The organism is Salinispora cortesiana, assembly GCF_000484695.1.
Classification (GTDB): domain Bacteria; phylum Actinomycetota; class Actinomycetes; order Mycobacteriales; family Micromonosporaceae; genus Micromonospora; species Micromonospora cortesiana.
The window spans coordinates 1-54,095 of the sequence record NZ_AXVR01000033.1 but is presented as its reverse complement, the minus strand read 5'-3'; the positions used below and the strand labels follow the sequence as shown (position 1 = coordinate 54,095).

The following is a 54,095-nucleotide window of genomic DNA, read 5'->3' as shown; positions in this document are numbered from 1 at the left end:
GGCTGTACGAGCAGGAGGGCGACAGCCTCAACTACGTCGGCATGCCGCTGTACAACGACGACTTCAAGGACAAGCGGATCCGCCAGGCGTTCTCGCTGGCGATCGACCGGCAGTCCATCGTCGACGCCGTCTTCGACGGCCGGTACACTCCCGCCACCGGTTTCGTCGCACCGATCTTCGACGGCGCTCGCCCGGGTATCTGCACCTACTGTGAGCAGGACGTCGAGAAGGCCAAGGAGCTGCTCGCGGCGGCCGGCGGCTGGCCGGAGGGCAAGAAGCTGACCCTCTGGGCCAACGCGGGTGCCAGCCACGAGGCCTGGCTGCAGGCGGTCGGCGACCAGATCAAGAACGCGCTGGGCATCGACTACGAGCTGAAGGTCAACCTGCAGTTCGCCGAGTACCTGGAGGTTGCGGACAACCGGGAGTTCACCGGCCCGTTCCGGCTCGGCTGGGGCCCGGACTACCCGTTCCTGGAGACCTACCTGACTCCGCTCTACGCCAGCGGCAACGACAGCAACAACAGCACCTTCAGCAACGCTGAGTTCGACAGCCTGATGAAGAAGGGTGACTCCGCCCCGACCCTGGAGGAGGCCATCGCCTTCTACCAGCAGGGTGAGGACATCCTGGCCGAGGAGCTACCGGTCATCCCGATGTTCTGGCGGAAGGAGGCGGCGCTCTACAGCGACAAGGTTGACACCTTCGTCTGGAACCAGGTATCCGGCGCCGCCTACGGCGAGACCTCGCTGAAGCAGAACTGAGCCTCAGCAGTCTGATCCAGCCAGTGTGGAAGGGGTGAGCAGCAGCCACGGGTCGTCTCGTACGATCTCCGGGCCGAGTTCCTACGGCTGCTGCCACCCCGACTCCAGGAAGGCGACAACGGCGCTGCGGCCCTGGTCGGTGATGTTCACCGACCAGGGCCGCAGCGGTCGCGACTACAGATGACCCCATCCCCGTCCAAAGACAGTGCGGTATTCACCGGACCGGAACGCGCCCTGGACCGTCGGGTACACGCGTGGCTGGAGCACACACCGCGTACCGGCTGGAAGGCCTGGGTGGTGGAACTCGCCGCCTTCACCGCCAAGCAGGCCTGGGCCTGCGTGTTCGGCGCCGCGATGCTTGCGGTGGTGGTCGCGGCCCGACTGTGGTGGCCCGACGACACGGCGCTGGCGCGCAACGACGCTCTGACGCTCGCGGCGCTCGCGATCCAGGTCGTCATGGTCACCACACGTCTGGAAACACTGCGGGAGCTTCGGGTGGTGATCCTGTTCCACCTCGCGGGTACCCTCATGGAGATATTCAAGACCGAGGTCGGCTCGTGGGCCTATGCCGACGATGGCGTCCTGCGGCTCGGGCAGGTGCCACTCTTCTCCGGCTTCATGTACGCCGCGGTCGGCTCCTATCTGGTGCGTGTGTACCGCCTGTTCGACCTACGGTTCGACCGCTATCCACGGCAGTGGTTGACCGCCGGGGTGGCGGCGGCGATCTACCTCAACTTCTTCACCCACCACTACCTCGCTGACCTCCGCTGGCCGATCATGCTCGGGGTGGTCGTGGTCTTCGGCCGGTGCGTCATGCACTTCCGGGTCTTCCGGCGCCGCCTGCGGATGCCGGTGCTCTGCGCGTTCGGGCTCGTCGCAGTCTTCATCTGGCTCGCCGAGAACATCTCGACCTGGGCGCACGCGTGGACCTACCCCAACCAGGCCGAGGGCTGGCATCCGGTGTCCGCCAGCAAACTGGGGTCGTGGTTCCTGCTAATGATCATCTCGGTGGTGTTGGTGACGTGGGTGTATCCGCCGCGACCCGTCGCCGGTTTGCGAGGTGTTGTGGGGAAACAGGAAGAACGGGAGGCGGGAGTACCCGGCCACCCGGATTCCCGCCCCGCCTCCCCGGCGGCACCCATCGATATCAACAGGCGCTGATCAGTCTAGATCAACCCAGTCGAAGGTGCGCTGCACGGCCCGCTTCCAGCGGTCATACCCGACCTCGCGCTGCTCCGACGGCCAGGTGGGCTGCCAGCACCGGCTCTCGTTCCAGTTCTCGCGCAGCTCGTCGGTACTGCGCCAGAAGCCAACCGCCAGGCCCGCCGCGTAGGCGGCACCGAGCGCGGTGGTCTCGGCGACCGTCGGGCGGCTAACCGGGACACCGAGAATGTCGGCCTGCAACTGCATGCACAGGTCGTTCTCCGTGACGCCCCCGTCAACCTTGAGGCGCCCCAGCGCTACCCCGGAGTCCTTCGCCATTGCCTCAGCGACGTCTCGACTCTGGTAGCAGATCGACTCAAGGGTGGCGCGCGCGATGTGGGCGTCCGTGTTGAACCGGGACAGGCCGACGATCACGCCACGGGCGTCGGAGCGCCAGTACGGGGCGAAGAGGCCGGAGAACGCGGGCACGAAGTAGACCCCGCCGCTGTCCTCCACCTGGCGGGCCAGGGCCTCACTCTGTGCCGCAGAGTTAATGATCTTCAACTGGTCTCGCAACCACTGCACGGCCGACCCGGTGACAGCGATCGAGCCCTCCAGCGCGTACACCGGCGGTTGTTCGCCGAACTGGTAGCAGACCGTGGTGAGGAGGCCGGCCTGCGAGCGGACCAGCTCCGTACCAGTGTTGAGCAGCATGAAGTTGCCCGTACCGTAGGTGTTCTTGGCCTCCCCCGGGGCGAAGCAGACCTGGCCGACGGTGGCTGCCTGCTGGTCGCCGAGATCCCCGGTGAGCGGGACCGCACCGGTGAACGGGCCGTGGTCGGCGGTGACACCGTAAGAGTCCGGGTCAGACGACGGTCGGATCTGCGGAAGCATCGCCCGCGGGATGCCGAAGAAGGACAGCAGTTCGTCGTCCCAGTCCAGCGTCGCCAGGTTCATCAGCATGGTGCGACTGGCGTTGGTTGGATCGGTAATGTGCACGCCGCCCGCGGTGCCGCCGGTCAGGTTCCACAACAGCCAGGTGTCGGTGTTGCCGAAGATGGCCTCCCCGCGTTCGGCCGCCTCCCGCACCCCGTCCACGTTCTCCAGAATCCACTGGATCTTGCCGCCGGAGAAGTAGGTCGCCGGTGGCAGGCCGGCCTTCTGACGGATCACCTCTCCCTTACCCGAACGTTCCAATGCGGAGGCGATCCGGTCGGTCCGGGTGTCCTGCCACACGATGGCGTTGTGGTAGGGCCGACCGGTCCGACGATTCCACACCACGGTGGTCTCTCGTTGGTTGGTGATCCCGAGCGCGGCGAGGTCGGTAGCGGTGAGGCGGTGCTCGTACAGCACGGTCCGGATGACCGTCTGGGTGCGCTCCCAAATCTCCACCGGGTTGTGTTCGACCCAGCCGGGCCGCGGCAGGATCTGCTGGTGCTCGAGCTGGTGGCGACCCATGTCGTTACCACCGTGGTCAAAAATCATGAAACGGGTGCTGGTGGTGCCCTGGTCCACCGCGGCAACGAAATCGGCCATTCGGGAGCTCTCCTTCACAGGTCGTCCGGATGAGACGATCAGACGTGGAGCGGATGGGGTACCGCAAATCGGACCAAAATTCGGACGGACAACAGGTCTGGTTCCGGTCGAAATGCTGCCCCGACGCTCCCGGAGTGAAGGAACGGCACGCCCGACGTGAATGCCGAACAGGCGGGTGCCCGGCGCACACCGCTCTCCCGGATGCCGATACGTCGCGCTTCTCCCAACCACCGCGGGCCCGGCCACGTCCCCACTACCGTGCGTCATGTGACTATTCGTCGAATCGCCGTGCCAGCCGCCGTGGTGGCGGTAGGCGCCATCGTCGTGTCGCCCGCCGCACCGGTCACGGCCCAGAACCGGACAGCCGGCACCGGAGCACAGCCTTGCCCCACTGTGGAGGCGCCCACCCGCCCGGGCGGCACGCCCTCGCCGCCCCCGGTCGGCCCCGCCGAAGCGGCCGTCGGCGGTGCCGCGCTGGCCACCACCGGGCTGGTCGTGCCGGCCGGAACCCCGACGGCACCGGCGGTCACCGCGACCTCCTGGATCGTCGCCGACCTCGGCAGCGGCCAGGTCCTGGGGGGCTGCGGGCCACACGAGCACCGCACCCCCGCGAGTGTGCAGAAGCTCCTGCTCGCCGCGGCCCTGCTGCCCCGGCTCGACCCGACGGCGGCCGTCGAGGTGACCCGCGACGACCTGCACGACCTCGATCCGGCGAGTTCGCTGATGGGAGTGGTCGCGGGCGGTCGGTACACGGTTGAGGAGCTGTGGCTGGGGCTGCTCCTGGAGTCCGGCAACGACGCAGCCAACGTACTGGCCCGGCTCGGTGGTGGTGCCGCCGGCAGACCGGGTGGGGTGCAGGTGATGAACGAGGAGGCAGCGCGGCTCCGGGCCAACCAAACCCACGCGGTCACACCGTCCGGTCTGGATGGCACCGACCAGTACACCAGCGCCTATGACCTGGCGCTGATCGCGCGGGCCACTTTCGAACATGACGACTTCCGCCGGTACATCGCCACCCGTACGGCGAGCCTGCCGTCCGCACCGGGCCGCTCCGCGCTCACCCTCACCGGTGACAACACCCTGCTGGGCAGCTACCCGGGAATGCTCGGCGGCAAGACGGGCTTCACCGACCTGGCCCGGCAGACCTACGTCGGCGTGGCCGAACGCGACGGCCGTACGCTCGCGGTAACACTGCTCGGTGCGGAGAACGCGCCACTGGGCAGCCTCGGCGAGGCGACGGCGCTGCTCGACTGGGGGTTCGCCCTCGCCCCCGACGAAGCGGTCGGCCACCTGGTCTCCCCGGATCAGGCGAACCAGAAGAAGGACGAGCGGGCAGTCGCCGCCGGCGATGAGGGCCCGGGGACGGGCACCTATTCCCCATCGGTGCTCTCGGTCGTGGTCGGCACCGTGGCCGCCCTGGGGACCGTCCTGGTTGGCGTGTTCGCCGGATGGCGGCGAGCCAGTCGACGCATGGCCGGCTGAACGGCACCGTAGGCGCGCATCCACCCGGACCCGCGTCGGGAACGCCCGTCCGGCGAGGACGGAAGGACGTCGTCAATCCGTTGTCTGGACTGCGACCGACCCATCCCGCTTGACAGTGTACGGCGTACACCTTACCTTCGAGGTCGCGGTGTACGCCGTACACATGGGTCTGTCCCCGCCGGGCGGATCACCACACCCACGACGAACAGGGGCATGCCGTGCCTGCACCACCCAAGCGAGAGTGGCTCGTGCCCGCCGGGCTGATCGCGCTCAGTGCCATCCCAGCAATCGCCGGCACATTCCGAGTCACCGAACTGACCAGCAACGCAGCAGTCACGCCAGACAACGCCCGATTCTTCGCCGCACCAACGCCGGTGCTGGTGCACATCGTCAGCGCCACCCTCTACTGCCTGTTCGGCGCGCTTCAATTCGCCCGTGGTTTCCGCAGCCGCAGACGCGACTGGCACCGCCTGGCCGGGCGCCTACTTGTCCCGCTTGGGCTCGCCTCGGCACTATCCGGCCTATGGATGACGATCTTCTATGACCGCCCAGCCCAGGACAACGAACTCCTCACCGGCATCCGACTCGTCGCCGGGGCCACCATGGTCGGCTGCCTCGTCCTCGGCTTCACCAGCATCCGACAGCGGAAGATCACCCGTCACCGCGCCTGGATGGCACGCGCCTACGCGATCGGCCTCGGGGCGGGCACCCAGGCCCTGACGAATGCACCCTGGATTCTGCTGACCGGCGAATCGACCGGAACCCCCCGGGCCTTGCTGATGCTCGCCGGCTGGCTGATCAACGTTGCCGTGGTGGAGTGGGCGCTCCGCAGGAGACCGAGCCCGCCACGTCGCGCCGCTGGTGGCCGAATCGCCACGAACGCGAGGCCCCGAACCGTCCCGGCCGGCGGGCAGCAGGCGCGCCCAAGGATCGACAGCAAGAGCGCGGCTCGCCTCGGCTAGCTTGATCTTTAACCTGGGTCGGCCTATTCCGTCGCCAAGTCGCTTCGGGAGGCGGCACAGCCCATCGTCGCCAGCGACACCGCTGCCGCGGCGCCGAGGCTCCGCCCGCCACCTGTTCCTGCGGCAGTCGCCCTGACGTTGACAAAGCGGAACACTGATCCGTACAGTTCCGGAACGCCGCTCCGCTTCTGCTGTTCGGGTCTGGCCCGGCGCGAAGCAAGCCAGGGCAGCTATCCAAACGGAAGGACCAGACGACATGAGTAAGCCGACCCAGCCAGCCGACACGTTCGGCAGGTTCCCCACACCTGCCCTGTCCGTCAGTCCAGTGGTGCTGCCAGCTCCCGGACGCGCCGTGGACCTGCAGGTGCGGGTCTCCGCGCCCACAACCGGAGGTGAGCTTCCGATCATTCTCCTCTCCCACGGGCACGGCCCCTCACACCACCTGTCCTCACTAAACGGCTACGCCCCGCTCGCGAACTACTGGGCAGCACATGGCTTCGTCGTAATCCAGCCGACCCACCTGAACTCGAGAACGCTGAACCTGGACCCCAGTGATCCCGAGGCCCCCCTGTACTGGCGGTCACGGGGTGAAGACATGAAGCGCATCCTCGACCAGCTCGACCAGATCGAAGCCGCCAGCGGACAGCTGCACGGGCGCCTAGACCGAGACCGGGTCGCCGTGGCCGGACATTCGATGGGTGGACACACCGCGAGCCTGCTGCTGGGCGCACGGCTGACCGACCCGCGCGACGGAACGGAGGTGGACCTCTCCGAGCCCCGGATCAAGGCGGGTGTGCTGCTCGCCGCGCCCGGCAGAGGAGGCGAGGCCCTCACCGACTTCGTGCTCGACAACTACCCCTTCTTCTCGACCACCGACTTCTCCACAATGACGACACCCGCCCTCGTGGTCGCCGGCGACCGGGACACCTCCGCCCACCTGACGGTCCGGGGTCCGCACTGGCACACCGACCCCTACTTCCTCTCCCCTGGCCCCAAGTCCCTGCTCACCCTCTTCGATGCGGAGCACGGGCTCGGTGGCGTTTCTGGATACGACGTGGCCGAGACTACGGACGAGAGCCCCGAGCGGGTCGCCGCCGTCCAGCGACTCACCTGGGCCTACCTCCGCACTACCCTCTACCCCGAGGCACTCGCCTGGAAGGAGGCACAGGACGAACTGACCAGCGGGCCCAACCCGATCGGCCGAGTCGAGTCCAAGTCGACGCTCGCACGGTAGCCGCGGCGAGCTACCCCTGCCCGGCCAACGGAGCAGCCGCGAGCTGAGCGAGGGCTCAGGTCGCCCTCGACAGCGCTTCGAAGAGCTCCAGGTGGATGGCGGCGTCGCGCGCGCAGAGGAAACCGATGATGCCCACGATCCAGCCGGTGGTCTCGGCCGCGTGGCGGGCCATCCAGCGGTTGACCGCCGCAAGCACCGGCTGCACCAGCCCGGCCGCGACCAGGCGCGCCGCGAGCAACACGAGCGCGGGCAGCACCATGACGACGCAGTAGCCGGCGAGCACGGCGATGCTCGCGGGTAGCGTCAGCGCGGACGCACCGAGCAGCCCGATAGCCGCCAGGTAGGGAAGCATCGTGGTGGCTTCCAACGTCACGGCAGTCAGGGCCAGCCCAACCAACGCCGAGGCAGACTCACGCCCGCTCATCGCCCGTTCGCGCCAGCGCAGCAGGCGACCCGGCTGGGGATCACCCGAAGCGCGCTTCCGGCCGATGAACAGGCCGAAGCCGAGCAGCCCGATCCCCACGACGAGTTGCGCCACCCGGAACGGCGTAGTTTCCAGCGCGGGACGCACCTCGTCGAGCAGCGCCGCCGCTCCGACGAGCAACAGCACGCCCAGCACGAGATAGCAGGCGGCGACCGTGGCAAGGAAGACCAGCAGCCGGCTCGGGCGCAGCCGACCCGGCGCCAGCATCATCCAGATCGGGATGAGCAGCGTTCCGAAGCTGGTGCTGTCGATCAGGGCCAGGACGACGAGCGATCCGATCAGAGCCAGGTCCACGGCGCGCTCCCCCTCTTACCGGACCCACCCATGTTGCACCACGACCGGAGGGCGAATACCGGCCACAGAGTTTACTGAGGTCACTTTAATGACGTGCGGCCCGTTCCGCCGACCGTAATGGCCACCTATGCGGTAACCCGGCTACTCGAAGCGAGACGGGTCCCCCGCGCCACGACGTAGCACCTCTGGCTCGTCGCCCGACAGGTCAACCACGGTCGTCGGGTCCTTGCCGCAGTCCCCTGCGTCCACCACGCCGTCGAGCACGTGGTCCAGCCGTTCCTTGATCTCCCACCCCTGGGTCAACGGCTCCTCCTCCCCGGGCAGGATCAGGGTGCTGGAGACCAACGGCTCACCGAGCTCGGCCAGCAACGCCTGGGCGACGGCGTGGTCGGGCACCCGCACTCCCACGGTGCGCTTCCGCGGATGCAGCATCCGACGCGGCACCTCGCGGGTAGCCGGCAGAATGAAGGTGTAGCCACCCGGGATGCAGGACTTGACCAACCGGAACACCGCGTTGCTGATCTGCACGAACTGACCCAGCTGCGCGAAGTCCCGACAGACCAACGTGAAGTGGTGCCGCTCGTTGAGCCGGCGAATGTCCCGGATCCGGTCCAGCCCGTGGCGGTCGCCCAGCTGGCAGCCGAACGCGAAGCAGGAGTCCGTGGGGTAGGCGATCAGGCCACCGTTACGGACCAGCCCGACGACCTGCCGCAGAGTCCGGGGCTGGGGGTTGTCCGGGTGCACGTCGTAGTACCTCGCCATGGGCTGAGCCTAGTAGCCCGGATAGGTGCCGCCGAGGTAGCCCGGTGCCCGGCCCGACGTTTAGGGTCCGGTCGTGCCCGTCAACCCCGAGGTGGTCGATGTTCTCCGGGACGATCCCACCGCCAGTTCCCTACGCCCCTCGCTCGACCTCTCGTACGGTGACCCCGGTCGAGCCGCCGCCATGGACCGCTTCCACACCCAGTTTGTCCGCCGCGACGACCTCGTCTTCGACGTCGGGGCCCACGTCGGTGACCGCACCGCCAGCTTCCGCCGGCTGAGTGCCCGGGTGATCGCCGTCGAGCCGCAACCACTCTGCGCCCGGAGCCTCCGGGCCCTGTACGGCGACGACGATCAGGTCACCGTGGTGGAAGCGGCGTGCGGCGCGGCGATCGGCCTGCTGGAGCTCCACATCAACTCGGCCAACCCCACCGTCTCTACCGTTTCACCGCACTTCGTCCAGGCCGCCGACGGCGCCGAGAACTGGCAGGGGCAGATCTGGGACGCACGGCTGGCCGTCCCGGCCACCACCCTCGACGTCCTCGTCGCCGAGCACGGCCTCCCCGCCTTCGTCAAAGTCGACGTAGAGGGCTTCGAGGATGCCGTCCTCGCCGGATTGAGCCACCCGCTGCCGGCGTTGTCGTTCGAGTTCACCACGGTCGACCGGGCGGTGGCTCGGCGGGCGCTCGACCGCGCCGTCGCGCTCGGCTTCACCCGCTTCAACCTGGCCCTCGGCGACACTATGGCGCTGGCTGAGCCGGCCTGGCTGACCGCCCCCGCGCTGGGTGCGCTCCTCGACGCCCTGCCGCACTCCGCCAACTCCGGCGATGTCTACTGTCGACGTTAGGCCTACTGTGGACCGATCCTGCCAGCGATACGCCACCAGCCGGGGGACGGATTGACACGAAACACTATCCCGGCCGCCTATCCGCGTGACCCGAGCGGGCCGCCGCTGCCACCCGCTCGTGCAGGCCGGCCAGCTCGGGGCTGACCGTGACGGCGGGCGACACCGGTTTGGTCAGCCGTCGGGCTGGCTCGGGCAGCCACGCCAGGTCCGCCTCGAATCGGTCCCGTGCGACCCGTACCGCCTCGGCCGCGGTAGCGGTGTCGAGCCGCCGTCCGGCGCGCATGACCGGCACGAGCAGCGGCTCCCGACCTGGCGGCGACGCTTCGGTGTGCAGCCCGAGAAGGTCGCCGTCGGTGCCGCTGGGGTCCCGGAAGACCTGCTTCGCACCCGGCAGGGTGACCTTGCCCGACGACAGCTTCACCACTGGTCGGTCACCGTAGCTGACCAGTTTGTACGCGCTGTCCAGGGACGGCGCGTCCGCGGAGACCCCCATCCTGGTGCCGACGCCATACCCGTCGATCGGGGTGCCGGCCGCGACCAGCCCCGCGATGGCCTCCTCATCGAGGCCCCCGCTTGCCATGATCTTGACCTCGGTCAGACCCGCCGTGTCGAGGATCTTGCGGGCCTGCCGGGCCAGCGCGGCCAGGTCCCCGGAGTCCAGCCGGACCCCCGCCGGACCACTCCGGCCCAGCTCGGTGAGGACATCAACGGCGGCCCGTACGCCGGCGGGCGTGTCATAGGTGTCCACCAGGAAGATCGGATTGTCCGGAAAGTCGCTCGCGAAGGCGCGGAAGGCGGCCCGCTCGTCCGGGAATGCCTCCACGTACGAGTGGGCCATCGTGCCGGACGGTCGCAGCCCATACCGGCGAGCTGCCTCCACGTGGCTGGTCGCGGCGAACCCGACGATCACGGACGCCCGGGCCACACCGGCACCCGCCGCCAGCCCATGGGTACGGCGGAACGAGAAGTCGATCAGCTCCGCCCCCTCGGCGGCGAGCCTACAGCGGGCCGCCTTACTGGCGATCGTGGTCTGGAAGGTGATCAGGTTCAGCAGACCGGTCTCGACCAGCTGCGCCTCGGCGAGCGGCGCCGTGACCTCGAGCAGCGGCTCGTCGGCGAAGACGATCCGTCCCTCCGGCACCGCCCGCACGTCTCCGGTGAACCGGAGCGGGGCAAGCGCCGCCAGGGTTGACTCGTCGAACCCATGGACGTCCCGCAGGTACGCCAGCTCGTCGCCGGCGAACGAGAAGGTCTCCAGGAACGTCAGCGCCTCGTCGAGTCCGGCGGCCACCAGGAAGCCGCGGCGGTCCGGCAACCGGCGGGAGAAGAGGCTGAAGGTGGCGGGTGCGGACAGGTCGTGGCGCAGATAGCTGGCGGCCATCCGAAGCTCATAGAGGTCGGTACGGAGACCGGTCATGTCGCCTCCTCCGCGGGTGTCCGGACCGTCCGACGCTGGGCGGCCCGGACACCACAACTCTGGTGGAAGCGGGGTCGGCACGTGCCGGGAACGGCACATGCACCGCCAGACGTGTCGAGCAGCTCCGGATCAGCGCAGTCGACGGGCGGTGAAGGCCGGCGGCGGGCTGGCGATCGACTCCTGGGCCGCGATCAGCTGGAGCTCCCGGGTACCCGCCGCCAACGTGGCCTCGAAGACCCGGAAGATGCTGGCGCTGGTGCGCTCCAGCGCGGTCGCGGGCGTATCGGTGGTCGACAGGTGCGCGAGGTAGAGCGCGGCCGTGACGTCACCGCCACCGTTCGGGCTGATCGGCAGCATCGGTGTGGTCACCGCCCAGGCGCCTTCGTCGGAGACGGCCACCAGCTCCAGCTGCTCCTCCGGCAGGTCCCGGTGAAGCACGCTGGTGACCAGCACGTGCCGTGGCCCGGTCGCCCGCACCTTGTCGACCGCCGCGAGTAGCTCCGCCAGCGTCTCGGTCCGACCGCCGGCGAGATACTCCAGCTCGAACTGGTTGGGGGTGATGATGTCCGCGTTCGGTACGACCGCGTCCCGCAGGTACTCCGGGATGCCGGGACGAGCGAACATCCCCCGCCCCACGTCCCCCATCACCGGATCGCAGCAGTAGACGGCGGCCGGGTTGACCGCTTTCACCCGGCGGACCGCGTCGATGATCACCTCACCCATCGCCGGGTCGCCCTGGTATCCGGAGAGCACCGCATCGGCCTGGGCAAGCACTCCACGGTCGGCGATGCCCGCGATGACCTCGGCGACGTCCGCAGGTGCCAGCAGCGGCCCGCGCCATGCGCCGTAGCCGGTGTGGTTGGAGAAGTGGACCGTCAGCACCGGCCACACCTCGTGCCCGAGGCGTTGCAGTGGAAAGACGGCGGCTGAGTTACCGACGTGGCCGTAGGCGACCGACGACTGGATAGACAGGATTCGCACCCGACCATCATCGTGGTTGTCGTCGCGCCAGTTCCCACTACCCCGCCCTGACATGCCCGTTCAGCAGGAGATCCGCGGGGTGGAGGTAGTATCGCAGCAGCTCATAAGGGGGGACCGACATGTCCGACACTACCCACCATCGGCCCGCACCCGGCGTCGGCCGTCCGGACGAGGTGAGCGACCCACTGCTGTGGGGGCTGGCCCTCAACGTGGCAGACGCGCACCAACCGGACGTTGCGGGCACCGATTGTGTGAACCTGCTCTGCGCCGGCCAGGTCTGGCCCTGCACCGCCTGGCAGGCCGCCCAACGGGCGCTTCGGATGGCCCAGACACCACCCGGGCAGCAGCCCGGCGTCCCGTCGCGAGGGCGGACGGACGAGTGGAGCGCGTCCCACGCCGGCCCGCCACCGCCCACCACGCCGGAGCAGCAGCACCACCGCGGCATCGCCGCCTGAGCGCACCCTCGCCGCGCGGCGAGGCCACCTCGGGCACCGCTACGGGGGCGCCGGCAGCGCGCCGACGCCCCCACGCGGATCAGAGGGTACGAGCGAGACGCTCGGCGAGGATCCGAGTGAAGCGGGACGGGTCGGCCAGTTCGCCCCCCTCGGCGAGCAGCGCCATCCCGTACAGCAGCTCGGCAGTCTCTTTCAGCGACTCCTCGGTTACACCCTGTTCCCGGGCCTTGCGCAACCCACTGACCAGCGGGTGCGTCGGATTCAGCTCGAGGATCCGCTTGACCTGCGGGACCTCGTGCCCCATGGCGCGGTACATCTTCTCCAGCGTCGGCGTGATGTCCTGCGCGTCACCGACCACGCAGGCCGGTGAGGTGGTCAGCCGGGCGGAGAGGCGGACCTCCCGGACCTGGTCGGCGAGGGTACTGCCCAGCCAGGTGAGCAGGTCGGCGTACTCGGTGCGCTGGCGCTCCCGTTCGGCCTCGGCCGCCGAGCGCTCCTCCTCGGTGTCCAGGTCAACCTGACCCTTGGCGACCGAGCGCAGCGTCTTGCCCCCGTACTCGCCGACCCGCTCCACCCACACCTCGTCAACCGGGTCGGTGAGCAGCAGCACCTCGAAGCCCTTGGCTCGAAACGCCTCCATGTGCGGGGAGTTCTCAATGGTGGTGCGGTTCTCGCCAGTGGCGTAGTAAATGTCAGTCTGGCCGTCCTTCATCCGCGTGAGGTAGCCGGCGAGGTCGGTCGGCTCGGCCGAATCGTGGGTGGAGACGACGGAGAGGAGTTCCAGGAGCGAGTCCCGGTTCTCCGTGTCGTCGATCAGCCCCTCCTTGACGACGGCACCGAACTCGGTCCAGAACGTGCGGTACTTCTCCGGCTGGTTGGCCTTGAGGTCCTTGACGGTGGCGAGGATCTTCTTGACCAGACGGCGGCGGACCACCTGAATCTGCCGGTCCTGCTGGAGTAGCTCGCGGGAGATGTTGAGCGACAGGTCGTGCGCGTCAACGACGCCCTTGACGAAGCGCAGATACCCCGGCATCAGCGCCTCGCAGTCATCCATGATGAAGACGCGCTTGACGTAGAGCTGCACACCACGTCGCCCCTGCGGGGAGAAGAGGTCCAGCGGTGCGTGCGTGGGCAGGAAGAGCAGCGCCTCGTACTCGAAGGTGCCCTCCCCCCGCATGTGCACGACCTCGAGCGGGTCGGCCCAGTCATGGCTGACGTGCTTGTAGAACTCGTGGTACTCGGCCGGCTCCACCTCATCGCGGGACCGCGCCCAGAGCGCCTTCATCGAGTTGAGCGTCTGCACCTCGGTGGTCGGCTCACCGCCGTCGGTGCCGGGCCGCTCGACCGCCATCCGGATCGGGTGGGCGATGAAGTCGGAGTACCGCTTGACGATCTGCCGAACTGTCCACTCGGCGGCGTAGTCGTGCAGGTTGTCCTCGGAGTCGGCCGGCTTGAGGTGCAGCGTGACCGCCGTTCCCTGCGGAACGTCCGGGGCCGAGGTGATCGTGTACGTGCCCTCTCCGCTCGACTCCCAGCGGGTGCCGTCGGTCGCCCCCGCCTCACGGGTGACCAGGACAACACGGTCGGCGACCATGAACGCCGCGTAGAAGCCGACGCCGAACTGGCCGATCAGCTCCTGCGACGCCTCCGCGTCGGCCGACTCGCGCAGCTTACGGAGCAGCTCGGCGGTGCCGGACTTGGCGATCGTGCCGATCACCTGAACGACCTCGTCCCGGGACATCCCGATCCCGTTGTCCCGCACGGTCAGCGTCCGTGCCTCCGGGTCGACCTCAATCGCGATGTGCAGGTCGGCGGTGTCGACGTCGAGGTCCTTGTCCCGCAGCGACGCCAGGCGCAGCTTGTCCAACGCGTCGGAGGCGTTCGAGATCAACTCGCGCAGGAAGACATCCTTGTTCGAGTAGATCGAGTGAACCATCAGCTGAAGCAGCTGGCGTGCCTCAGCCTGGAACTCCAACGTCTCACTACTCACGCCGTGTCCTTTCGTCCGCATGTCCGGCTCGTCGGCGGACGGCGATGTCCCCGACGACGTGTCGCCCGAAAGGATACGAGCACCTCCCGCGGGACGGGGCCCCGACGCCCCGACCGTGCGTCGGGCCTGGTCAGGCCCGACGTCGCCCCCGCCCACGACGACGCCGCCCCGGACCACGACGGGGGCGACGGGCCAGGCGCACGAACAGCACCACCAGCCCACCCACCCCGACCACGGCCGCGACCAGCAGCGGCCCGGGGCCGGTCAGCCCGTCCGGGAGCGAGTCGTCGGCGGCGGGCCGCGCATCGGCGGCCACGGGCGGGGCGGACGGCGAGGCGGTCAGCTCACCCGGCTCGACGAGTCGACCGACCGACGCGTCCTGAGGCAGCGCGAAGCCCCAGTCGAGCAGAGCGGCACCCTGCTCCCAGCCACGCAACGGCCGCGCCTCGGCGCCCAGCAACGTGACCACCAGGCGCCGGCCCGCACGCTCGGCCGCGCCGACGTACGTGTGCCGGGCCAACGTGGTGAAGCCGGTCTTGCCACCGAGAGCCCCCGGATAGTGGTCGATGAGGGAGTTCCCGTTCTGGATCTGGAAACCCTTCCTGCCGAGCGCCTCCTGGTCGGGGATCTGGTGGGTTTCGGTCAGCGCGTACCGCTGGAAGGCCGGCTCGGCAAAACAGGCCCGGGCGATCAGCGCGAGATCGTACGCGCTCGTGAACTGGCCCGGCCCATCCAGCCCGGACGGTGTGACCGCATGCGTCTGCCGAGCTCCCAGCTGCTCGGCGAACTCGTTCATCGCGCGGACGCCCCCGGCCCGGCCCTCGGCACCACCCCCGAGGCGGGCGAGGACATTCGCCGCGTCGTTGCCGGATTGCAGCAGCAGGCCAAGCCAGAGCGTCTCCACCGGATACTGCCCGCCGACGAGCAGGCCGACCGCCGACGAGCCGGGCTCGATGTCCAGGTCCTCCTTCGTCACCTTGACCACCTGCTGCGGGTCAAGGTCTGGCAACAGGGCGGCGGTCAGCAGCAACTTCTGCACACTCGCCGGGGTGGCGTACTCGTGCGGGCCACACGCACCCAGCACGTCACCGGTGTCAAGGTCCGCGACCAGCCATGAGGTCGCGGTCACCTCGGGCGGCTGGGCACCATCAGCCGGCACCACCAGGCCGGGGGTGGCCAGCGCCGCACCGCCGACCACCTGGTCCTGTGCCACCGCCGGCGGCGGGGAGGTCCGGGGCGGCCGGGACGGTGTCGACGCCGGCACGCTGGCCTGCGGGCACGGCACCACCGTCGGCGTGGGTGCGGCGACGGCCGACGCGGGCACCACGACGGGGAGCAGCAGGACGCTTGAGGCAGCGGCCAGTAGCCGATTTCTCACGTCCGGGATCCTAGCTAATAAAGATCAGCAAACCGGACACGGGCACCATAACCGCCACCGGGAGTCGCGCTGCCGTGGCCGGCCTCAGGTCAACGGCCGCTTGAGGTGATAGCGGTGCACCTCGGTGCTGCCCTGGACATTGTTCACGTCCTCGCCCGCGGCGACCAGCTCCCACCCCTCACGCCCGACCCGGTTGAGGTGGGCGATCGCGGTGTCGCCGTAGGTGGTGACATCTCGGCGGGATCCGTCTGGGCCATACCAAACGAAGCTGACGTGAAAGTTGCGGCCCTGCCCTTGGTAGCGGCGGACCAGCAGTGCGTATTCCCAAGCGACCATGGGCTCCATTATGGGCGTCCATCGAGGACCGCACATAAGGGGGTGGTCACTCCTTGACATTCGATGGACGCGAAGAGTCAGCGCGCCCCTGGTCCCGAGTCCCGCCGCGTCACCTCGCCCGCGACGAGCGCGGCGAGCCGATCCAGCCCGCGGTCGATGTCGTCCCGGGTGACCGCGCTGACCGACAACCGCAGCGCGTACACCGGCGCACCGTCGCCGTAGAAGTGCGCCATCGGGGTCCACAGCACCCCGTACTCCCGGGCGGAGCGGTGCAGCAGCGCGTCGTCCACCGGAAACGGCACCGTGACCACCACGAAGAACCCGCCGGCGGGCACTGTCCAACCTACTGACGAGCCGGCCGGGAACCGACGAGCCAAGCCGTGAACCAGGTGACGCAGGTTGTCGGCGTAGACGGCGCGCTGCCGGACCGTGGCCGTCACCAGGCTGCAATCGTGGGCGAGGAGCACACCACCGACCACCGCCTGGGCCACCGGCGAGGTGTTCACCGAGACCATGCTCTTGACCTTGGCCAGCTGGTCGGCGAGGAGGCCCTTCCCCCCGTCGGCATCCACCACCGGCTGGTCGGCCACCACGTAACCAACCCGTGCGCCGGGTAGCACCGTCTTGGCGAACGACCCCAGATAGACCACCCGACGATCGGTGTCCAAGGCCTTCAACGTGGGCAGCCGCCGGCTCTCCGTGGCCGGGAAGAGTCCGTAGGGGTTGTCCTCGAGCAGCAGCAACTCTTCCTCGGCGGCCAGGTCCAGCAGCGCCCGCCGGTCGGCCAACGAAAGGCTGGTACCCGACGGATTGGCAAAGTCTGGCATCAGATAGCAGGCACGCGGACGCAGCCCCTCGGCCCGGGCCCGATGCACCTGAGCACGCAGGTCCGCCAGGTCCACCCCGGAGTCCGTCGTCGCCACCGGGCGAACCGGAAGGTCCAGCAGCCGCGCTGCGCCGGTGAGCCCCACATAGGTCGGCGCCGCCGCCAGCAGGACGTCCCGAGGATCGGCGCGCAGCGCCCGTAGCACCAGGAACATCGCCTCCTGGCACCCGACGGTGACCACGATCGCCTCCGGGTCGACCGTGATCCCCTCGTCCACGGCGAGGTTCCGGGCGACCAGGTGGTGCACGATCCCTTTGGTCCGCCCGTACTGGAACAGGGTGCGATGCACCTGCACCGGGTCCTGCCCAAGGTCATCGACCAGGTGCTGCCGAAAGAGATCCAGGTACCGGTGCAGCGCCGAAAACTCGAAGAACTCCTCATACGGCCGGCCCGCGGCAAGCGACACCGCGTCCGGGTAGTCCTGCGCCACCTCGTTGAGGAAGTTCATCGAGTTCAGAGCCGGATCCTCGAGCGCCGGATGCAGGTCGGCCAGGTGTAGTTCCACGATCACTGCACCGTCGTCGTCCGCAGGTGCCGTGCCGCCGCCACGTCGGCGCACCCCGCCAACGTGAGCGCGTCCCGAAACTCCTCAGCCAGCAGCGACAGGGCCTTCTCGGCACCGGTGCGGCCACCGGCCGCCAACGCCCAGAGCAGCGGGCGACCCACCAGGACACCCTGCGCGCCGAGGGCAAGGGCCCGCAGCACGTCCGTTCCGCCGCGAACACCGCTGTCCAACAACACCTCACAGCGGTCGCCCACCGCGTCAACGACCGCCGGCAGGGCGGTCGCGGTGGCCGGTGCGCCGTCAAGCTGGCGGCCCCCGTGGTTGGAGACCACCACCGCGTCCGCTCCGGCCGCCACCGCGCGGACGGCATCACCCGGATCGAGCACCCCTTTGACAATCAGCGGGACCGCGGTCCGCTCCCGCAGCCACTCCAGGTCATCCCAGCTCACGGCCGGCGCGAAGACCGCACCGGTGTGCGCGGCCACCGCGGACACGCCCGGGGCCGCCGTGTGGGCGAGGTTGTCCCGGCCGGTGGGTAGATTCGCGGCGACCACATCCGCGGGAATGGCGAACGAGTTGCGCAGGTCCCGCAGCCGACGGCCGAGAATTGGCACGTCCACGGTGAGCATCAGCGCGGTGCAGCCGGCCGCCTCAGCCCGGTCCAGCAGGTCGGCCACGAGCCCCCGGTCCCGCAGCCAGTACAGCTGGAACCACACGTCGCCACCGGCTCGCGCGACCTGTTCGATCGGGACGCTGCCGAGCGTGCTGGCCACATACGGGATGCCAGCCGCGCCGGCCGCCGCGGCAAGGGCCACCTCCCCGTCGGGGTGCAACAGGCGCTGATACGCCATCGGCGCGACCGCCACCGGCAGCGCATGGACGGCCCCCAACAGCCGGGCCTCGGTCGACGGCGTCGGCGAACCGCACAGCACGCGGGGCAACACGCCGGTCCGGTCCAGGTCTCGTCGATTCGCAGCCAGCGTCGTCTCCGCGCCGCTGCCACCGGCCACGAAGTCCCACACCTCCGGCGGTAGTACCGCGCGGGCGAGGTCGGCGAAGTCGGAGAGCGCCACCGGCGGTTCGCCGGGCTGCGCGACCGGCGGCTCAGCCATCGTCGGCCGGTGTCCGACGGAGGCGGCGGCGCAGGAAGGTCGCGGCCGCGGCCTGAGCCTCCTGCCCCGCAGCGAAGACGCCGGGCATGGTGAAGAAGCCGTGGACCATGCCCGCGTACCGGGTGAGGACGGTCTGCACGCCGGCGACGCGGAGCCGGTCGGCGTACCGTTCGCCCTCGGCACAGAGCGGGTCGTGCTCGGCGGTGACCACGAACGCCGGCGGCAGACCGGTCAGGTCGTCGGCGAGTAGCGGCGACGCGAGTGGGTGCTGGGCGTCGGTCGGGTCGGCCAGGTAGTGGGACCGATACCAGGCGACCGAGCGGCGGTTGAACAGCAGCGGATCCTCGCCACCGGGCGGCTCGATCGTCTGGTCGGTGTTCGGGTAGACCAACAACTGCGCTATCAGTCCGGGACCGTCCTTCTGGGCCAGCAGTGTGACCGCGGCGGCCAGGTTGCCACCCGCGCTGTCCCCGCCCACCGCGAGCCGCTGCGGGTCCGCGTCGAAGTCCGCTGGATGCGCCGCGATGTGGCGCAGGGCAGCGTGGCAGTCGTGCACGGCCGCCGGGAACGGGTGCTCGGGAGCCAGCCGATAGCCGACAGTGATCACCTGGCAGGGCACCGCATTGGCCAGTCGCCGGCAGACCCCGTCCGCGGTGTCGATGCTGCCCAGCGTCCACCCACCGCCGAAGAAGTAGAGCAGTGTCGGCAGCGGCCCGGTCTCGGCGGGGCGATATATCCGGACCGGTATGTCACCGGCCGGTCCGGGGACGCACGCGTCGCGTACCTCGTGGACCGGCTCGACCGGGCCGGAGCCGGCCCGGATCGCGGCGAGGTCGGCCGCACGGGCCTCGGCGAGGGTCTGCGTGTACAGCGGTGGGGTGCTGGCCGCCGCGCGGTTCGCCCGGTACGTCTCCGCCTCAGGATGCAGGCTCACGGCCACCACCCCGTACCGATTGGTCGCTCACTCACGGATGCTCCCTTCCCCCCGGGCTGACCGAGAGTTTGTCGATTCCACGCAGGAAGAGGCTGCCGCTGTACACCGGCTGCTCCAGAATTCGCAGCCGCGGGAAGCGGGACAGCAGCCGGGGCAGCGCCAGCCGGCCCTCCAGCCGGGAGACCGCAGCGCCAAGGCAGTAGTGCAGGCCGAGACCGAACGCCAGCGACGACGGACCCCGCCGCCGGGGATCGAACCGGTCCGGTTCTGGGAAATGGGCCGGGTCCCGGTTGGCGGCGGCGATCAGCAGCAGAACGTTCTGGCCCTGAGGGATCGGCACTCCGCCGAGCACCGTGTCCCGGGGCGCGGCGCGGGCCAGCAGATGCACCGGCGTCTGCAGCCGCAGAATCTCGTCAACGGCACCAGCGGCCAGCTCCGGGTCGTTGGCCAGCGCAGCCGCCAACTCCGGATGCGCCAGCAGCACCGGCAGGCCATTGCTGAGCAGGTAGACGGTGGTGACGAAGCTGGCATTGAAGAGCACGACCAGGTTGCTGATCAACTCATCCTCGGTCAACTCGACACCACCCGCGTCGACCGCCTCCACCAGCCCGCTGATCAAATCATCGCCCGGTGTTCGACGACGACGCGCGAGCAGTTCGCCGTAGAAGGCGCGCAGTTCGGCCCCGGCGGCGTTCGCCGCTGCCAGCCGCTCCGGTGTCTTGCCGGCCACGTCCAGGAACGCGTCGATCCGGTCCACCCGCTCCCGGTACCAGGCCAACTCGGTCGCGGGAATCCCGATGAACTCGGCCATCACCCGAGCTGGCAGCGGGTACGCGAACTCGGCGACGAAGTCCACCTCACCCGGCCCAACATCGGCCATCCGGTCCAGCAGTTCGTCGGTCACGCGGTTGATCACCGGTTCCAGGGCACCGAGCCGACGCGGTGTGAAGGTGCCGGCGAACACGTGCCGCATCCGGCCATGATCGGGAGGGTTGATGAACATCATCGACGACTGGAGGGTCCGGAGTATCTCCTGTTCCGTCCAGTCCGGTGGCGGCTGCTTGAACCACTCCGGGTCCCGCAGCACCGCAGCGACCAGGTCATAGCCGACCGCCACCGCAGCGACCCGCTGACGCTCCGGTCGCGGCGCCAGGGCGGCGATCGCTCCCTGCGCATGGAGGTCGGCGTAGACGGGATAGGGATCCTGCCGGCCCTGCGCGCTGTAGAGACGGGCTAGCAGCCCTTCGACATCCAGCACGGCACCTCCTCACGATAGGGCGGTTCGGGCGACGGACTTCTCCGCCGCCCGAACCGATGTCACAGACCGAGCAGGCGCAACGACACCGCGCCGGCCATTGCCTCGCTACCGGCGTCGTTCGGGTGAATATGGTCGCCCGAGTCGTACGCCGGCAGCAACCGGCTGGGCTGCTCCGGGTCACGCAGCACCCGATCGAAGTCAACGACTCCGTCGAACTCCTTGCTGGTACGCAGGTACTCGTTCACCGTCTGCCGGGTTTCTTCCTTCTCCGGCGTCCACACACCCGGCTCGCCGTGACCCTCGTAAGGCGTCAACGTGCCCACCAGGCTGCGCAGGCCACGTGCCTTGACCTGCTGGTTGATCTGCCGGAGCGAATGAATGATCGCCTCGGCGGAGTCGTCGGACATCCAGATGTCGTTGATACCCAGGTGCGTGATAACGGCTTGGGCATCGTTCTGGGCGAAGATGTCCTCGTCGAGCCGGGCGAGCGCGTTCGGCCCCAACTCGTTGTAGCCGGGGAAGCCGCCTGCTCCCGGCTCCGGACCCTCGTGGTTGAGCCGGTTCCCGGCGAGGCTCATGTTGAGCACGGCCGGGGTCCGGGAATCCGGGCGGGCGTCGATAAACCGGTCGGCCAGCAGATCCGGCCAGCGCTTGTTGGCGTTGACCGTGTTGCCGATACCGTCGGCGATCGAGTCACCGAAGACCACCACTGAGCCGGGGCTCTTGCGGCGCTCTACATCGACACCGGACAGGAACAACCAGCAGCAGTCCGAGAGCCTTCTCAGGCCGGCACCCGAATCCGAGGTGACATCATCGTCGCCGATGAAGCTCGTCTGGCGGGACTGGCCGTGGAAGGTCACCAGGCCGGTCAGGACCGGGTAGTAGACCGAGATCACCAGGTCCTGCTGGTCACCGATCGGGAAGTCGATCGGGTCGCTGATCAGCTCGGCGCCCTGGTTCATCGTCGCCGAGGTTGACCCACCGAACGTGAGCTCCCGCAGCGTACTCGGGTCGATGTCGGACAGATCATCGGGAGTCGTCTCGTCCGGCCGAGCGATTGTCGCCCGGCCGATCTGGATGTCCTTCTCGCCGTACATGTTGCTGAATCGGACCCGTACCGCCGACCCACCCACGGTGGTGTGCACGATGTTCCGGATCGTCTGATTCTCAAAGCCCGTGTTGGTCGGGCCGCCCGAATTTCCCCCGGCCACCGCGGTCGCCCAACTCGCGGACCAGGTCTTCTTGCCGTGCCTTGCTACTTCGGCGGCCGACTCCGCGTTCGCCACCACGCTGGGCGTACCCACCATAAGCAGCGCCGCGGCAGCCGCCACGAAATGCCATTTCCTCGGGGTCGACATTGAACCTCCATTGTTGGCAGCCCAGCGTCCGGCCCGGCCACTGCCGGGGCTCAACTGGGCGTGCTGCGGAACGTATCCGCCGTCGCGCGGAGGCGTCAATCAACCTGATCGACGTGATCACGTGTCCTGCTGGCCTGGTCGAAGGCCCCCTTCGGCTCGTGTTCATTTCCGTTGTCTGCCCTAGGCTCACAGGTGGTGGCGCGGTCGCCCGCGGCCCGCACCGTGCCCCGGGAACCCACCCTGGGCACATCGCTGCCATGGATGGGGGCGTCCGGATGGCCGACCGACCGCAGCCGGGCTACGTGCACCAGGCATTGGCACTCTTTGCCGAGTTTGGTGACCGTGCGGCAATCGTTGCCGGTGCGCGACGACTCACCTACGCCGACGTGCATACCCAGGTACGCGGATTCGCCACGACGCTGCTCCACCATGGAATCCGACCCGGTGCCGCGGTGCTGGTGTCGCTCGGGAATCCGGTCGAGGGCCCGCTGCTTCAGCTCGCGCTGCACCTGCTTGGCTGCCGGACGATGTGGATCGCTCCGGTGACGTCCCGTCGGGAGATCGGGGAGTTCGTCGAACTCGCCCGGCCCGACGCCCTGCTCTACGACGCCCGCGACCCGGCCAACATTGGGGCAGAGTTGGCCACGGGGCTGATTGACCGGCCGGTGCTCCGCCTCGGCGTGGACCTGGTCCCCGCACCGGACGTCGCCGACCTGCCCATCCCGGTGCCCGCAGCGGAGTCTCTCCTGCAGACCTCCGGCACCACCGGCACCCCGAAGCTGGTGCAGCACCAGGAGAGCTTCTACGCCCAGGTCCTCGCCCTGGCCGCCGGCTTCCGCACCGCCGGAATGCCGCTGCTGCGGCACCTGTCCTACTCCCCCATGTGGCTGGCCAGCGGCCAGATCACCACCCTGTTCAACCTCTTCACCGGCGGCGTGCTGTTTCCCCGGGAGGGTTGGGACGCGGCGGAGTTCATCCAGACCGTGCCGGCCGAGCGGATCACCTCCACCTTCCTGACCCCGCCGATGCTCTACGAGGTCCTCGATCACCCCGCCCTACCCGGGGTCGACTTCTCCTCGATGTTCATGTTCAACGTGGGCGCCGGTCCCGCCGCACCCGCCCGGCTGCGCCAGGCGATCACCCGTTTCGGTCCGGTGCTGCGCATCGTGTACGGGCTCAGTGAGGCGGTGGTGGTCACCGCGCAGCCGGGCCTGACCGAGGACCCGGCGCACCCGGAGCGCCTGCGCTCCTGCGGGCAGCCGTACGGCGACGTGCGAGTCGAGATCCGTGATCCGGACGGGACGGCACTGCCGCCCGATGTGGACGGAGAGGTATGGGTGCAGACGGCGCTCCGCTTCGTCGGCTACCACGGCAACGCCGACCTGACGGCAGACACTCTGGTCGACGGTTGGATACGTACCCGAGATGTCGGCCACCTCGACGTGGATGGCTACCTGTACCTGGTTGACCGGTTGCAGGACCGGATCCTCACCCGTCGGCGTAGCTGGCCGATCTACTCCCGGCCGATCGAGGACGCGCTGGCGGGACATCCCGATGTCCGGGCGGCGGCGGTGATCGGCGTGCCCGACGAGGTGGCCGGCGAGCTGCCGTACGCCTACGTGGTACTCAAGCCAGGTGCGACGGTGACCGGCGCGGAGCTGATCGACGTGGTGACCGCAGCGCTCAGCGACACCTGGGCACCCGGCGGGGTGGAGTTTGTCGCCGCACTGCCCCTGAATCGCGCCAACAAGGTCGACAAACGTGCCCTGCGGGCAGGATTTGCGGCCAGCCACCCGTCGGCCGTCGAGCACCCGGAGGCGTCGATCGGCCATCGCGCGTGACCCCACGGCGAGAACTGGTCGCGCTCGTCGGCGCCGACCTGCTGTCCAACCTCGGTAGCCGAATCTCGATCCTCGCCATTCCCTGGCTGGTGCTGGAGACAACCGGTAGCCCGGCGAAGATGGGGTTGGTCGCCGCCGCCGAGACCCTGCCCTACCTACTCTCCAGCGGCCTCGGCCCCCCGCTGGCCGACCGGATCGGTCTGCGCCGCACCTCGATCGTCGCCGACCTGGGTAGCGCCGCGCTGATGGTGGCGGTGGCGCTCACCCCGTGGCTCGGCTTCGGCGCGCTGCTGATCCTGGTGGCCCTGGTGGGCACGCTGCGCGGAGTCGGCGACCGGGTCAAGCACGTGATGTTCCGCCCGGCCGCGGAAGCTGCCGGGGTCCGGCTGATCCGGCTCACCTCGATCTACGACGGGCTGTCCCGGCTGACGACCCTACTCGGGGCGAGCGTCGGTGGCCTGCTCATCTGGTGGCTCGGAGCCACCCTGGCGATTCTCGTTGACGCGGCGAGCTTCGCGGTCTGTGCGCTTCTGATTTCCGCCCTGGTGCGTCGCAGCACCGGTAGGCCGACCAGTTCGACGCCGGAACGCTATTCGCGGGCGCTCGTCGGCGGCCTCCGGTATCTCCGGCAGGACCGGACGGTGCTCACCATGCTGCTGGTGATCTCGGCCCTGAATATGGTGGTAAACGCGAGTATCGCGGTCTACATCCCACTCTGGGTGGCAGACGTGTTAGGCAACCCAGCCGGGCTGGGGCTGGTGCTCGGTGCCTTCACCGCCGGATCCCTGCTGGGCAACGTGCTGTTCACCAGCTTCGGCTCGCGGCTTCGCCGGGACCTGACCTTCGCGATCGGCGCCGCCGTCAGTGGCCCACCCCGCCTGCTGGTCCTGGCCCTCAGCGACAACCTCACGGTGGTGGTCGTGGTGACCTTCGTTTCCGGAGTCGGCATCGCCGTGGTCAACCCACTGCTCGGGGTCGCGCTCTACGAGCGTCCCCCGGCCGAGCTCCAGTCCCGGGTGATCGGGCTGGCCGGTGCGCTTGCCTTCGCCGGCCTACCCCTGGGTGCGCTACTCGGTGGCGCTTCCGTCACCACCCTCGGCCTCGAGTCCGCACTGCTGACCGCGGCCCTGTTCATCTTCACCGCCACCGCTGTTCCCCTCGCCGCCGTCCTGCGCCGGCTGCGGACGGAGACGCCGTTGGCCGACACCTCCGGCCAAGGACCGATCTCCGCTTAGCGCCCCGGCGTCTCCTGCGCTAACGTCCGAACATGGCAACGATGCACAGCGAAGCCACCGACCCTTACTGTCTGCGGGCGCAGGAGAGCCAGGCCCTGCTCCAGGGGCATCCATGGCGACGCTTCGTGGTGCTGGGCGACAGCGTCGCGGAAGGGCTCTGCGAGCCGGTCGACGGCTATCCGGATGTGCAGTTGGCCGACCGGATCGCGGCCGAGCTGCGCGCCCGAGCACCGGAAGTCGCCTACCGCAATCTCGGGTTGCGCGGCCTGCGGGCCTACCAGGTCCGGGCCAGCCAGCTCGGCCCGGCACTGGAGTTCGAGCCGGATCTCGCCCTGGTCGTCTGCGGCGGCAACGACGCGTTCCGGCCCAGCTACGACGCCGCTGCGGTGGACGCCGAGATCGCCCGGATGATCGAGGCACTACAGCAGGCCGGGGCGACGGTCATCACGGTGGGAATGTTCGACGTGTCGCATAGCCCCGCCGTGCCCGAGGCGCGCCGCGCCGGCCTCGGTCTACGCCTGCGCCGGCTGGCCGAACACACCCGTGCGGTGGCCAACCGTATGGGCACGGTCCACGTGCACCTGACCGACCACCCGCTGACCGCCGACCCCTCCATCTACAGCAGCGACGGCCGCCATGGAAGTGCCCGCAGCGACGCCATCGCCGCCGCGGAGACGCTCCGTCGCCTCGCGGACCATCTCGGTACGACGAGCACTGACCGGAGCAGCCTCCGCTGACGCGGCGGCCAGCGCCGACCGGAGCGGCCGCAGCTGACAAACCGCCTCCACTAACAGAGCGGCCTCCGTTGACGGGGCCGGCTCCCGGTGGGAACGACCCCGCACAACCGGTCAGGACGGCGGCGAGTCCGTCACCAGCAGACCGGAGATGAGCACGCCGCGGGCCAGGTTGAGCACTCCCGCGCTACCGGGGTAGCCGATCCGCACACAGGCGCCCGCCGGCTGACGGCCGAAGAGATACGGGGCGATGCTGTACGGCACCTCCGCGGTGACCAGTTCCCCGGTCTCCATGTGCACGAACTCCACCGGCACGTCGTCGGCGCGCACATAGCGTTGCAGAATGAAGCCGCCCTGCCGGGCAAACCGGCCCACCGCCTCCCGCCAGGTGTCCGCCTCGGTTTCCCGGCCGATCAGCACGTCCACCCCGGCGGATCCTCCGGACGGTTTGACCACCAGGTCGTGCCGGTCCGCCACCGCCTGCTCGACCAGGTCCGGAGTGAACAGCCAGGTCTGCGGCACATACCGGTGGATCAGATCCCGGTCAGCCGTCGGCAACGCATCAGCGTCCGCCCAGAGCCAGGCGAGCACCTGCTTGTTCCCGAGCAGCCACGCTGCCGCCGACACCCACATCGGTACGGCTCCTGCCCGCACCGCCGTCTCCAGGGCGTCTGCCCCGGCGCTTGGCGTGAGGCGGTTCGGTACGAAGAGCCGGAACAGCCCGTCAACCGGGGCGCCCCGGATGACCAGCCGCCCCTCGGTGTCCCGGGTGGCCTCGGAAACCGGTGCAACGACCAGATCCAGGCCGGCTACGGCGGCGGCGCGGTCAACCACCGGTGCCAGCTTCCGGTAGAAGCGCGCCGGGTCCTCCAGCCCCGGATACTCGGCGTCAAAATCGATCAACAGTGCGAGCCGCGCCCCGGCCGCCAGGCCAAGACCGTCCCGAATCGCCGCGAACCGCATGTCCACCGCGGAGGGCGCCGGTTCCATCCGGACCCGGTCGAGGCCGCGCCGCCGATAGAGATCAGCGAAACGACGCACCGTCGTGTCCGCGTCGAGTGCCCCGCCGAGGCTACTGTCGATGTTGTACTCCACCACCCGCGGCACTCCGTCACTCAGCAGCACGTCCGGGCGGAACCCGGCCAGCAACGCCTCCGTGAGCGGCTCGGCCTCGTCGAGCAGCCGGTTCTGCCCCACCGGCATTCCGAGTAGGTGGCGCAGCTCCCCTGCCGTCCTGGCCCGCCGCCGACACGACTCGAAGATCAGCTGGGCGAGCCGATCGCAGACGGAGTTGAGCACCCGCAGTGAGACCCGGTCCATCACCGGTGGTCGAGCCAGCCGCCACTGCTGGTTGTATGAAGCCCGGCCGTCAAAGATCTCGCGCCAGGACTCCACCCCGGCGGAGACCAGGTCGGAGCGGAGGTCAGCGGGCAGGTCCAGCCAGGCCTGCGCGGCGGAGGGCCAACGGTAGTCAACATCGATCATGTGGTCATCCATCCTTGCTGACGTGGGCGATGGCCTGCCGCAGCAGCTCACGGCCCGGTTGTACGGCTCGGTCCAGGGCCGGGGCGAACGGCAGCACCGCACCGTCCGGGCGGGTCACCCGACGCGGCGGCGCATGCAGTCGAACCTGTTCGACCACGGTGGCGATGACCTCGCCGGCGATGCCGCAGGAACGGTTGGAGTCGTCCACCACCACCAGGCGCCCGGTCCGGGCCACCGAGGCGAGCAGTCCGTCCCAGTCGAACGGGTAGAGGGTGCGCGGGTCGAAGACCTCCACCGACACCTCGCCGGCCAGTTCGTCGGCGACGGCAAGCGCATCGTGCACCAGATGCCCGACGGCGACCACCGTGACATCGTCTCCGGTTCGATGCACCCGCCCCCGCCCCAACGGCACCGGCGCCGGGTCACTGACCTCGGCGCGGAGCTCCATCGCCGCGGCCGGGGCGAACACCACCACCGGGTCGTCGCAACGGATCGCCGACACCAACAGTCCGTACGCGTCCGCCGGGGTGGCCGGCACCACAGTGGTCACCCCGGCATGGACGAAGAGGCTGTACGGATGGTCGGAGTGCTGCCCCGCCCACCCGGTACGCGACCCGGACCCGGGCACCAGGTAGGTGACCGGCACCGCGCACTGTCCGCCGGTCATCAACGGAAACTTGTGCGCGTGGTTGACGATCTGCTCGAAGACCAGAAACAGCAGTGCGGGGATCTGGAACTCCACCACGGGCCGAGCCCCGACCAACGCCGCACCGGTGGCGAAGCTGGTGAACGCCTGCTCCGAGAGTGGGGTGTCGCGGACCCGCTCCGGGCCGAACCGCTTCAGCAGACCGGCGGTGACCGCCGACGCGGCGACCCGGATGTCCTCCCCGAGCAGGAACACCTCCTCGTCGCGGGCCAACTCGTCGGCGAGCGCCCGGTTGAGCGCCTTGCGGTAGGACAGCCGTGGCATCTATCCACCTCCGGTACGGGCGGTCAGCCCACTGGCGTACAGGTACTCCAGCGCGGTGGCGGGGTCGGGCTCGGGGGCGGCGAGCGCCTGCGCCACCGCCGCCTCGAGCACCGCCTCCACGTCGGCGTCGACCGCCGCCCGCTCGGCGTCCGGCAGTCGGGAGCCGGCGATCTGCACCGGATCCCGGGACCGGCCCCGAGCGACCTCCTCGGGCGAGCGATAGTCGAGGCGGACCGCGTGTTCGAAGGTGTGGTGGGCGTCGAACCGGAAAGTGCGGGCCTCCAGGAACTCGGGACCACCGTCGGCGCGCATCCGGCCAAGGGCGGCCGCGGTGGCGGCGTGCACGATGGCCGGGTCCTGACCGTCCACCGTGCTCGCTCGGATACCGAACGCCTCCGCTCGTGCCGAGATGCTGCCCGCCACCGCGTCGGCCACCGGCATGGTGGTGGCGTAGCCGTTGTTCTCGCAGACGAACAGCACCGGCACCCGCCAGATTGCGGCCAGGTTGAACGCCTCCAGCAGCATCCCCTCGTTGACCGCGCCGTCGCCGAGGAAGCTGACCCCCACCAGGTCCTCGCCGCGCCGACGCCGCGCCCAGACGGCGCCGGTTACGATCGCGCCGCCCGCACCGACGATGGCGTTGGCGCCGAGGACCCCTACGGCGAAGTCAGCCGCGTGCATCGACCCGCCCCGGCCTCGGTTCAGGCCCGTCACCCGACCACACAGCTCCGCCATCATCCGGCCCGGGTCGGCACCCTTCGCGAGCACGTGCCCGTGCCCGCGATGGGTGCCGGCGACCACGTCGTCGGGGCGCAGCGCCGCGCACACCCCGGCCGCGATCCCCTCCTGGCCCAGGTACGGATGAATGCCGCCGACGATGTCGCCAGAGCGGACGAGCTCGATCGCCCGCTCCTCGAACCGGCGGATCAGCCGCACCGTCCGGTAGAGCCGGATCGGGTCGGCTCCGCTCACCCCCGCCCCGCTGCCGCTGCCGGGGCCCCCTTGACCGCGGCGAGGATGTCGTCCCACAACCGGGTGCGGGCGACGAGCGCGGCGTTGACCGTATCCGCGCACTCCTGCCACTTGATGTCGTCGTCGCCGCAGAGGTCGGCAAGCATCTGCATGGCCATGGGCGTGTGCTGCTCGCCATCGACCTCGATGTGTCGCTCCAGGTAGTCAACGAACTGGGTCAGCCGTCCCGACTGGTGGTTGACCGCGACAACCTGGGTGAACATCTCCGGGATCAGATCCTCCCGACCGAACGCGAACGCCGCAGCCTGGCAGTGCACCGGGGTGGTTTCGATGATCCGCCAGGTGGTGCTCGCGAACGCCGCGGACGGGGCGGGCGCTCCGGCCGCAGCCAACGACTCGGTAACCGGGCCGCCGGCGCGCAACAACTCGATCAACTTCTCTACCGGCTTGGTGTCGGCGCCGGCCTCGGTCATGCCCTGCACGTACAACTCGAAGTGGCTGAGGTAGCCCGCGCCCAGCTCGTCGCTCTCCTCCACCATCACGATGTCGTTGATCAGGCGGCGGCTACCGGTCGGCCCGGTCGGGATCCAGGGCACCGTCACGCAGGTGAGCTGCCGTTGCAGCGACTTGAGCAGGGACATGAAGTCCCAGACCGCGAAGACGTGGTGCTCCATGAAGGTGACCAGCGCCGCATGGTTGTCGAGGCTGGCGTAGAGCGGGTGCTTGACCACCCGGTCCCGACTGTCGGCCACCGCCTTTTCCAGCCGCTCGATCCCCGGGTGCGTCTTTCCCCAGTCGTACCGTGACATGACTCAGCCTCCCTGTTTGGCGTGGTGACGCCAGATGACCGGGCAGTATTCGGGATCCGCGTAGTCCGGCCGCCCGTCGTCGGTGCGGCGAACCAGCACGTCGTGGTTGTACGCGGCGTTTTCGCCGGTAGTGAGCGGATACTCCCGCCAGCTGTTGTCGCCGTCCTGCAGGTGCAGTGAGATCGCTTGACGGGGCCGTCCGCTGACGTTCGCACCGCTGCCGTGGTAGGTCCGGCAATGGTGGAAGCTCATGTGACCCTTCGGGATCACCATCGGGATCTTCCGGATTTCGGCGTCGTTGTGTCCGGCGTTGCGGGCCAGCATGTCGTCGAGTTGGTCGTGGTCGCGGTCGGCGAAGTGCCGCACCACGGTGTCGTCGGCACCGACCTCGGCCCACCGGTGTGAGCCGTCGACCATGACAATGGTGCCCAGCTCCTCCCCGCAGTCGTGGAACGGGATGAAGGCGGTCAGCATCTGCTCCGACGACGAGGACGCCCAGTAGTGCTTGTCGAAGTGCCAGGGCACGATGTTCGACGGCTCCCCGTCAATCGGTGGCTTGAGGATCAGCGTGGACTGGAAGATCCGAATTTCGTCGGCCTGTGCCAGTCGGGCGGCGACCGCCCCGATCAGCCGCTTGCGCAGGATCGCGCCGAGCCCGTCGTGCTCGTGGTGGACATAGTCGTTGTGCCGCTGCACCGCACCCTTGGCCGGCTCCCAGTAGGCGAGCTTCGGGGGCCGTACCGGTAGTCGGCGGTGCCGCTCACCGGCGTAGTACCGGTCGGTAGCCGCGGCGAGGGCGTCCACCTCGTCGTCGGTGAGCAACTTCTTTGACAGATACCAACCGTGCTCGGCATAGAACGCCACGTCCTCGTCGGACGGGAGCAGCGCCATCTCCTCGTCGGTCAGACGTGAATCGAAATCAGTAATGGTCATCCCGTCACCTCCTGAGTAGCGGCCGGACCTCCGGCGGAGGCCGCCACCGCCAGTTCCCGCTCCTTGGCCTCGTAGAGCGCCTTGATGTTGCCGCTGCCGAAGGTTCGCGCCCCGCGCCGCTCGATCAGCTCCAGGAAGAGCGTGCGGCGCACGTGCATCGACTCCGTGAAGATCTGCAGCAGTTGGCCGTCGTGGTCCCGGTCAACCAGCACCCCGAATTCGCGCAACTGCTCCACGGACCCGTCGATCTTGCCGACTCGGGTCTCCAGGTCGTCGTAGTAGGCGGCCGGGGTGCCCGCGAATCGCACCCCGCGCTGGCGCAGCGCGCCGATCGCCGCGATGATGTCGTCGGTCCGCAGCCCGAGGTGCTGCACGCCCGCGCCGGAGTGCTGGGCGAGGAAGGCGTCGATCTGCCCAGCCCGCCGGCCGGTGTCCGGTTCGAGCAGCACCAACGTCACCCGCCCGGACCGGCTCTGCACCACGGTGGAGTTCATCGCCTGGCCGTCGACCTCCACGTACTCGTGGAAGATCTCGTCGAAGCCGAACACCTCCCGGTAGCCGCGAACCGTCTCGGCGAGCTGCCCCGGCGGCACGCACACCGCCAGATGGTCAATCTCGGCGAGCAGGTCCTCGGCGCCACCTACCGGCGGCAACTCCGTCAGGCCCGGCAGGAAGTCACCACCGCCTCGACGGCGCTCGACCAACCGGTGCCGCACATCGGCGAACCCCGCCACCTCGGCGATGACGACCTCGGCGTCTGCACTGGTGATGGTGGTCGGCGGAAGCTCACCGACCGCGCCCCGGGCGAGCAGCTTGGCGTACGCCTCGGCGGCGTCGTCCACCGCCAGGGCGACCACAGCGATACCGTCGCCGTGTCGCCGCACATACGCCGCCGCCGGATGATCGGCGGTCAGCCCGGAGGTGAGCAGCAACCGGATGTCGGCGTGCCGCAGCAGCAGCGACCGCTGACCGATCAGCCCGTTCTCCGGGCCACCCTGGGCGCGCGGCCGTAGCCCCACCGCGTTGCCGAAGTAGGCGGCGGCCTGGCGGGTGTCGTCTACGTAGATTTCGATGTGGTCTATTCCACGGATGTCCATGTCCCAGCCTTTCCCACAGTTCCCCCGCGCTGGTCGTACGGGCGCTCCGCCCGCGAAAGTTGCACCGTCAAGTCCGCGGCCGGGTGGCCCGCGCGAGCAGCAGACTCACGTTCTGCCCCCCGAAACCGAAGGAGTTGGTCAGCGCATAGCCGGTCTCGGTGGCCCGGGGCTCCTTACGGATGTGATCAGCCGAGCACGCCGGGTCCGGGTCGTCGAGGTTCCAGGTCGGCGGAAGCAGGCCCCGCCCGAGTGCCAGGGCGGTCGCCGCCGTCTCCAGCACTCCAGAGGCCCCCAGCAGGTGACCGGTGAGGGCCTTGGTGGAGCTGACCGGTACCCCGTTCGGGCCGAAGACCTCGGTGAGTGCCGTGGTCTCGGCGATGTCGCCAAGTTTGGTCCCGGTGCCGTGCGCGTTGACGTAGCCGACTTCGGCCACCGGCACCGGCCCGCGGCGGCCGGTGAGCGCCCGCCGGATGGCCTCCGCCGCGCCGGTGCCGTCGGGCCGGGGTGCGGTCGGGTGGTAGGCGTCGGTCGTCACGCCGTACCCGGCGATCTCCGCATACCCGGTAACCCCCCGGGCCGCGGCATGGGCGGCGCTTTCCAGCACCAACAGCGCCGCTCCTTCGGCGAGTACGAACCCGTTCCGGCGAAGGTCGAACGGTCGGCTGGCCTCGGTCGGGTCGGCCCACCCGCGGGCAAGAGCCCGGGCGTTGCCGAAGGTGTCCGCGAAGGTCGGGAAGAGCGGCGCCTCGCTGGCCCCGCAGAGCACCACGTCGGCCTCGCCGGCCCGGATCAGCCGAACGGCGTCGGCGACCGCCTGGACACCAGAGGCGCAGGCGGTGCCGACCGAGGAGCTGTAGCCCCGGATGCCGTGCCGGATCGCGATCCGGGCCGACGGCATGTTCGGCAGCACCCCGGTGAGCAGGTACGGGCTGACTCCCGCTCGCCCCCGGGCCGCCCGGGTGAGCACCTGCGTCTCCAGGGTGGCCAGTCCACCGACCCCACCGACGATGACCGCCGTTCGCTCCGGGGCAACATCCCGGCCCACCTCGAGGCCGGCATCGGCGAAGGCATCCGCGGCGGTGAGCAGGGCGAGCAGCACGATTCGGTCCAGGACCTTGGTGTCCGGACCGGACGACACCGACCGCGGGTCGATCGCCGGCAGCACCCCGGCCACCTCCAGGCTTCCGGCGGCGGGGTGGTCAGCCGGCGGGCGGACCAGCCCGGAGCGGCCGGTGCACAGCGCCGTAAAGGTGGCCTCGACCCCCCGGCCCACCGGGGTGTGCAAGCCCATCCCGGTGATGACCGCGGTCATCGGGACGCCTCGCTCAGGTAGCGTTCCCGCAGCGCCACCTTGCGGACCTTGCCCGTCACCGTGACCGGGATGTCGGCGGAGCGGACCGGCACCACCCGCCGTAGGGTCGCCCCGACCTCCCCGCCCAGCGCCTCCCGAACCGCCGCGGTGCGGTCCGTGGTCTCGTCCGCGTCGGTGGCCAGTTCCAGCAGCACGTCGGTGACGACACCGGCCGGCTGGCGCACCATGACCACCGTGCAGTCGGTGACATCGGGGCAGGCGGCGAGGATCCGCTCCTCGGAGAGCGCGGTGTAGAAGCGCTTCCCGTCGGCTGAGTCGACCGAGTCGACCGCCCGGTCCAGGTGGTAGTACCAGCCGTCGGCGTCGGCGTAGACCAGGTCCCCGGTCAGGTACCAGCCGCGCTGACGGTATCGGTGGGTGGTGACCGAGTCGTTCCAGTAGCCGCGGAACAGCGACGGCGAATCGATACCCAGCCAACCGGCCTCGCCCGTGGGCACCGGCTCGCCCGCCGCATCCAGCACGGCGACCTTCGTGAATTGGTACGGCCGGCCGATACACCGTCCGTACCGGTCGGTCTCCTGGGTGTGGGTGATGTGGAACATGGAGTGTCCCATCTCGGAGGAGCCGAGACCGTCGATGAACACCGAGCCCGGTACCCGGGTGACCCCCGTGCGGGTCATCACGTCCCGGGAGCCGACCGCGACCAGGTGCCGGATGTGTGGCTCGTGCGACGAGTCGCCGGTGTTGAACCACAGCCGCACCGATTCCAGGTCGTACCCGGCCAGGTCGCACCGGGCCAGCTCGGCCCAGGTGACCGAGAAGCCGAACACCCCGTCCGGTCGGCAGCGTTGGATGGCGTCGAGAACCCGCTCTCCACCTTGTTCGGAGAGGAGGAGCATCTCCGCGCCGTTACCGAGCACCTGGTTGACCATGAGCACGGTGGCGGTGTGGGGGGCGGGCAAGGCACTCAGGATCCGGCTGGTGCCCTGCGCCTGCGGCATGCTCAGCAGGTGCCGGGTCGCCGCGAAGAGGCTGGCGTGCGAGTGCAGCACCGCCTTCGGCACTCCGGTGGTGCCGGAGGTGTGGGTGATCACGATCGGGTCGTCCGGGTGGTGCCGGTAGTGGGCGGGCGCCGTGGCCGGGTCACCGCTGCCGGCCTCGGCCGGCGTGCCCAGCACCGGCACTCCAAGATCGTGTCCAGCGAGCAGCGTGCGGTGTGCCTCGTCGGCGAGCACCGCCACCCCACGCAGCCGCCGGATGTACTCGGCGGCGATGGCCGGCTGCAGTTGCCCGTTCATCAGCGCCGGGATCGCGCCTAGCCGGGTCAGCGCGAGGTAGCTCAGCACCATGTCCGCGACCGCCGTGGACCAGACCGCCACCGGGTCACGGGGGCCGATGCCCCGTTCGTGCAGCCAGGCGGCCCGGGCAGCCACCCGACGGTCGAGCTGTCCCAGCGTGAGCGCAGTCTCGGCGGGGTGCCCGTCCAACGGTGTGTCGAACGTCAGGCAGGGCGTGTCCGGGTCGGTGCCGTGCGCAAGCACCCGCTCGAGCACATTCCCGGCGCCAATGTGACTGTCGGCGGCGAGCAGCCCACGGATTCCCCTGGGTCTCATGGTCGGTCTCCTCCCCCCAGCAGCACGGCGACGGCTGACTCCGCATCACCGTCGTCCGGTGCCGTGTCGATCAGGATCAGCAACACCGCGTCGGCGTCGCCGTCGTACAGCAACAGGTCGGCCTCGGCGAACCCGGCCGCCTGCGGGTCGCCGGTCGGCGCGAGGCAGACCACCGGCCCACCCAGCCCCCAGCGGGCGGCCAGATGGCCGACCACACTGTTCGGCACCGACTGGAAGAAGAACAGCGGTCCCGGCCGACGATCAGCGGCCACCGCGGCCCGCACGTACGCCGCACTGGCCTCGTCGCCGGTCGGGCTGACCAGCACGATCGCGGTGCGCTCTCCGTCGGTGACCGGCGCGGCTTGGTACGCCCGGCGCAGGCATCGATCTGCTACCGCCACCACCAGCGGGTTGAACGCCGAGTGGACGAATCCTGGAAGTGGTGGCACCGCTACGTCGCCCGGCTCCGGCCAGGCCGCCTGGGCCCGAACGGTCGGTCCACCCGGGCCGGTCACGTCGCACCCAGCAGCAGGGCGGTGCTCGCACCGCCGAAGGCGGCGTTGAGGGTGAGCGCGTAGCCGGTGGTCGCCGGTTGGGGTGCGTCCCGGATGACGTCGAGTGGGCAGTCCGGGTCCGGTCCGAGCCAGCCGGCGTTCGCCGGCAGCTTGCCGCGCTGCAGTGCGAGCACCGTCACCACCAGTTCCAGCAGGCCAGACGCCTCCAGGGCGTGCCCGTGCAGAGCTTTGGTGGAGCTCACCGGTACCCGCCCGGCCGTCGAACCCAGCGCGGTCCGCAGCGCCGCCGCCTCGGCCGCGTCGCCCGGGCCGGACCCGGTGGCGTTGGCGTTGACGTAACCGATGTCCGCTGGGTCACAGCCGGCACGGACCAACGCGGCGGTGATCGCCCGGGCCAGGCCACGGCCCTTCGGTTCCGGCTGGCATGGGTGGAAGGCGTCACCCGCCCGCCCCCAGCCGAGCAGGCCGGCGATCGGTTGCCGCGCGGTGTCGGCGCGCTCCAGCACCACCGCTGCCACTCCGTCGCCGAGCAGCAGGCCGGTCCGCCCGATGCTGAACGGACGCGCCGCCGCATCGGTGGCCAGCGCCCGGCCGACGTCGAAGAGGGCGTACTGGTCGGGCTCGACCAGGTAGCCGGCGGCGACCACGGCCCGGTCGACCTCGCCGCGACGCAGCAGCACCGCCGCGTCCGCGACCGCGTTGGTTCCCGAGACGCACGCCGTGGTGTACGTGCGCACGGCCGGGAAGCCGGTGGCCGCGGCGAGGCCAGCGCTCAACGCCGGTACGGACCTCCCGCCGTGCACCGCGAGCAGCAGCGCCGCCTCAGCGCGGTGCGACGCAGTGAGCCCCGCCGACCGGCACGCCGCCGTCACCGCCTCGGTCAGTTCGTCGGCGAGCGGACCGACATCCGGCAGGGTGGCCGCCGCGTTGACCCGTCGGGGGCCGGTGTTGAACCGGTGGACCGGCCGGAACGCGGGGACGCCGGCAAGTACCCCGGCCAGCTGTGCCTCGGCACCCCGACCGAGTGCACTGGTCGCGTGGACACCGGTGAGAAGAACATCGGCCGGCTCAACCATCGGCGGCGGCCAGGGCGGTCTGGAAGACCACCAGTGCGTCGTCAACGGTGCGAATCCCGGCGAGCTGGTCGTCGGTGAGGTCGAGTCGCCGGTCATGGCGCTGCTCGACCAGGTGCACGAGCCAGGCCAGCTCCATCGAGCCGATCCGCTCGGGCTGGTCGGTGGGTCGGTCGGTGAGCTGGGCGAGCATGGCCACCAGGTCGCCTCGCCCCAGGTCGGGCTGACCGGCCATCAGGAGTGGTCGCTCGGCGCCCCGGCAAGCCGGTTGGCGACCATCGTGGTGAACTCGCCCACCGTCATCAGAGCCAGCCTCTCCGACTCCTCCTCGGCGAACGTCAGCCCGTACTGGTCCTCGACCCGGACAGCCAGGTCGGCGAGGGCCAGGGACTCCAGGTCCACCCCCGCAGGCCCGAGAGTGGCGTCGTCGTCGACTCCCTCCACGTCGTAGTTCATGTCGGTGAGTTGCTCGATGACGAAGGCGCGGACCTCGGCTCTCATGGTTAACCTCTCTCCGTGAACCTGTCACCGGTGTCGGGTCGGGACACCGTCTACATCTGGATCGGTCGGGGTACTGGCGGTCAGCCGGCCTCAGTCGAGCGGCTGCTGCGACAGGCGGCCGCCGGGGTGCTGGACTGTTCGGAGGCGGACATTGTGGTGAGTCACCGGCTCGGCGCAGCTGCGCTGGTCACAAAGGACACGGGCCGGGGTCAGGTCGCCGTGCCGGCGAGTGTGAGCCGTGGCGGCGGGGTGACGGTGGTCGCCGTCCGAACCGGCGGGCCGGTGGGGGTGGACGTCGAGCAGTGCCGCCAGCTGCCCGCGCTGGGCCTTGCCCACCGCTGGTACGACCCAGCCGAGGTGGCCTGGCTCGCCGCCCGTCCCGAAGCGGGCCGGAGCCGGGACTTCCTGCGGTTGTGGACCGCGAAGGAGGCTGTCGGCAAGGCACTCGGCCTCGGCCTGCGCGCCGGCGGTCCACGTCGGCGGATGCCGGTCCCCGTCCCGGGACGGATGCGCCCGGCGCCAGCCGCCGCCGATGTCTGGGTCGGCCATCCCCACTGCCCCGGGACGCTGCTCCTGGCGGTAGCGGTGGTCGGCGGCGAAGCTGAGATGGTCGTCGTCGGGGAGGCGGAGCGGCCCGGTCACGACGTCCCTGCCGTCCGTAGCGTGTCCACCGAGCGGACCAGCTTGCCGGTGGTCGTGCGGGGCAGCTGGTCGAGCAGCCGCAGGGTGCGGGGCCGCTTGTAGCTGGCCAGCCGCTCGGCGAGCTGGTGGTCCAGGGTCTCCTCGGCGAGGGTGCCCGCCGGTTGCACGTACGCGGTGATGCCGTCGTCCCAGACCACTACCGCGGCGGCGACCCCCGGTAGCTCGGCGACTGTGTTCTCCACCTCGGTGAGGTCGACCTTCATCCCGCCGACCGAGACCTGGGAGTCGAGCCGGCCGCGGATAGTCACCAGGCCACTATCCGGGTCCACAGTGCCGGCGTCCCGGGTGTGTAGCCACCCGGAGGACCAGCGGGACGGATCGGCGCCGCCGAGGTACGGGGAGGCAGGGCAGCTCACCCGCAGCTCGCCGGCGACCTCGCGAACCTCGATACCGGGGGCGGGGACGATCCCCGGCCGGTGCCGTCCATGGAGGTCGGTGCCGATGACGCCAACCTCGGTCATCCCATACATGTTGCCCAGTGGCACGCCGAACCGGTCGGTGAAGGAGCGAACCGTGGCGGCCGACACCAGTTCCCCACCGGTGATCATCCGGGCGAACATGGGCAGTGGCCGGTCGAGTTGGGTCGCGGCCAGAAGTCCGATATGGAATGGAACACCGAGGACCGTGGCTGGGCTGTCGGCTGCGCCGATCGCGTCGAGTACCGCCGCGCCGCTGAGTCGTTCCGGCGGGACCAGTTCGACGCCGGCGTGCAGCCCGTAGAGCAGGCCGCCGACGAGGCCGAGCACGTGCACCATGGACGGAAGCAGGATGAGTCGTTCGCCGGGTAGGGCCACGCCGTCGAGCTGGGTGTAGCGACGCACCTCAGCGACCAGGTCGGCGGCGGTCCGACCAATCACCTTGGAGGGCCCGGTGGAGCCGGAGCTGAGTTGGACCACCGCGTGGTCAGTGGCGGCCGGGCGATCGCCGTACGGAGTGACCCCCTCGGTGACCTCGACGAAAACTCGTAGTGCGGCGCCACCGGTGCGAACCGGCGCCACGACCACCTGTGGGGTGAGCCGCCGCAGCGCGCGGTCGGCCTCGTGGTCGGTGAGGCGATGATCCAGCAGGATGGCCTGAGCGCCGCTGCGCCAGGTGGCGAGCAGGTTCACCACGTACGCCAGGGACGGCGGCAGCCGTAGCGCGACGGCACCTCCGGGGCGCAGTCCAGCGGCGCCGAGGCGGGTTTGTGCCTCGGCGACCAGCCGGTGCAACGTGCCGCGGTCAACCGGGTCGGGGAGCCGGAGGCAGACGTCGGTCGGCTTGCCGGTAAACAGAAAGTCGTCTACCCAGTCGGGATCGATCGCATTGGAATCGCGGGACGAGGGGTTCCCGTTCACTGCCGTTCACCGCCCAGCACAAATAAGGGCATTCCTGCCCTTGAGGAAGTTTCACTGAGGTGCTGCGGCCGACCCTACGGCAGACTCCAGATCCGCTAACAGGTGCGAAAGGATAGATCAAAAAAAGCGGCTGGCCGGATTGCCGGCAACCACTTCGCCGTGCAGGATCGCGCGCGTGCATCCACACCGAAACCAACGGGTGACCCTTCATGCGTTAGGAGGACCTTCAACACCCCGAACGCATGATGCGCCACACCCGCGACCGTCTCCCGTACCCGCCGGTCACCGCTTCCGCCCGGCGATGCCCCGAAGGTTGGCGCCTCGGCGGGCACGGATTGACGGCGACACCGACACCAAGGCTCGACCCGGGCCGCCGCAAGCAGGTGTCTTCGGCCGGAACAGACCGAGGTGTCGATCGAGGCGGGTGCACCGCCACGACTCGACCAACATGGACGCAGCGGCGTACAGTGCCGCCTGCCGCGGCCGGCGGGTCAGTTCAACAGTGGACCGCGCGGATCAAGGACACACGCCACGGCCATGCCAGACGGGCCGGCATGGCCGTTCCGGTCAGGGCAGGGTGGGAGTCTGGGCAAGAATGTGGAAGCGCAGGGAGCGGGCATCGGTGAAGCACTCCCGCATCGGGCGGACCAGGTCGCGGTGCTCCGGGCTCCGTTCCCACGCCTCGAAGTCCGCCAAACTCGCCCACTCGCTGGTGATCAACCACTGCTCCGGGTCCGCCGCCGACCGGCACACCTGGTCCACCCGGTGTCCCGGCACCCCGTCCGCGACGAGGTGGCGCACCGCCTCGTACGCGGCCAGGAACGCCTCCGTCCGCTCGGCTGGCACCCGTACCAGGAACACCACCCGCGCCCGTGCCGCATCGACGCCAGGCCGGGTCGACGCCTTTCGTTCATCCAGCTCGGTCACTGCTCACCGCCGTCACTCGGCGCCGCCCCAAGCAGGACCAGCGCACTGTTGAACCCGTCGAAGCCGCGGGCGCAGACCATCGACAACCGGTTCGCCGGCCGCCGCTGCTCCCGCAGGAAGTCCAGCTCGCACCCCGGCGCGACCTCATCCGGTCCGGCGGAGGCGGGCAGCGTGTCATGCGCGAAGGCGAGCAACGCGGTCGCCACGTCCAGGGCAGCGCCCCCCTGGTGGGCCCGCCCGGTCAGCGACTTCTGCGTGGTGACCGGGGGCAGCCGATCCCCGAAGACAGCGCGCAACGCGATCGCCTCGTTGCGGTCGTAGCGCGGCACCCCCAACGCATCCGGCACCACCACATCGACCGCGTCCGCGCCGACCCCGGCCCGGTCCAGCGCCAGCCGCATCGCCCGGGCGTACTGCCCGGGATCGCCCGCTGTGTCCGCAGTGGTGTGTGCGCCGTCGTGGGTGGCACCCCACCCCATCAGCTCACCGTAGACCCGGGCTCCGCGGGCCAGGGCATGGCTCAACTCCTCCACGACGAAGACCGCGCCCCCCTCCGCCGGCAGGTAGCCACTGGCCGCCGCATCAAACGGTCGGTACGCCCGCTCCGGGTCCGCCCCCTCGCTGAGCATCCCGGAGGCGAGCTGACACGCCAGCGCGTACGGGCTCAACGGACACTCGGTGGCGCCGGCGATCACCACCGGGGTCCCCCGGCGGACCGCCCGGGCCGCGTGTGCCAGGCTGTCCAGCCCGCCGGCGGTCTCGGCGACCAGTACCCCGCACGGCCCCTTGAACTGATGGTGAATCGAGAGCTGACCGACGCTGGCGGCGTAGAACCAGGCGATCGACTGATACGCCCCGACCGTCCGGGTGGACCCACCCCACAGCCGTTGCAGCTCCCGCTGCCCGAACAGGTTTCCCCCGGACGAACTGGCCAGGGCGACCGCGTAGCCGTACGGGTCCGGAGCCCGCAGGGGCAGCCCCGCGTCGGCCAGGGCCAGCCGGGTGGCGGCGAACCCGAGGTGCGTCCACCGGTCGGTCTGCACCAGCCGGCGGTTGTCGGCGAAGGCAGCGGCATCGAATCCTGACACCTCACCGCCGAAGCGGGTCGGGTAGCTGGACGGATCGAACAGGGTGATCGGCCCGGTACGCCGGGTTCCGGTGAGCACCGTCTGCCAGTGCGCGTCGGCACCGATACCGCTCGGCGCGACCACCCCGATCCCGGTCACCACTGCCCGGGCGGTCACGACGTCACCGCCGACAACCGCTGGAACACCATCGCCGACTGGAAGCCACCGAATCCGCTACCGACCGACAACGCCACGTCCACCGGCAACTCCCGCGCCTCGTTCGGCACGTAGTCCAGGTCGCACTCCGGGTCGCGGGTCGCCCAGTTGGCCGTCGGCGGTACCACGCCGAACTCGATGGCCAGCGCGCAGGCGGCCATCTCGATCGAACCGATTGCGCCGAGCGAGTGCCCCACCATCGACTTGATCGAACTGATCGGCACCCGGTACGCGACCTCGCCGAGCGCCCGTTTGAACGCGGCGGTCTCATGCCGGTCGTTCTGTCGGGTCCCGGAGCCGTGTGCGCTGATGTAGGAGACCTGGTCGGCCCGGATCCGCCCCTGGCCGAGCGCGTCGGTGATGGCCAGCCCCATCTCCAGCCCATCCGGGCGGAGCCCGGTCATGTGGTAGCCGTTGCTGCGGCTGGCGTACCCGGCGACCTCGCAGTAGATGTGCGCACCCCGCCGCCGGGCCCGCTCCTCCTCCTCCAGCACCAGCACCGCGGCGCCCTCGGCGAGGACGAAGCCGTGCCGGTCGGCGTCGAACGGGCGGGAGGCGTGCTCCGGGTCGTCGTTGTCGGGGCTGGTCGCCTGGATAGCGTCGAACGAGGCGACGGTAACCGGGGAGATCGGCGAGTCGGCGGCACCGGTGAGCACCACGTCGGCCTCGCCGTCGACGATGAGCTGGTGGGCGTAGCCGATCGCGTCGATGCCCGACGTGCAGCCGGTGGAGACCACCTGGACCGGGCCGTGCAGCCCGTACCGGCAGGCCACATCGGCGGCGAGGCTGCTCGGCACCAACGCCTGGTACAGGTACGGGCCGCCCCGGGCGGCGTCAACCAGCCAGTTCCGGCCGCCGTCGCTGACCGTGACGTACTCCTGTTCCAGCGCCATCGTCCCGCCGACGGCGGTGCCCAGGACCACCCCGGTGCTATCCCGCAACGCGTCGGTGAACTCCAGGCCCGCGTCAACGACCGCCTCGGCCGCGCACGCGAGCGCGAACTGCACGTACCGGTCGGCACGACGATGTTCGGCGATGCTGAGGCCGGCGGCCACCGGCTCGAAGTCGCACTCGGCGGCGATTCGCGACCGGAACGGCGACGGGTCGAAGAAGGAAATCCGCCGGGTCGCCGTACGCCCCTCGGTGATCGCCTTCCAGAACCGGTCCCGAGTGGCGCCACCCGGCGCGACCACCCCGACGCCGGTCACCACCGAGCGGCGCCCGGTCACGGCGCCACTCCGATCTTCGCGCTCACGGTACCCTCCACTCGCGACTGCGGGGCTCGCAAGCCCGGCTCACTCCTCGCGCTCACGACCTACCGCCGCGTTGGGTGACGAGTTCGGTGTCGACATGCCCCAGTTCGGGGCGCGGGGCGAGCGGACCGAGGTGGAACACGACCTCGGCGTCCTCGGTACCGGTGTTGCGCAGCCGATGCCGGACGTTGATCGGGACGTAGAGCGCCTCGCCGGTCGCCAGCGGGACCGGCGCGTCATCCAGGTCGACGGTGATCGTGCCCCGGGCGACGTAGAGGAACTCCTCGCTGTAGGGGTGGTAGTGCTCGGCGATTCGCTCCCCCGGTCGTAGCGTCGCCACGCCCATAAACCCAGAGGTGCTGCCGACCGTACGCGGACCGAGCAGCACCCGCAGTTCGGCACCGCGGCGGGTGTCGGCGGCCACGTCCGCCGCGGCCACCAGCCCGGGGACCTGCTCACTCATCGCCGGCTCCCGTCTCCTGCGCGGCCCGCCGCTCGATCTTCTCTTTGATCACCGCGAGCTGCACCGCGCTGTTGGTGTTGATCCGGTCGGTCATCTCGGCGTTGGTGAGCGGGGCGGTGGGCTTCATGGCGAAGTCCTGCGTCCAGAACATCCGGGTACCACCGGCCTCCTCGGCGTAGCGCCAGTGGATCCGCATGTACTCGAACGGGCCCGGCTCCACCCGCTGCGCGTGGACCTCCCGACCGTCCAGGTCAGCCGTACGCTCGCTGACCCAGCTCCAGGCGATCCCGTTCTCGTCGGGGTGCATGGTGAGCCGGAACCGGACGGTGTTCCCCTCCTGGTGCAGGATCTCGGCCACCGAGTACTCGGTGAACAGATCGGGCCAGCCGGCGACGTCGTTGGTGACCTCCCAGACCAGCGGTAGGGGGGCGGCGATCAGGATGTCATTCTCGGTGTGCCCGGCCGGCTCGACGCCGCGGGCGACCAGATCCGCGACGCCGGCGATGCTGAGCTGCCCGGTCTCCTCAGGGATGCGCACCTGCCAGCGGTCGGCGACCACGGCGGAGAGCTCGAGCAGGGCGAGCGAGTCCATGCCCAACTCCTCCAGGGAGGCGGCCGGGGCGCGGGCGGCGTCGTCGGCGTCGAGCCCGCAGTGGGCTACCAGGATGTCGGTGATGTCGGCAGCCAGTGGGCGGCCGTCGGTGACGGTCATGCGTTCCTCCTCGATTGCGTGGGCAGGTCGGCGAGTAGCGTCTCGACCAGACCGGTGCAGTGGCGGCCCTTGCGGAAGCCGGCGTCGTCGAGTACCCGCCGGACGAACGGGATGGTGGTGTGGACGCCGGGGCCGGCGACGTCGAACTCGCCGAGCGCACGTTCCAGCCGGTTGAGGGCCAACTCCCGGTCCGGGGCCCAGACCGCCACCTTGGCCAGGAGCGAGTCGTAGTGGGGGCCGACGACGTAGCCGGGATACCCGTGGGTGTCGACCCGGGTGAAGGGGCCACCCGGGGGGACGAACCGCTCCAGCCGGCCGGGAGTCGGTGCGAAGTCCCGATCGGGATCCTCGACGTTGACCCGGCATTCGATCGCCACCCCGTGTGTCACGATCTCCTCCTGCCGCCACCGCAACGTCCCGCCGGCGGCCAGGTGCAGCTGTTCGTGCACAAGGTCGATTCCGGTAACCATCTCGGTGACCGGGTGCTCCACCTGGATCCGACAATTGATCTCCAGGAAGTGGAACTGTTCCGCCGCGTCCACCAGGAACTCCACCGTCCCGGCACCGGTGAATCCGACCTCCAGCGCGCCACGTAGCGCACTGTCGGCGACAGCGGCCAGGGTGGTCATGGACAGCGCCGGGGCGGGCGCCTCCTCGACAAGCTTCTGGTGTCGGCGCTGCACCGAGCAGTCCCGGGTCCCCAGGTGCACTCCGTTGCCGTGGGTGTCGCAGAGCACCTGCACCTCCACGTGCCGGGCATTGCCGAGGTACCGCTCGACGTACACCCGGTCGTCACCGAAGGCGACCTGGGCGGCGGCCCGGGTTCGGGCGTATGCCCGAGGCAGCTCGGCCGGCGTGGAGACGACGGTCATTCCCCGGCCACCACCCCCGGCGGCGGCTTTCACGATCACCGGATAGCCCACCTCGGCGGCGACCCGGGAGGCGTCGGCAGCGGTCGGTACCGGTGCGATGCTGCCCGGTGGCAGCGGCAGGCCGGCGCGGCTCATCAGCGCCCGAGCGGACGACTTGTCGGCCAGCGCGGCCATCACCTGCGGTGGCGGCCCCACGAAGGTGAGACCGTTGTCGGCGCAGATCTCGGCGAAGTCGGCGTCCTCGGAGAGAAAGCCGTAGCCGGGGTGCACGGCCTGCGCGCCGACCTGGCGGGCGGCCTCGACGATGGCCGCGGGGTTCAGGTAGCTGCGGCGGCTCGCCGCCGGTCCGATCAGGACCGCCTCGTCGGCGAGCCGCACCGCGGTCGAGTCAGCATCCGCCGTGGAGTAGACCACCGCGGTACGAATTCCCAGCTCGCGGCAGGCTCGCAGCACCCGCAGCGCGATCTCGCCCCGATTGGCGATGAGTACCTTGCCGAACATCAGTCCACCCGCCTCAGACCGGATCCACCGCAAGCAGCGGCTGGTCGTACTCCACCGGTTGGCCGTCGTCGGCGAGGACCTCGGCGATTCGCCCGGCCCGATCGGCGGTCACCTCGTTCATCAGCTTCATCGCCTCGACGATGCCGACGACCTGGCCGGGGTGGACCCGATCGCCGACGGCGACGAACGGCGCCGCGCCGGGCTCCGGCGCCCGGTAGAAGGTGCCGACGATCGGTGACCGCACAGCGTGCTGAGAGGCGGGTGCGGCGACCGGTGGTGGGGGGACGACCGCCTGCGGGGCGAGGACCGATGCCGTCGGTGGCGGGAGCAGTTGATCGGCGGCGCCCGCCGGCTGCCACTCCACCTCCAGCATCGTGTTCCCGCTACCCAGCCGGATCCGCCGTACCGGCCCGGCCAGGTCGGCGAGGAGTTCCCGGACCTGGGTACGCAGCTCGGCCAGCCCGACCTCCGCCGCGGTGACGGATACCGGGGTCGGAGTGTCGTCGAGGGCCCCGCCGGACCGGGGTGCCACGTCCACTACCGCCTCACCGTTGAGCTTCGTCGCGCCGGTCGGCGCCAGTTCGGCGCTCATCGGGCACCCGCCCGGGCGCCGAGGCCGGCGGAACCGAACCGGCGGAACCGCCGCCTTCGGCGGCGAACCAGGGTCGCGGTGGGCACGTCGAGCAACGGCACCAGGTGCGCCAGCACCGCCTCCCGTACCGCCTGCATGGCGGCCGGTGGGTCGTGGTGCGCGGCCGGTGCCGGTTCCGGCACCACCGCGTCTACCACCCCGAGATGACAGAGGTCGGCGCTGGTCAGCCGCAGCGCGCGGGCCGCCTGCGGGGCCGCGGAACGGTCTGGCCAGAGGATCGCGGCGCACCCCTCTGGGCTGATCACCGAGTAGACGGCGTGTTCCAGCATCAGCACCCGGTCGGCGACCGCGAGCGCCAGCGCACCGCCGCTGCCGCCCTCGCCGGTGATCACCGCGACGACCGGGGTGGGCAGCATCGTCAGGGTCAGGATGTTCTCCGCTATCGCCGCAGCCTGGCCCTGTTCCTCCGCGCCCACTCCCGGGTCGGCGCCCGGGGTGTCAACGAGGGTGACGACGGGCAGCCCCCACCGCGCGGCCAGCCGGACCAACCGGAGCGCCTTCCGGTGCCCGGCCGGGCTCGCCATTCCGAAGTTGCGGGACATCAGGTCGGCGGTGGTGTGGCCCTTCTGGTGGCCGACCACCAGTACCGGCCGGCCAGCCAGTTCGGCCAGCCCGCCGACGACCGCCGGGCAGTCCGCGCCCAGCCGGTCACCGTGCAGCTCGACGAAGCTGTCGAAGGCCGTCTCCAGATAGTCCAGGGTGGTCGGGCGACCCGGGTGCCGAGCCAGCCGGACCGTCTCCCAGGCGTCCCGCTTGTCCACCCCACGCCCCTGCATCGATGGGCTGTCCACGGTGGGGGACTCTGATCCGGGCCCGGCACCCACCGGTTCGTGCCCACCGGATGCGGCAGCGAGCAGCGTGGCGAGGCAACCGCGCAGGGCGTGCCGAGGCACCACCAGGTCGACCTGGCCGTGCCGCAGCAGAAACTCGGCGGTCTGGAACCCGTCGGGCAGCTCCCGGCCGGTGACCTGGCGGATCACCCGGGGGCCGGCGAAACCCATCCGAGCACCACTCTCGGCGACCACCACGTCGGTGTTGGTGGCGAACGAGGCGGCCACCCCGCCGTACGTAGGGTCGGTGAGCACGCTGACGCTGGGCACCCCGGACTCACGCAACGCGGCGACCGCCTGGCTGACCGTCGCCATCTGCATCAGCGACAGCACCCCTTCCTGCATCCGCGCTCCGCCGGAGGCGGTCACCACCACCAGCGGAACCCGGTCGGCGAGGGCTCGCTCGGCGGCCCGGGTGATCAGCTCCCCGACCGCGCAACCGAGGCTGCCACCGAGGAAGCGGAAGTCCATCACGGCGATCACGCAGCGGCTCCCGGCCACCGTGGCGGTGCCGCAGACAACCGCCTCGGCCAGCCCGGTGCCGCTGCGCGCGGCGGTGAGCCGGTGGGGGTAGGGGAGCACGTCAACGAAGCCGATCGGATCCACCTCCGGCGCCGGGTCGGCGAGCGCGGTAAACGACCCGGGGTCCACCAGCTGGGCCAGGCGGGCCGGCGCGTCAAGCCGGGAGTGCGCGCCGCACTCCGGGCACACGTCCAGGTTTCGCCGCAGCCGCTTGCGATACAGCAGGCTGGCGCAGCCGCCGCAGCGCGACCAGAGCTGCCCGCCCCGGGGCGTGGTCGGGTTCATGGCCGGTCTCCGGGAGCGTCGAACCGGTACACGCACCGGGCCATCGCGTCTCGCGGCTCCCGCCAGGTCGGCAGATACGGCGAGACGTACGGGCGCAGCCGCTCGCTGACCCGGATGAACTCCGGGTGGGACCGGGCCTCGGCGACCGCCGTCTCCCCCGGCAGCTCCGTTTCCAGGAGGTGTAGATACAGGTCTTGCAGCCGGTACAGCGACCGGTGCTGGACCCCGGCCAGGCGAGGCAACTCGGTCGCGTCGGACTCGGCGAAGATCTCGGCGATCCGCTCCTCCGCGCTCGGGTCGACCTTCGCGACGATCAACGAACGCTCCATCGATGAACCTCCCCCAACGGCTTCGGGCGCCGGTGGCGCCGTACGCCGACAAGCCGGACGACTATCCGCACCTTGGCGGCGCCACCGTCACCGGCGCGTCACCGGAGCCGTCTCCAGCCCAGACTTTGGTGACGGTGCGTTGACGCTGACTGTGTAGGAGCTGTGACATGCAACCTGCACATAGTGGTCTATCCGCAGTTCAGAGCGGGTTTCATAGCAGTTACACGCCCGACAGCATGTTGACGGTGCGTGACCAGATTGATAATCTCCGTCACGGTTAACCCGGTGGCCGTGACCCGACGCCGTGCCGCGGGACCAGCTACCCGACCTGTGGGTCACGGGCAGCCGCGCCGGGGGACACAGCCGAGGAGCAATCCGCAGGGGGTCCGCCATGGCCGCTGGTCCGTCCATGCCGACCGCCGGGGACCGTCCGGGTACCCCGATCCGGCTGCACCTGCTGGGCGGGTTCCGGCTGTTGCATGGCAACGCCCCGGTGGTCGTGCCGCGCGGGCTGCAACGCGTACTCGCGCTGGTCGGCCTGCGCCCCGGCACCACCCGCAGCCACCTCGCCGGGCTGCTCTGGCCGGACAACCTGGAGGAGCGCGCCCTCTCCTCGCTGCGCACCGCCCTGTGGCGACTGCGGCAGGACCCCTACTGTCCGCTGCGTACCAGTGGAGACACCCTCCGACTCGGGCCCACCGTCCAGGTTGACGTGGACGCCCTGGTTGGCATGGCTACCCGGGTGCGCGACGGCGATGACCCGGACACCGCCGCGACCGTGCTCGCGAAGGGCCGCCACGATCTGCTGCCCGGCTGGTACGACGACTGGGTGTTGGCCGAACGGGAGCGGCTGCGCCAACTGCGGCTGCACATGCTCGAGGAGCTAGCCGACCACTACCTGACGGCGGGCCGACACGGTGAGGCGCTCGAGGCGGCGTTGGAAGCGATGGCCGCCGAACCGCTCCGCGAGACACCGCACCGCCTGGTGGTCCGCATCCACCTCGCCGAGGGCAACGCCTTCGAGGCGGTGCACGCGTTCTATGTCTACCGCGACCTGCTGCGCCGGGAGCTGCGACTGGAACCGTCGGCCGCGATGACCGCCCTGCTCGACGAGACGCTCCGGCCGATCCGACAGGCCAGCCGCGAGCCCGAGAGACGCCGGCAGACGCCCCCCACGCCCCGCGTCACCAGAACGGACATTGATGTGACGGGCAGGTGACAGTGGCCTCGGCAGCGTGGAGTGCGGTACCCGCCCCGGCCCGGCCGCACGGGGCACCATGGCGGAAGGAGTCCCCAAATGAGCCGACTACTGATCGTCAGCAGGATCGTCCCCGGTGCGGAGGGACGGGTGGCCCAGATCTTCGCCGAGTCCGACGCCACCGAGTTGCCCAGCCTCACCGGCGTCCGGCACCGCTCCCTGTATTGCCTGCACGATGTCTGTATCCACCTGATGGAGACCGCCGACGTGGACCCGGACACCCTGGCCGGCGCCCGGAACCATCCGCTCTACCGGCAGGTCAACGAGCGGCTCTCCGCGCACACCTCCCCGTACCTACCGACCTGGCGCTCACCACGCGACGCCATCGCCGGCTGCTTCTACCGTTGGGACTCCGCGGCCGCCGCCGCGCCCCACGTGGCGGGCTGACCGCCACGTGTCCCGCAGTCGACCGCACGTTCTGATCATCGGGGCGGGGACCGGTGGACTCTGTCTGGCGCAGGGACTGCGCCAGGCCGGAATCGCCGTGACCGTCTACGAGCGCTACCGCGCCCGGGGCGATGGCCTCCTCGGCTACCGGGTCGGTATCGGACCAACCGGCAGCCGGGCGCTGCGCGAGTGCCTGCCGGTCGACCTGTTCGGCATCTACCGGGCCACCTGCGCCAAGTCTCCCCGGTACTTCAATGTCCTCACCCAACGGCTCCGGCAGACCGCGTCGTTTCCGCTGCGACCAGAGACCGAGGAGGTGAACACCGAACGCTCCGTCGCCCGGATGACCCTGCGCCAGGTCCTGCTCACCGGGCTGGAGGACGTGGTCCACTTCGACAAGGCCCTCACCCACTTCGAGCAGCGGGATGACGGCAGCGTCACCGCGTACTTCGCCGACGGGGACAGCGCCACCGGCGACCTGCTGGTGGGGGCGGACGGCACCCACTCGGCGGTTCGGCGCCAGTACTTGCCGCACGCCGTGACCAGGAGCGCGGGCACCATCAACATCGCCACCCGAATCCCGTTCACCGAGGAGGTACGGGCGCTGCTGCCGGAGCGGATCGAGAAGGGCATCTCGCTCATCTTCGGCAGCGGTGGCGTGATGGGCGTCCTGCATGTCATGGAGTTTCCGTGGGACCGCTCCGGCGCGCTCAAGAGCGGCCTCGATCCCGCCGATGCGGCGCTGCTGAACAGCTGGCCGGGCCGGGCACACGACAACACCCGCGACAACGTGAACCTGGTTGTCTGGAGTGCCGCTCGGCGGTTTCCGCCCGACATCATGCGGCTCCGTGGCGAGGAGTTGATCCAGACCGCGCTGGGTCTGACCCAGAACTGGCACCCGCACCTGCGCCGGCTGTTGGTCCTCGCCGATCCGGCCAGCGCCCTGCCGATCAAGGTCTCCACCAGCGAACCGGTTCCACCGTGGAAGAGCAGCACCGTCACCCTGCTCGGCGACGCCATCCACACGATGACACCGGGGCGCGGGGTGGGTGCGAACACCGCCCTACGGGACGCCGCCCTGCTGAACCGGCAGCTACGCCACACCGCCGCCGGAACGAAGACGCTGTTGCAGGCGGTGGCCGACTACGAGGCGGCCATGTTGCCGTACGGCTTCGCGCGGGTGGCCGACTCGTTGAACCGCAGCGGCACCAGCGGCGACGACCCCATGTACCGGCCCGTCGTCGGCCGCCTCGCCCTGCTCGGTGCCCGCGGCTACTTCGGCATCACCAGCCGGGTGCCGCGGCTCGCCCGACGGTTTGTCGATGACTTCTACAGCTACCGGGGCGAGGAGGAGGACTGACCGCCACGGCCGGGCCCCAGGTGCTGGGGTCCGGCCGTCGGGTGCTAGTCCGGGCGTCCGGTCACTGCCGACTGCCTATTCGACGTTGCGTCACACCGCGACCACCACGGGTGTGATCCGGTCCGGCCACGTGCCGGGTTACCAGGCCATGCTGTCGTACCGCACCGGACATGTGGCAAGCTGCGGCGAGCTTTTCTCGACTAACTCACCATACGAAAAGGGGAGGTCTGCCGTGGCCTGGTCGGACTGGCCGTTGATTGTCGTGGCCCTGCTGGTGGGCGCCGCTGCCGGTTGGGTGGTCCGCGGCCGGCGAAAAGCCGCGCGGGCTGGCACCACTGGGGATGCTACGCCGGCGTCGTCCACGACAACGACGGCCGTAGGCGAACCCACGTCCACTTCCGCTGGCACCAACACCAACGGTGACACCGACGCTGACCGGTCCCGCGCGACCGACGCAGCACCGGAGCAGGCCCCCACCGCGCCGGAGCAGGCCACTACCGCATCGGAGCAGGTCGACCCGGCACCGGCCCAGGAGCACACTCCGGCGGCCAACGGCAGCCAGACCGAGCCGGCCGATGCCGACGCGGCGACGCCCCCGGTGGTCGCAGAATCCCCCGTGCAGCCCGACACCGAGGCGGCGGACCGGGGGCCGGTTCCCACCGAGCCTGAGCTGCAGCCGGCTGCGTCCAAGCTGGAGCCCGACGCCGCCGACGACTTCCGCCGGATCCAGGGAGTCGGACCGAAGATGGCGGCGGGGCTGCAGGCCGCCGGCATCCGCACCTACCAACAACTCGCCGAGCTGGACGAGCCGGCGCTGCGGGAGCTAATTCGCGCCGCCGGCCTGCGTGGCGCGGCGAGCCTGCCGACCTGGCCGAGGCAGGCGAAGGCCCTGGCCGAGGCGGCGGTGGCGTCCTCAACCGGGGGCAGCGCGGACGCCTGAGGGTGCCCTCCGGTGGCGCCGCCGACAGACGGGTATACGACCGCACCGGGGAGCGGCAAGCCGTCCCCGGTGCGGTTGTTCACCCAACCAGCCGCGCGTGGTGCTATCGGAAGCAGTTTGGAACCGGGCTGGTGCTACCCAGGCAGTTGGTCGGCTGGTTCTCCACGATGACGGACTTCGAGTCCACCGTCGCCTGCGCCTTGTCCACATTCAGGCCACCGGCGGGCAGCGTGGACTGGTTCTCGACGACGAGGCTGCGGTAGAGCGCGACCCGGCCCATGCTGACCGCGATCCCACCGCCGGTGGACTTCGCCTCGACGGCGTGGTTATTCCGGACCTTACTGTCTCGAACCAGCAGGTTCGACTTGGTCGCGTGGATGCCACCGCCGGAGCCGTGTGCGGTGTTGCCCGCCACCACGCTGTCGTCCAGCGGCACGAGGCCCTGGAAGGTGGAGATGCCGCCGCCATCGCCGGTGGCGATGTTGTCCCAGATCTCCATCCCGCGCAGGAAGATCAGCGCATCCGAGTTCGCGATCCCGCCCCCGGTTTCCGCCCGGTTGCCGACGACCTTGGAGTCGGAGACGCGGGTCCGGGCGGAGAAGCTGGCCAGGCCACCGCCCTGCTCCGCCGAGTTGTGCGTGAAGGTGCTCGTGTGCACCTCTGCCGCGGCCTGGTAGTTACCCAGCCCGCCGCCGTAGGCGGTGGCGCTGTTGCCCTTGAAGGTTGAGGAGTGCAGGGTCAACACCCCGTTGTTGAGCAGGCCCCCGCCCTTGCCCTCTGATCCGTAGGCATGGTTGTCGATGAGCTTGCTGTCTCGAACGACCATGTTGCCGTCGTTGAACAGTGCTCCCCCGCCGCCCTCCGCCGAGGACGAGGCGTTGTGCATCGCCGTAACCCGCTCGATCATCGCCGACGCGCCGTGCACCACGTGGACGGCACCTCCCTCGGCAGCAGAGCGACCGCCGACAAGCCGAACGTCACGCAGGGTCAGCTCGCCGCCGTCACGGACGGTGAAGAAGCGGAACACCTCGGCGTCGTGCGCACGTTCGATCGTGGCCTGCTCGCCTTCGATGGTGACCGGGTGGTAGATAACCGGCAGCCCGGCCTTGTCGTCGGCGGGATTCCGGGGCGGCTTGTCGTCGGCCTCGCCGGGATTCTCCGCCGAATCCGCCGCCTCCCGCGCGTCCCGGATCCCCCCGTCGTACTGGTCGGGCTGATGGAAGGCGTCGGTGAGTGTGTAGGTGCACTTCGGTGCCAGCCGCAGCACCCCGCCGCCTTCGGCGTTGACCCGAACCAAGGCGGCGATCAGCTTGGCGCTGTCGCAGGGCACCGGGATCGCCCGGGACTTCCCGCCGTGGTCACGGGTGGAGTCGCCTCGGGCGACGGCGGCGTTCTCGCCGCCGGGTGGCCGCTCGTGCGCCGCTGCCGCGCCGCCGAGCCCCGCCGCTCCGACGACCAGGCCACTGGCGACCAGCCCGCCGGCGAGCAGCCGTCGAGACCGTCGCCGGCCCCGCGGCAGTCGCTGGCTGTCGTGATACGTGGACATCGTGCTCTCCTGCCTCTCCCTCACAGCTGAGCCGGCCGGATGTCTCCGGACGGTAGGGCAGCGACCACGTGGTCGTCACCGAACGTCACGGTACGGGGAGAAAAGTGGGCAGGACCGTCAACATGAATAAATCACCTGTTTACCTCACATCCTGCAGCCCCGCGCCGGCGGGACACCAGCCGCCATCCGGACGAAAGCAGTCATCGTCGGTACTCGCACCTCGCCGTCCCGACGGCCACACGACAACGGGACGTGGCCAAATACCCCATTTGGGGATTTTCTTCGTATTCATGTCTATTTGATGCCTATGTCGGATTAGCTCGAGGATGGTTGCTACCACCGACCTGGTAGCCGAGGAACAGCACCCGGCCCTACCACCCGGATGACTGGCTTCTCGTCCGCGACGGGGGAAGGACACCGAGACCGCGATGAACCATCCGCACCAGGACCACGAACCGAACCGGCCAGGTGGAGGCCGGACGAGGGGACGGTGGTGGACCCTCGGGCTGGCCGGGGTAGCTGGCCTGGCCCTGACCACCGCCGCCGCCACCCCGGCCGCCGCCGCCATCGGACATGCTCTCAGCGCCGACGACCGGCCCTCCGCCGACGGGCACCGCAAGGCGGGCAAGGGCGACGACAAGAGCAAGGGAGGTAAGGAGAACAAGCCCACGGGCACCCCGGTCCCCTGCAGCGCGGACCAGCTGATCGCCGCGATCACCCTCGCCAACGCCAACGAC

Annotated in this window: 52 protein-coding genes and 1 pseudogene; 17 read left to right on the top strand and 36 right to left on the bottom strand. The window is 70.1% G+C overall.

The window, feature by feature from the left end; all coding sequences use genetic code 11:
- Both K228_RS0115535 and K228_RS0115530 read left to right on the top strand, forming a co-directional pair.
- Nucleotides 1-758: peptide ABC transporter substrate-binding protein (locus tag K228_RS0115535; protein ID WP_025619271.1), on the top strand; the 758-nt coding region annotated here is incomplete at its 5' end.
- A 180-nt stretch (nucleotides 759-938) separates the two neighbouring features.
- Nucleotides 939-1,919, top strand: a complete 981-nt coding sequence (locus tag K228_RS0115530) for a DUF817 domain-containing protein (RefSeq protein ID WP_025619270.1) — start codon at nucleotides 939-941, stop codon at nucleotides 1,917-1,919.
- Here K228_RS0115530 and glpK read toward each other — a convergent pair whose 3' ends face one another.
- Nucleotides 1,920-3,437, bottom strand: coding sequence for a glycerol kinase GlpK (gene glpK / locus K228_RS0115525; RefSeq protein WP_025619269.1), 1,518 nt, complete (start codon nucleotides 3,435-3,437; stop codon nucleotides 1,920-1,922).
- Nucleotides 3,438-3,704: 267 nt separating this feature from the next.
- Here glpK and K228_RS0115520 point away from each other — a divergent pair, with 267 nt between their 5' ends.
- The 3 genes from K228_RS0115520 (at nucleotide 3,705) to K228_RS0115510 (ending at nucleotide 7,115) form a co-directional block, all read left to right on the top strand.
- Nucleotides 3,705-4,919 (top strand): D-alanyl-D-alanine carboxypeptidase family protein, encoded by a 1,215-nt coding sequence (locus K228_RS0115520; RefSeq protein WP_025619268.1) that lies wholly within the window; start codon nucleotides 3,705-3,707, stop codon nucleotides 4,917-4,919.
- Between the two features lie 248 nt (nucleotides 4,920-5,167).
- Nucleotides 5,168-5,881 carry a DUF2306 domain-containing protein gene (locus tag K228_RS0115515; protein ID WP_025619267.1) on the top strand — a complete coding sequence of 238 codons (714 nt, stop codon included), beginning with the start codon at nucleotides 5,168-5,170 and terminating at the stop codon, nucleotides 5,879-5,881.
- 256 nt (nucleotides 5,882-6,137) lie between these two features.
- Nucleotides 6,138-7,115 (top strand): alpha/beta hydrolase family protein, encoded by a 978-nt coding sequence (locus tag K228_RS0115510; RefSeq protein WP_025619266.1) that lies wholly within the window; start codon nucleotides 6,138-6,140, stop codon nucleotides 7,113-7,115.
- A gap of 55 nt (nucleotides 7,116-7,170) precedes the next feature.
- On the opposite strand, the gene K228_RS0115505 is transcribed toward K228_RS0115510, so the two are convergent.
- Together K228_RS0115505 and K228_RS0115500 are read right to left on the bottom strand one after the other, a co-directional pair.
- Nucleotides 7,171-7,893: a GAP family protein gene (locus tag K228_RS0115505; RefSeq protein ID WP_025619265.1), complete on the bottom strand. Its 723-nt coding sequence runs from the start codon at nucleotides 7,891-7,893 to the stop codon at nucleotides 7,171-7,173.
- 141 nt (nucleotides 7,894-8,034) lie between these two features.
- Nucleotides 8,035-8,655: an L-threonylcarbamoyladenylate synthase gene (locus tag K228_RS0115500; protein WP_025619264.1), complete on the bottom strand. Its 621-nt coding sequence runs from the start codon at nucleotides 8,653-8,655 to the stop codon at nucleotides 8,035-8,037.
- Between the two features lie 73 nt (nucleotides 8,656-8,728).
- Between K228_RS0115500 and K228_RS0115495 the strand changes: the two genes are divergently transcribed.
- Nucleotides 8,729-9,499: an FkbM family methyltransferase gene (locus tag K228_RS0115495; protein ID WP_025619263.1), complete on the top strand. Its 771-nt coding sequence runs from the start codon at nucleotides 8,729-8,731 to the stop codon at nucleotides 9,497-9,499.
- 64 nt (nucleotides 9,500-9,563) lie between these two features.
- Here K228_RS0115495 and K228_RS0115490 read toward each other — a convergent pair whose 3' ends face one another.
- The gene (locus K228_RS0115490; RefSeq protein WP_025619262.1) at nucleotides 9,564-10,916 is read right to left on the bottom strand and encodes a nicotinate phosphoribosyltransferase; all 1,353 of its coding nucleotides are present in this window, start codon (nucleotides 10,914-10,916) and stop codon (nucleotides 9,564-9,566) included.
- Nucleotides 10,917-11,045: 129 nt separating this feature from the next.
- Nucleotides 11,046-11,897, bottom strand: a complete 852-nt coding sequence (gene pdxY / locus K228_RS0115485; protein WP_025619261.1) for a pyridoxal kinase PdxY — start codon at nucleotides 11,895-11,897, stop codon at nucleotides 11,046-11,048.
- 119 nt (nucleotides 11,898-12,016) lie between these two features.
- Between pdxY and K228_RS0115480 the strand changes: the two genes are divergently transcribed.
- Complete coding sequence (locus K228_RS0115480) at nucleotides 12,017-12,352, top strand: hypothetical protein (RefSeq protein WP_025619260.1); 336 nt, start codon at nucleotides 12,017-12,019, stop codon at nucleotides 12,350-12,352.
- A 79-nt stretch (nucleotides 12,353-12,431) separates the two neighbouring features.
- On the opposite strand, the gene htpG is transcribed toward K228_RS0115480, so the two are convergent.
- From htpG to K228_RS0115440, 8 genes are all read right to left on the bottom strand, one after another.
- The gene (gene htpG / locus K228_RS0115475; protein ID WP_025619259.1) at nucleotides 12,432-14,342 is read right to left on the bottom strand and encodes a molecular chaperone HtpG; all 1,911 of its coding nucleotides are present in this window, start codon (nucleotides 14,340-14,342) and stop codon (nucleotides 12,432-12,434) included.
- A gap of 130 nt (nucleotides 14,343-14,472) precedes the next feature.
- On the bottom strand, nucleotides 14,473-15,720 hold the full coding sequence (locus K228_RS0115470; protein ID WP_025619258.1) for a D-alanyl-D-alanine carboxypeptidase family protein: 1,248 nt from the start codon (nucleotides 15,718-15,720) through the stop codon (nucleotides 14,473-14,475).
- 84 nt (nucleotides 15,721-15,804) lie between these two features.
- Nucleotides 15,805-16,065 carry a hypothetical protein gene (locus K228_RS0115465; RefSeq protein ID WP_025619257.1) on the bottom strand — a complete coding sequence of 87 codons (261 nt, stop codon included), beginning with the start codon at nucleotides 16,063-16,065 and terminating at the stop codon, nucleotides 15,805-15,807.
- A gap of 68 nt (nucleotides 16,066-16,133) precedes the next feature.
- Nucleotides 16,134-17,501: an aminotransferase-like domain-containing protein gene (locus K228_RS0115460; RefSeq protein WP_029723619.1), complete on the bottom strand. Its 1,368-nt coding sequence runs from the start codon at nucleotides 17,499-17,501 to the stop codon at nucleotides 16,134-16,136.
- On the bottom strand, nucleotides 17,450-18,559 hold the full coding sequence (locus K228_RS0115455; protein WP_025619255.1) for an alpha-hydroxy acid oxidase: 1,110 nt from the start codon (nucleotides 18,557-18,559) through the stop codon (nucleotides 17,450-17,452). Before K228_RS0115455 ends, K228_RS0115460 begins: the two co-directional genes overlap by 52 nt.
- Nucleotides 18,552-19,493 carry an alpha/beta hydrolase gene (locus K228_RS0115450; RefSeq protein WP_025619254.1) on the bottom strand — a complete coding sequence of 314 codons (942 nt, stop codon included), beginning with the start codon at nucleotides 19,491-19,493 and terminating at the stop codon, nucleotides 18,552-18,554. Before K228_RS0115450 ends, K228_RS0115455 begins: the two co-directional genes overlap by 8 nt.
- Before the next feature lie 31 nt (nucleotides 19,494-19,524).
- On the bottom strand, nucleotides 19,525-20,751 hold the full coding sequence (locus K228_RS0115445; protein ID WP_025619253.1) for a cytochrome P450: 1,227 nt from the start codon (nucleotides 20,749-20,751) through the stop codon (nucleotides 19,525-19,527).
- A 59-nt stretch (nucleotides 20,752-20,810) separates the two neighbouring features.
- Nucleotides 20,811-22,082 (bottom strand): SGNH/GDSL hydrolase family protein, encoded by a 1,272-nt coding sequence (locus tag K228_RS0115440; protein ID WP_025619252.1) that lies wholly within the window; start codon nucleotides 22,080-22,082, stop codon nucleotides 20,811-20,813.
- Nucleotides 22,083-22,384: 302 nt separating this feature from the next.
- Between K228_RS0115440 and K228_RS0115435 the strand changes: the two genes are divergently transcribed.
- From K228_RS0115435 to K228_RS0115425, 3 genes are read left to right on the top strand one after another with little or no spacing between them, the layout of a single operon-like run.
- Nucleotides 22,385-23,950 (top strand): class I adenylate-forming enzyme family protein, encoded by a 1,566-nt coding sequence (locus tag K228_RS0115435; protein WP_025619251.1) that lies wholly within the window; start codon nucleotides 22,385-22,387, stop codon nucleotides 23,948-23,950.
- The gene (locus K228_RS0115430; protein WP_025619250.1) at nucleotides 23,947-25,185 is read left to right on the top strand and encodes an MFS transporter; all 1,239 of its coding nucleotides are present in this window, start codon (nucleotides 23,947-23,949) and stop codon (nucleotides 25,183-25,185) included. The genes K228_RS0115435 and K228_RS0115430 overlap by 4 nt, the downstream gene beginning before the upstream one ends.
- A 32-nt stretch (nucleotides 25,186-25,217) precedes the next feature.
- Nucleotides 25,218-25,922: an SGNH/GDSL hydrolase family protein gene (locus tag K228_RS0115425; RefSeq protein ID WP_025619249.1), complete on the top strand. Its 705-nt coding sequence runs from the start codon at nucleotides 25,218-25,220 to the stop codon at nucleotides 25,920-25,922.
- Nucleotides 25,923-26,033: 111 nt separating this feature from the next.
- On the opposite strand, the gene K228_RS0115420 is transcribed toward K228_RS0115425, so the two are convergent.
- The 12 genes from K228_RS0115420 to K228_RS0115365 form a co-directional block, all read right to left on the bottom strand.
- A complete protein-coding gene (locus tag K228_RS0115420; protein WP_025619248.1) occupies nucleotides 26,034-27,404 on the bottom strand; it encodes an ATP-grasp domain-containing protein in 1,371 nt (456 codons plus the stop codon).
- 4 nt (nucleotides 27,405-27,408) lie between these two features.
- Nucleotides 27,409-28,374: an alpha-ketoacid dehydrogenase subunit beta gene (locus tag K228_RS0115415; RefSeq protein WP_025619247.1), complete on the bottom strand. Its 966-nt coding sequence runs from the start codon at nucleotides 28,372-28,374 to the stop codon at nucleotides 27,409-27,411.
- Nucleotides 28,375-29,346 (bottom strand): thiamine pyrophosphate-dependent dehydrogenase E1 component subunit alpha, encoded by a 972-nt coding sequence (locus tag K228_RS0115410; protein WP_025619246.1) that lies wholly within the window; start codon nucleotides 29,344-29,346, stop codon nucleotides 28,375-28,377.
- On the bottom strand, nucleotides 29,343-30,155 hold the full coding sequence (locus K228_RS0115405) for a DUF3050 domain-containing protein (RefSeq protein ID WP_025619245.1): 813 nt from the start codon (nucleotides 30,153-30,155) through the stop codon (nucleotides 29,343-29,345). Before K228_RS0115405 ends, K228_RS0115410 begins: the two co-directional genes overlap by 4 nt.
- A gap of 3 nt (nucleotides 30,156-30,158) precedes the next feature.
- Nucleotides 30,159-31,088, bottom strand: a complete 930-nt coding sequence (locus K228_RS0115400; RefSeq protein WP_025619244.1) for a phytanoyl-CoA dioxygenase family protein — start codon at nucleotides 31,086-31,088, stop codon at nucleotides 30,159-30,161.
- Complete coding sequence (hppD, locus tag K228_RS0115395) at nucleotides 31,085-32,185, bottom strand: 4-hydroxyphenylpyruvate dioxygenase (RefSeq protein ID WP_025619243.1); 1,101 nt, start codon at nucleotides 32,183-32,185, stop codon at nucleotides 31,085-31,087. The genes K228_RS0115400 and hppD overlap by 4 nt, the downstream gene beginning before the upstream one ends.
- A gap of 67 nt (nucleotides 32,186-32,252) precedes the next feature.
- Nucleotides 32,253-33,497 (bottom strand): beta-ketoacyl-[acyl-carrier-protein] synthase family protein, encoded by a 1,245-nt coding sequence (locus tag K228_RS0115390; protein WP_025619242.1) that lies wholly within the window; start codon nucleotides 33,495-33,497, stop codon nucleotides 32,253-32,255.
- On the bottom strand, nucleotides 33,494-35,110 hold the full coding sequence (locus K228_RS0115385) for a class I adenylate-forming enzyme family protein (protein ID WP_025619241.1): 1,617 nt from the start codon (nucleotides 35,108-35,110) through the stop codon (nucleotides 33,494-33,496). Before K228_RS0115385 ends, K228_RS0115390 begins: the two co-directional genes overlap by 4 nt.
- Complete coding sequence (locus K228_RS0115380; protein WP_025619240.1) at nucleotides 35,107-35,625, bottom strand: beta-ketoacyl synthase chain length factor; 519 nt, start codon at nucleotides 35,623-35,625, stop codon at nucleotides 35,107-35,109. Before K228_RS0115380 ends, K228_RS0115385 begins: the two co-directional genes overlap by 4 nt.
- Nucleotides 35,622-36,701: a beta-ketoacyl-[acyl-carrier-protein] synthase family protein gene (locus K228_RS0115375; RefSeq protein WP_025619239.1), complete on the bottom strand. Its 1,080-nt coding sequence runs from the start codon at nucleotides 36,699-36,701 to the stop codon at nucleotides 35,622-35,624. Before K228_RS0115375 ends, K228_RS0115380 begins: the two co-directional genes overlap by 4 nt.
- Nucleotides 36,694-36,933, bottom strand: coding sequence for a hypothetical protein (locus K228_RS0115370; protein ID WP_025619238.1), 240 nt, complete (start codon nucleotides 36,931-36,933; stop codon nucleotides 36,694-36,696). Before K228_RS0115370 ends, K228_RS0115375 begins: the two co-directional genes overlap by 8 nt.
- Nucleotides 36,933-37,199 carry an acyl carrier protein gene (locus tag K228_RS0115365; protein WP_025619237.1) on the bottom strand — a complete coding sequence of 89 codons (267 nt, stop codon included), beginning with the start codon at nucleotides 37,197-37,199 and terminating at the stop codon, nucleotides 36,933-36,935. Before K228_RS0115365 ends, K228_RS0115370 begins: the two co-directional genes overlap by 1 nt.
- Nucleotides 37,200-37,214: 15 nt before the next feature.
- Between K228_RS0115365 and K228_RS27245 the strand changes: the two genes are divergently transcribed.
- A complete protein-coding gene (locus K228_RS27245; protein WP_025619236.1) occupies nucleotides 37,215-37,943 on the top strand; it encodes a 4'-phosphopantetheinyl transferase family protein in 729 nt (242 codons plus the stop codon).
- Here K228_RS27245 and K228_RS0115355 read toward each other — a convergent pair.
- The 10 genes from K228_RS0115355 to K228_RS0115310 all read right to left on the bottom strand — a co-directional run bounded on the left by K228_RS0115355 (nucleotide 37,838) and on the right by K228_RS0115310 (nucleotide 47,867).
- Nucleotides 37,838-39,238: a class I adenylate-forming enzyme family protein gene (locus K228_RS0115355; RefSeq protein WP_025619235.1), complete on the bottom strand. Its 1,401-nt coding sequence runs from the start codon at nucleotides 39,236-39,238 to the stop codon at nucleotides 37,838-37,840. The genes K228_RS27245 and K228_RS0115355 overlap by 106 nt on opposite strands.
- Before the next feature lie 567 nt (nucleotides 39,239-39,805).
- Nucleotides 39,806-40,165 (bottom strand): antibiotic biosynthesis monooxygenase family protein, encoded by a 360-nt coding sequence (locus K228_RS0115350; protein WP_025619234.1) that lies wholly within the window; start codon nucleotides 40,163-40,165, stop codon nucleotides 39,806-39,808.
- Nucleotides 40,162-41,409, bottom strand: coding sequence for a beta-ketoacyl synthase N-terminal-like domain-containing protein (locus K228_RS0115345; protein ID WP_025619233.1), 1,248 nt, complete (start codon nucleotides 41,407-41,409; stop codon nucleotides 40,162-40,164). The genes K228_RS0115350 and K228_RS0115345 overlap by 4 nt, the downstream gene beginning before the upstream one ends.
- Nucleotides 41,406-42,677 carry a beta-ketoacyl-[acyl-carrier-protein] synthase family protein gene (locus tag K228_RS0115340; protein WP_025619232.1) on the bottom strand — a complete coding sequence of 424 codons (1,272 nt, stop codon included), beginning with the start codon at nucleotides 42,675-42,677 and terminating at the stop codon, nucleotides 41,406-41,408. The genes K228_RS0115345 and K228_RS0115340 overlap by 4 nt, the downstream gene beginning before the upstream one ends.
- A 79-nt stretch (nucleotides 42,678-42,756) precedes the next feature.
- Complete coding sequence (locus K228_RS0115335) at nucleotides 42,757-43,164, bottom strand: cupin domain-containing protein (protein ID WP_025619231.1); 408 nt, start codon at nucleotides 43,162-43,164, stop codon at nucleotides 42,757-42,759.
- Nucleotides 43,157-43,876 carry an SRPBCC family protein gene (locus K228_RS0115330; protein ID WP_025619230.1) on the bottom strand — a complete coding sequence of 240 codons (720 nt, stop codon included), beginning with the start codon at nucleotides 43,874-43,876 and terminating at the stop codon, nucleotides 43,157-43,159. The genes K228_RS0115335 and K228_RS0115330 overlap by 8 nt, the downstream gene beginning before the upstream one ends.
- Nucleotides 43,873-45,249, bottom strand: coding sequence for an acetyl-CoA carboxylase biotin carboxylase subunit (locus K228_RS0115325; protein WP_025619229.1), 1,377 nt, complete (start codon nucleotides 45,247-45,249; stop codon nucleotides 43,873-43,875). The genes K228_RS0115330 and K228_RS0115325 overlap by 4 nt, the downstream gene beginning before the upstream one ends.
- A gap of 13 nt (nucleotides 45,250-45,262) precedes the next feature.
- The gene (accB, locus tag K228_RS0115320) at nucleotides 45,263-45,841 is read right to left on the bottom strand and encodes an acetyl-CoA carboxylase biotin carboxyl carrier protein (RefSeq protein ID WP_025619228.1); all 579 of its coding nucleotides are present in this window, start codon (nucleotides 45,839-45,841) and stop codon (nucleotides 45,263-45,265) included.
- Nucleotides 45,838-47,538, bottom strand: coding sequence for an acetyl-CoA carboxylase carboxyltransferase subunit alpha (locus tag K228_RS0115315; protein ID WP_025619227.1), 1,701 nt, complete (start codon nucleotides 47,536-47,538; stop codon nucleotides 45,838-45,840). Before K228_RS0115315 ends, accB begins: the two co-directional genes overlap by 4 nt.
- Entirely contained in the window at nucleotides 47,535-47,867 is a 333-nt protein-coding gene (locus tag K228_RS0115310; RefSeq protein WP_025619226.1) for a TcmI family type II polyketide cyclase, read from the bottom strand. Before K228_RS0115310 ends, K228_RS0115315 begins: the two co-directional genes overlap by 4 nt.
- A 2-nt stretch (nucleotides 47,868-47,869) precedes the next feature.
- Between K228_RS0115310 and K228_RS28865 the strand changes: the two genes are divergently transcribed.
- From K228_RS28865 to K228_RS0115285, 5 genes are all read left to right on the top strand, one after another.
- A complete protein-coding gene (locus tag K228_RS28865) occupies nucleotides 47,870-48,010 on the top strand; it encodes a hypothetical protein (RefSeq protein ID WP_188116208.1) in 141 nt (46 codons plus the stop codon).
- Between the two features lie 248 nt (nucleotides 48,011-48,258).
- On the top strand, nucleotides 48,259-49,086 hold the full coding sequence (locus K228_RS0115300; RefSeq protein ID WP_025619225.1) for an AfsR/SARP family transcriptional regulator: 828 nt from the start codon (nucleotides 48,259-48,261) through the stop codon (nucleotides 49,084-49,086).
- A gap of 78 nt (nucleotides 49,087-49,164) precedes the next feature.
- Complete coding sequence (locus K228_RS0115295; RefSeq protein WP_025619224.1) at nucleotides 49,165-49,512, top strand: TcmI family type II polyketide cyclase; 348 nt, start codon at nucleotides 49,165-49,167, stop codon at nucleotides 49,510-49,512.
- Nucleotides 49,513-49,519: 7 nt separating this feature from the next.
- Nucleotides 49,520-50,872, top strand: a complete 1,353-nt coding sequence (locus K228_RS0115290) for an FAD-dependent oxidoreductase (protein ID WP_025619223.1) — start codon at nucleotides 49,520-49,522, stop codon at nucleotides 50,870-50,872.
- 232 nt (nucleotides 50,873-51,104) lie between these two features.
- Nucleotides 51,105-51,812: an NADH-quinone oxidoreductase subunit E gene (locus tag K228_RS0115285; protein ID WP_025619222.1), complete on the top strand. Its 708-nt coding sequence runs from the start codon at nucleotides 51,105-51,107 to the stop codon at nucleotides 51,810-51,812.
- A gap of 103 nt (nucleotides 51,813-51,915) precedes the next feature.
- On the opposite strand, the gene K228_RS0115280 is transcribed toward K228_RS0115285, so the two are convergent.
- Nucleotides 51,916-53,358, bottom strand: coding sequence for a right-handed parallel beta-helix repeat-containing protein (locus K228_RS0115280; protein ID WP_025619221.1), 1,443 nt, complete (start codon nucleotides 53,356-53,358; stop codon nucleotides 51,916-51,918).
- Nucleotides 53,359-53,786: 428 nt separating this feature from the next.
- Between K228_RS0115280 and K228_RS0115275 the strand changes: the two are divergent.
- Nucleotides 53,787-54,095 (top strand): annotated as a pseudogene (locus K228_RS0115275) (right-handed parallel beta-helix repeat-containing protein); the annotation flags it as partial.

What these genes read in the sequence shown, in the direction of transcription:
- K228_RS0115530 (WP_025619270.1), top strand. Translation starts at nt 939, where the DNA reads ATGACCCCATCCCCGTCCAAAGACAGTGCGGTATTCACCGGACCGGAA.
- glpK (WP_025619269.1), bottom strand. Translation starts at nt 3,437, where the DNA reads ATGGCCGATTTCGTTGCCGCGGTGGACCAGGGCACCACCAGCACCCGT.
- K228_RS0115510 (WP_025619266.1), top strand. Translation starts at nt 6,138, where the DNA reads ATGAGTAAGCCGACCCAGCCAGCCGACACGTTCGGCAGGTTCCCCACA.
- K228_RS0115500 (WP_025619264.1), bottom strand. Translation starts at nt 8,655, where the DNA reads ATGGCGAGGTACTACGACGTGCACCCGGACAACCCCCAGCCCCGGACT.
- K228_RS0115490 (WP_025619262.1), bottom strand. Translation starts at nt 10,916, where the DNA reads ATGACCGGTCTCCGTACCGACCTCTATGAGCTTCGGATGGCCGCCAGC.
- K228_RS0115480 (WP_025619260.1), top strand. Translation starts at nt 12,017, where the DNA reads ATGTCCGACACTACCCACCATCGGCCCGCACCCGGCGTCGGCCGTCCG.
- K228_RS0115465 (WP_025619257.1), bottom strand. Translation starts at nt 16,065, where the DNA reads ATGGAGCCCATGGTCGCTTGGGAATACGCACTGCTGGTCCGCCGCTAC.
- K228_RS0115455 (WP_025619255.1), bottom strand. Translation starts at nt 18,559, where the DNA reads ATGGCTGAGCCGCCGGTCGCGCAGCCCGGCGAACCGCCGGTGGCGCTC.
- K228_RS0115435 (WP_025619251.1), top strand. Translation starts at nt 22,385, where the DNA reads ATGGCCGACCGACCGCAGCCGGGCTACGTGCACCAGGCATTGGCACTC.
- K228_RS0115425 (WP_025619249.1), top strand. Translation starts at nt 25,218, where the DNA reads ATGGCAACGATGCACAGCGAAGCCACCGACCCTTACTGTCTGCGGGCG.
- K228_RS0115420 (WP_025619248.1), bottom strand. Translation starts at nt 27,404, where the DNA reads ATGATCGATGTTGACTACCGTTGGCCCTCCGCCGCGCAGGCCTGGCTG.
- K228_RS0115415 (WP_025619247.1), bottom strand. Translation starts at nt 28,374, where the DNA reads ATGCCACGGCTGTCCTACCGCAAGGCGCTCAACCGGGCGCTCGCCGAC.
- K228_RS0115405 (WP_025619245.1), bottom strand. Translation starts at nt 30,155, where the DNA reads ATGTCACGGTACGACTGGGGAAAGACGCACCCGGGGATCGAGCGGCTG.
- K228_RS0115400 (WP_025619244.1), bottom strand. Translation starts at nt 31,088, where the DNA reads ATGACCATTACTGATTTCGATTCACGTCTGACCGACGAGGAGATGGCG.
- hppD (WP_025619243.1), bottom strand. Translation starts at nt 32,185, where the DNA reads ATGGACATCCGTGGAATAGACCACATCGAAATCTACGTAGACGACACC.
- K228_RS0115390 (WP_025619242.1), bottom strand. Translation starts at nt 33,497, where the DNA reads ATGACCGCGGTCATCACCGGGATGGGCTTGCACACCCCGGTGGGCCGG.
- K228_RS0115385 (WP_025619241.1), bottom strand. Translation starts at nt 35,110, where the DNA reads ATGAGACCCAGGGGAATCCGTGGGCTGCTCGCCGCCGACAGTCACATT.
- K228_RS0115375 (WP_025619239.1), bottom strand. Translation starts at nt 36,701, where the DNA reads ATGGTTGAGCCGGCCGATGTTCTTCTCACCGGTGTCCACGCGACCAGT.
- K228_RS0115370 (WP_025619238.1), bottom strand. Translation starts at nt 36,933, where the DNA reads ATGGCCGGTCAGCCCGACCTGGGGCGAGGCGACCTGGTGGCCATGCTC.
- K228_RS0115365 (WP_025619237.1), bottom strand. Translation starts at nt 37,199, where the DNA reads ATGAGAGCCGAGGTCCGCGCCTTCGTCATCGAGCAACTCACCGACATG.
- K228_RS0115335 (WP_025619231.1), bottom strand. Translation starts at nt 43,164, where the DNA reads ATGAGTGAGCAGGTCCCCGGGCTGGTGGCCGCGGCGGACGTGGCCGCC.
- K228_RS0115330 (WP_025619230.1), bottom strand. Translation starts at nt 43,876, where the DNA reads ATGACCGTCACCGACGGCCGCCCACTGGCTGCCGACATCACCGACATC.
- K228_RS0115325 (WP_025619229.1), bottom strand. Translation starts at nt 45,249, where the DNA reads ATGTTCGGCAAGGTACTCATCGCCAATCGGGGCGAGATCGCGCTGCGG.
- accB (WP_025619228.1), bottom strand. Translation starts at nt 45,841, where the DNA reads ATGAGCGCCGAACTGGCGCCGACCGGCGCGACGAAGCTCAACGGTGAG.
- K228_RS0115315 (WP_025619227.1), bottom strand. Translation starts at nt 47,538, where the DNA reads ATGAACCCGACCACGCCCCGGGGCGGGCAGCTCTGGTCGCGCTGCGGC.
- K228_RS0115310 (WP_025619226.1), bottom strand. Translation starts at nt 47,867, where the DNA reads ATGGAGCGTTCGTTGATCGTCGCGAAGGTCGACCCGAGCGCGGAGGAG.
- K228_RS28865 (WP_188116208.1), top strand. Translation starts at nt 47,870, where the DNA reads ATGAACCTCCCCCAACGGCTTCGGGCGCCGGTGGCGCCGTACGCCGAC.
- K228_RS0115300 (WP_025619225.1), top strand. Translation starts at nt 48,259, where the DNA reads ATGGCCGCTGGTCCGTCCATGCCGACCGCCGGGGACCGTCCGGGTACC.
- K228_RS0115295 (WP_025619224.1), top strand. Translation starts at nt 49,165, where the DNA reads ATGAGCCGACTACTGATCGTCAGCAGGATCGTCCCCGGTGCGGAGGGA.
- K228_RS0115280 (WP_025619221.1), bottom strand. Translation starts at nt 53,358, where the DNA reads ATGTCCACGTATCACGACAGCCAGCGACTGCCGCGGGGCCGGCGACGG.